Source organism: Frigoribacterium sp. 2355 (assembly GCF_054060695.1).
In genome coordinates this window covers 1-56,082 of record NZ_JBSSDL010000011.1, presented here as the reverse complement: position 1 = coordinate 56,082, position 56,082 = coordinate 1, and the positions used below count along the sequence as shown (strand labels likewise).

50 protein-coding genes and 3 tRNA genes (1 of these 53 only partly in view) are annotated in these 56,082 nt (G+C 71.1%); 22 read left to right on the top strand and 31 right to left on the bottom strand.

Features of this window, described 5'->3' with window-relative positions; translation table 11 throughout:
* Together ACVJ1F_RS12590 and ACVJ1F_RS12585 are read right to left on the bottom strand one after the other, a co-directional pair.
* On the bottom strand, positions 1-742 hold the 5' portion of the coding sequence (locus ACVJ1F_RS12590) for a hypothetical protein (protein ID WP_456886602.1). Its footprint begins 65 nt before the window's first position; the window shows 742 of its 807 coding nt (coding positions 1-742); its start codon is at positions 740-742; the stop codon falls past the left edge of the window.
* An 18-nt stretch (positions 743-760) separates the two neighbouring features.
* On the bottom strand, positions 761-3,673 hold the full coding sequence (locus ACVJ1F_RS12585) for an Rne/Rng family ribonuclease (RefSeq protein ID WP_456886600.1): 2,913 nt from the start codon (positions 3,671-3,673) through the stop codon (positions 761-763).
* Between the two features lie 145 nt (positions 3,674-3,818).
* On the opposite strand from ACVJ1F_RS12585, the gene ACVJ1F_RS12580 reads away from it, so the two are divergent.
* The 3 genes from ACVJ1F_RS12580 to ACVJ1F_RS12570 all read left to right on the top strand — a co-directional run bounded on the left by ACVJ1F_RS12580 (position 3,819) and on the right by ACVJ1F_RS12570 (position 5,788).
* Positions 3,819-4,001 (top strand): hypothetical protein, encoded by a 183-nt coding sequence (locus ACVJ1F_RS12580; RefSeq protein WP_056048330.1) that lies wholly within the window; start codon positions 3,819-3,821, stop codon positions 3,999-4,001.
* Positions 4,002-4,107: 106 nt separating this feature from the next.
* Complete coding sequence (locus tag ACVJ1F_RS12575) at positions 4,108-4,737, top strand: vitamin K epoxide reductase family protein (protein WP_456886597.1); 630 nt, start codon at positions 4,108-4,110, stop codon at positions 4,735-4,737.
* A 127-nt stretch (positions 4,738-4,864) separates the two neighbouring features.
* On the top strand, positions 4,865-5,788 hold the full coding sequence (locus ACVJ1F_RS12570; RefSeq protein ID WP_456886595.1) for a DsbA family protein: 924 nt from the start codon (positions 4,865-4,867) through the stop codon (positions 5,786-5,788).
* A 93-nt stretch (positions 5,789-5,881) separates the two neighbouring features.
* Here the strand turns inward: ACVJ1F_RS12570 and ndk are convergent, their stop codons facing one another.
* The 4 genes from ndk to ileS form a co-directional block, all read right to left on the bottom strand.
* Positions 5,882-6,298: a nucleoside-diphosphate kinase gene (gene ndk / locus ACVJ1F_RS12565; protein ID WP_056048334.1), complete on the bottom strand. Its 417-nt coding sequence runs from the start codon at positions 6,296-6,298 to the stop codon at positions 5,882-5,884.
* 70 nt (positions 6,299-6,368) lie between these two features.
* Positions 6,369-6,791 (bottom strand): DUF4233 domain-containing protein, encoded by a 423-nt coding sequence (locus ACVJ1F_RS12560; protein ID WP_456886593.1) that lies wholly within the window; start codon positions 6,789-6,791, stop codon positions 6,369-6,371.
* Positions 6,788-8,194 carry a bifunctional folylpolyglutamate synthase/dihydrofolate synthase gene (locus tag ACVJ1F_RS12555; protein ID WP_456886591.1) on the bottom strand — a complete coding sequence of 469 codons (1,407 nt, stop codon included), beginning with the start codon at positions 8,192-8,194 and terminating at the stop codon, positions 6,788-6,790. The genes ACVJ1F_RS12560 and ACVJ1F_RS12555 overlap by 4 nt, the downstream gene beginning before the upstream one ends.
* Positions 8,191-11,484: an isoleucine--tRNA ligase gene (ileS, locus tag ACVJ1F_RS12550; protein WP_456886589.1), complete on the bottom strand. Its 3,294-nt coding sequence runs from the start codon at positions 11,482-11,484 to the stop codon at positions 8,191-8,193. The genes ACVJ1F_RS12555 and ileS overlap by 4 nt, the downstream gene beginning before the upstream one ends.
* Before the next feature lie 326 nt (positions 11,485-11,810).
* Here ileS and ACVJ1F_RS12545 point away from each other — a divergent pair, with 326 nt between their 5' ends.
* Positions 11,811-12,791 carry a cation diffusion facilitator family transporter gene (locus ACVJ1F_RS12545; protein ID WP_456886587.1) on the top strand — a complete coding sequence of 327 codons (981 nt, stop codon included), beginning with the start codon at positions 11,811-11,813 and terminating at the stop codon, positions 12,789-12,791.
* A gap of 15 nt (positions 12,792-12,806) precedes the next feature.
* Here the strand turns inward: ACVJ1F_RS12545 and ACVJ1F_RS12540 are convergent, their stop codons facing one another.
* Positions 12,807-14,096, bottom strand: a complete 1,290-nt coding sequence (locus ACVJ1F_RS12540; RefSeq protein ID WP_456886585.1) for an LAETG motif-containing sortase-dependent surface protein — start codon at positions 14,094-14,096, stop codon at positions 12,807-12,809.
* 285 nt (positions 14,097-14,381) lie between these two features.
* Between ACVJ1F_RS12540 and ACVJ1F_RS12535 the strand changes: the two genes are divergently transcribed.
* Positions 14,382-14,891: a GtrA family protein gene (locus tag ACVJ1F_RS12535; protein WP_056048350.1), complete on the top strand. Its 510-nt coding sequence runs from the start codon at positions 14,382-14,384 to the stop codon at positions 14,889-14,891.
* Here the strand turns inward: ACVJ1F_RS12535 and ACVJ1F_RS12530 are convergent.
* A complete protein-coding gene (locus ACVJ1F_RS12530) occupies positions 14,888-15,520 on the bottom strand; it encodes a TetR/AcrR family transcriptional regulator (RefSeq protein ID WP_456886583.1) in 633 nt (210 codons plus the stop codon). The genes ACVJ1F_RS12535 and ACVJ1F_RS12530 overlap by 4 nt on opposite strands.
* Before the next feature lie 116 nt (positions 15,521-15,636).
* On the opposite strand from ACVJ1F_RS12530, the gene ACVJ1F_RS12525 reads away from it, so the two are divergent.
* Genes ACVJ1F_RS12525 through ACVJ1F_RS12510 form a run of 4 tightly spaced genes read left to right on the top strand, consistent with a single transcriptional unit; the run spans position 15,637 to position 20,849 of the window.
* Positions 15,637-17,274 (top strand): ABC transporter substrate-binding protein, encoded by a 1,638-nt coding sequence (locus tag ACVJ1F_RS12525; RefSeq protein ID WP_456886581.1) that lies wholly within the window; start codon positions 15,637-15,639, stop codon positions 17,272-17,274.
* Positions 17,275-17,278: 4 nt separating this feature from the next.
* On the top strand, positions 17,279-18,229 hold the full coding sequence (locus tag ACVJ1F_RS12520) for an ABC transporter permease (RefSeq protein WP_456886579.1): 951 nt from the start codon (positions 17,279-17,281) through the stop codon (positions 18,227-18,229).
* Positions 18,226-19,122, top strand: coding sequence for an ABC transporter permease (locus ACVJ1F_RS12515; RefSeq protein ID WP_456886577.1), 897 nt, complete (start codon positions 18,226-18,228; stop codon positions 19,120-19,122). Before ACVJ1F_RS12520 ends, ACVJ1F_RS12515 begins: the two co-directional genes overlap by 4 nt.
* Complete coding sequence (locus tag ACVJ1F_RS12510; protein WP_456886575.1) at positions 19,119-20,849, top strand: dipeptide ABC transporter ATP-binding protein; 1,731 nt, start codon at positions 19,119-19,121, stop codon at positions 20,847-20,849. The genes ACVJ1F_RS12515 and ACVJ1F_RS12510 overlap by 4 nt, the downstream gene beginning before the upstream one ends.
* Before the next feature lie 71 nt (positions 20,850-20,920).
* Here the strand turns inward: ACVJ1F_RS12510 and proP are convergent, their stop codons facing one another.
* Positions 20,921-22,456 (bottom strand): glycine betaine/L-proline transporter ProP, encoded by a 1,536-nt coding sequence (gene proP, locus ACVJ1F_RS12505; protein ID WP_123571855.1) that lies wholly within the window; start codon positions 22,454-22,456, stop codon positions 20,921-20,923.
* Between the two features lie 258 nt (positions 22,457-22,714).
* Here proP and valS point away from each other — a divergent pair, with 258 nt between their 5' ends.
* Positions 22,715-25,333 (top strand): valine--tRNA ligase, encoded by a 2,619-nt coding sequence (valS, locus tag ACVJ1F_RS12500; RefSeq protein ID WP_456886573.1) that lies wholly within the window; start codon positions 22,715-22,717, stop codon positions 25,331-25,333.
* Positions 25,333-25,590, top strand: coding sequence for a hypothetical protein (locus tag ACVJ1F_RS12495; protein ID WP_277959465.1), 258 nt, complete (start codon positions 25,333-25,335; stop codon positions 25,588-25,590). The genes valS and ACVJ1F_RS12495 overlap by 1 nt, the downstream gene beginning before the upstream one ends.
* Positions 25,591-25,674: 84 nt before the next feature.
* On the opposite strand, the gene ACVJ1F_RS12490 is transcribed toward ACVJ1F_RS12495, so the two are convergent.
* Positions 25,675-26,493, bottom strand: a complete 819-nt coding sequence (locus ACVJ1F_RS12490; RefSeq protein ID WP_056048371.1) for a methyltransferase domain-containing protein — start codon at positions 26,491-26,493, stop codon at positions 25,675-25,677.
* Positions 26,494-26,527: 34 nt separating this feature from the next.
* Between ACVJ1F_RS12490 and ACVJ1F_RS12485 the strand changes: the two genes are divergently transcribed.
* Positions 26,528-28,549: a M3 family metallopeptidase gene (locus ACVJ1F_RS12485; RefSeq protein ID WP_456886571.1), complete on the top strand. Its 2,022-nt coding sequence runs from the start codon at positions 26,528-26,530 to the stop codon at positions 28,547-28,549.
* 47 nt (positions 28,550-28,596) lie between these two features.
* Here the strand turns inward: ACVJ1F_RS12485 and clpX are convergent, their stop codons facing one another.
* From clpX to ACVJ1F_RS12460, 5 genes are all read right to left on the bottom strand, one after another.
* On the bottom strand, positions 28,597-29,877 hold the full coding sequence (clpX, locus tag ACVJ1F_RS12480) for an ATP-dependent Clp protease ATP-binding subunit ClpX (protein WP_043597039.1): 1,281 nt from the start codon (positions 29,875-29,877) through the stop codon (positions 28,597-28,599).
* 300 nt (positions 29,878-30,177) lie between these two features.
* Positions 30,178-30,843 (bottom strand): ATP-dependent Clp protease proteolytic subunit, encoded by a 666-nt coding sequence (locus ACVJ1F_RS12475; RefSeq protein WP_056048376.1) that lies wholly within the window; start codon positions 30,841-30,843, stop codon positions 30,178-30,180.
* A 40-nt stretch (positions 30,844-30,883) separates the two neighbouring features.
* Positions 30,884-31,471 carry an ATP-dependent Clp protease proteolytic subunit gene (locus ACVJ1F_RS12470; RefSeq protein ID WP_043597035.1) on the bottom strand — a complete coding sequence of 196 codons (588 nt, stop codon included), beginning with the start codon at positions 31,469-31,471 and terminating at the stop codon, positions 30,884-30,886.
* Between the two features lie 218 nt (positions 31,472-31,689).
* On the bottom strand, positions 31,690-33,012 hold the full coding sequence (tig, locus tag ACVJ1F_RS12465; RefSeq protein ID WP_456886569.1) for a trigger factor: 1,323 nt from the start codon (positions 33,010-33,012) through the stop codon (positions 31,690-31,692).
* A 62-nt stretch (positions 33,013-33,074) separates the two neighbouring features.
* Positions 33,075-33,147 (bottom strand) — tRNA-Pro (locus tag ACVJ1F_RS12460).
* Between the two features lie 152 nt (positions 33,148-33,299).
* Here ACVJ1F_RS12460 and ACVJ1F_RS12455 point away from each other — a divergent pair.
* Both ACVJ1F_RS12455 and ACVJ1F_RS12450 read left to right on the top strand, forming a co-directional pair.
* Positions 33,300-33,370: transfer RNA gene (locus ACVJ1F_RS12455), tRNA-Gly, on the top strand.
* 224 nt (positions 33,371-33,594) lie between these two features.
* Complete coding sequence (locus ACVJ1F_RS12450; RefSeq protein WP_456886567.1) at positions 33,595-34,377, top strand: SGNH/GDSL hydrolase family protein; 783 nt, start codon at positions 33,595-33,597, stop codon at positions 34,375-34,377.
* Between the two features lie 66 nt (positions 34,378-34,443).
* On the opposite strand, the gene ACVJ1F_RS12445 is transcribed toward ACVJ1F_RS12450, so the two are convergent.
* Positions 34,444-35,112 carry a response regulator gene (locus tag ACVJ1F_RS12445; protein ID WP_456886565.1) on the bottom strand — a complete coding sequence of 223 codons (669 nt, stop codon included), beginning with the start codon at positions 35,110-35,112 and terminating at the stop codon, positions 34,444-34,446.
* Positions 35,113-35,141: 29 nt separating this feature from the next.
* A complete protein-coding gene (locus ACVJ1F_RS12440) occupies positions 35,142-36,650 on the bottom strand; it encodes a histidine kinase (RefSeq protein WP_456886563.1) in 1,509 nt (502 codons plus the stop codon).
* 186 nt (positions 36,651-36,836) lie between these two features.
* Between ACVJ1F_RS12440 and ACVJ1F_RS12435 the strand changes: the two genes are divergently transcribed.
* The gene (locus tag ACVJ1F_RS12435) at positions 36,837-37,325 is read left to right on the top strand and encodes a Dps family protein (protein ID WP_456886561.1); all 489 of its coding nucleotides are present in this window, start codon (positions 36,837-36,839) and stop codon (positions 37,323-37,325) included.
* Between the two features lie 77 nt (positions 37,326-37,402).
* Here the strand turns inward: ACVJ1F_RS12435 and ACVJ1F_RS12430 are convergent, their stop codons facing one another.
* The 5 genes from ACVJ1F_RS12430 to ACVJ1F_RS12410 all read right to left on the bottom strand — a co-directional run bounded on the left by ACVJ1F_RS12430 (position 37,403) and on the right by ACVJ1F_RS12410 (position 41,750).
* Positions 37,403-38,911: an amidohydrolase gene (locus tag ACVJ1F_RS12430; protein ID WP_456886559.1), complete on the bottom strand. Its 1,509-nt coding sequence runs from the start codon at positions 38,909-38,911 to the stop codon at positions 37,403-37,405.
* Positions 38,908-39,531, bottom strand: a complete 624-nt coding sequence (locus ACVJ1F_RS12425) for an FMN-binding negative transcriptional regulator (protein WP_456886557.1) — start codon at positions 39,529-39,531, stop codon at positions 38,908-38,910. Before ACVJ1F_RS12425 ends, ACVJ1F_RS12430 begins: the two co-directional genes overlap by 4 nt.
* A gap of 4 nt (positions 39,532-39,535) precedes the next feature.
* The gene (locus ACVJ1F_RS12420) at positions 39,536-40,510 is read right to left on the bottom strand and encodes an Fpg/Nei family DNA glycosylase (protein ID WP_456886555.1); all 975 of its coding nucleotides are present in this window, start codon (positions 40,508-40,510) and stop codon (positions 39,536-39,538) included.
* 106 nt (positions 40,511-40,616) lie between these two features.
* Entirely contained in the window at positions 40,617-41,102 is a 486-nt protein-coding gene (locus ACVJ1F_RS12415) for a ribose-5-phosphate isomerase (RefSeq protein ID WP_043597130.1), read from the bottom strand.
* A gap of 21 nt (positions 41,103-41,123) precedes the next feature.
* Entirely contained in the window at positions 41,124-41,750 is a 627-nt protein-coding gene (locus ACVJ1F_RS12410; protein ID WP_456886553.1) for a mycothiol-dependent nitroreductase Rv2466c family protein, read from the bottom strand.
* Between the two features lie 91 nt (positions 41,751-41,841).
* On the opposite strand from ACVJ1F_RS12410, the gene pepN reads away from it, so the two are divergent.
* The 3 genes from pepN (at position 41,842) to ACVJ1F_RS12395 (ending at position 45,994) form a co-directional block, all read left to right on the top strand.
* On the top strand, positions 41,842-44,382 hold the full coding sequence (pepN, locus tag ACVJ1F_RS12405) for an aminopeptidase N (RefSeq protein ID WP_456886551.1): 2,541 nt from the start codon (positions 41,842-41,844) through the stop codon (positions 44,380-44,382).
* Between the two features lie 128 nt (positions 44,383-44,510).
* On the top strand, positions 44,511-45,512 hold the full coding sequence (locus ACVJ1F_RS12400) for a mechanosensitive ion channel family protein (protein WP_456886549.1): 1,002 nt from the start codon (positions 44,511-44,513) through the stop codon (positions 45,510-45,512).
* Positions 45,509-45,994, top strand: coding sequence for a globin (locus ACVJ1F_RS12395; protein ID WP_456886547.1), 486 nt, complete (start codon positions 45,509-45,511; stop codon positions 45,992-45,994). The genes ACVJ1F_RS12400 and ACVJ1F_RS12395 overlap by 4 nt, the downstream gene beginning before the upstream one ends.
* A 51-nt stretch (positions 45,995-46,045) precedes the next feature.
* Here the strand turns inward: ACVJ1F_RS12395 and ACVJ1F_RS12390 are convergent, their stop codons facing one another.
* The gene (locus tag ACVJ1F_RS12390; RefSeq protein ID WP_056048412.1) at positions 46,046-46,717 is read right to left on the bottom strand and encodes a hypothetical protein; all 672 of its coding nucleotides are present in this window, start codon (positions 46,715-46,717) and stop codon (positions 46,046-46,048) included.
* Between the two features lie 21 nt (positions 46,718-46,738).
* On the opposite strand from ACVJ1F_RS12390, the gene ACVJ1F_RS12385 reads away from it, so the two are divergent.
* Entirely contained in the window at positions 46,739-47,608 is an 870-nt protein-coding gene (locus tag ACVJ1F_RS12385; RefSeq protein ID WP_236557022.1) for an acyl-CoA thioesterase, read from the top strand.
* Positions 47,609-47,624: 16 nt separating this feature from the next.
* On the opposite strand, the gene ACVJ1F_RS12380 is transcribed toward ACVJ1F_RS12385, so the two are convergent.
* The 6 genes from ACVJ1F_RS12380 to msrA all read right to left on the bottom strand — a co-directional run bounded on the left by ACVJ1F_RS12380 (position 47,625) and on the right by msrA (position 51,923).
* Positions 47,625-48,098, bottom strand: a complete 474-nt coding sequence (locus tag ACVJ1F_RS12380) for an acyl-CoA thioesterase (protein ID WP_056048417.1) — start codon at positions 48,096-48,098, stop codon at positions 47,625-47,627.
* Between the two features lie 16 nt (positions 48,099-48,114).
* On the bottom strand, positions 48,115-49,800 hold the full coding sequence (ettA, locus tag ACVJ1F_RS12375; RefSeq protein ID WP_056048420.1) for an energy-dependent translational throttle protein EttA: 1,686 nt from the start codon (positions 49,798-49,800) through the stop codon (positions 48,115-48,117).
* 37 nt (positions 49,801-49,837) lie between these two features.
* Positions 49,838-50,299, bottom strand: coding sequence for a DUF6993 domain-containing protein (locus tag ACVJ1F_RS12370; protein ID WP_456886544.1), 462 nt, complete (start codon positions 50,297-50,299; stop codon positions 49,838-49,840).
* 100 nt (positions 50,300-50,399) lie between these two features.
* Positions 50,400-51,002 (bottom strand): single-stranded DNA-binding protein, encoded by a 603-nt coding sequence (gene ssb / locus ACVJ1F_RS12365; protein ID WP_456886542.1) that lies wholly within the window; start codon positions 51,000-51,002, stop codon positions 50,400-50,402.
* A 122-nt stretch (positions 51,003-51,124) separates the two neighbouring features.
* Positions 51,125-51,340, bottom strand: a complete 216-nt coding sequence (locus tag ACVJ1F_RS12360; RefSeq protein WP_159826943.1) for a methyltransferase — start codon at positions 51,338-51,340, stop codon at positions 51,125-51,127.
* A 55-nt stretch (positions 51,341-51,395) separates the two neighbouring features.
* Positions 51,396-51,923: a peptide-methionine (S)-S-oxide reductase MsrA gene (gene msrA, locus ACVJ1F_RS12355; protein ID WP_159826945.1), complete on the bottom strand. Its 528-nt coding sequence runs from the start codon at positions 51,921-51,923 to the stop codon at positions 51,396-51,398.
* 47 nt (positions 51,924-51,970) lie between these two features.
* Here msrA and ACVJ1F_RS12350 point away from each other — a divergent pair, with 47 nt between their 5' ends.
* The 3 genes from ACVJ1F_RS12350 (at position 51,971) to ACVJ1F_RS12340 (ending at position 54,450) form a co-directional block, all read left to right on the top strand.
* Positions 51,971-52,990, top strand: coding sequence for an aldo/keto reductase (locus ACVJ1F_RS12350; RefSeq protein ID WP_456886539.1), 1,020 nt, complete (start codon positions 51,971-51,973; stop codon positions 52,988-52,990).
* Positions 52,991-53,184: 194 nt separating this feature from the next.
* Complete coding sequence (locus ACVJ1F_RS12345; RefSeq protein ID WP_456886537.1) at positions 53,185-53,481, top strand: hypothetical protein; 297 nt, start codon at positions 53,185-53,187, stop codon at positions 53,479-53,481.
* A 102-nt stretch (positions 53,482-53,583) separates the two neighbouring features.
* Positions 53,584-54,450, top strand: a complete 867-nt coding sequence (locus ACVJ1F_RS12340) for a hypothetical protein (protein WP_456886535.1) — start codon at positions 53,584-53,586, stop codon at positions 54,448-54,450.
* Between the two features lie 69 nt (positions 54,451-54,519).
* Here the strand turns inward: ACVJ1F_RS12340 and ACVJ1F_RS12335 are convergent.
* Both ACVJ1F_RS12335 and ACVJ1F_RS12330 read right to left on the bottom strand, forming a co-directional pair.
* Positions 54,520-54,595: transfer RNA gene (locus ACVJ1F_RS12335), tRNA-Arg, on the bottom strand.
* Positions 54,596-54,771: 176 nt separating this feature from the next.
* Positions 54,772-55,941, bottom strand: a complete 1,170-nt coding sequence (locus ACVJ1F_RS12330; protein ID WP_456886533.1) for a mannosyltransferase YkcB-related protein — start codon at positions 55,939-55,941, stop codon at positions 54,772-54,774.
* Between the last annotated feature and the right edge of the window lie 141 nt (positions 55,942-56,082).

The following is a 56,082-nucleotide window of genomic DNA, read 5'->3' as shown; positions in this document are numbered from 1 at the left end:
CCGGGTGCGACGGCACGACGGGGCGCTCGGGCGGGACGACGGGGGCCGACGGCGCCGCGGCGACGGTCGTCGGGAGGCGGGTGGAGCGATCGCCCCGGACGGCAGGAGGCGCGACGTCGTCCTCGACGTCGCCCGCGTCGTCACCCTCCCCGGCCTCGGCGACCCGGGGCGCGGGCTCGACCGCCCAGACCTCGTCGCCGTGGCCTCCGCCCAGCCACAACCGGGCGAGCACGGCCCCGGCCACGAGCAGGGCCGTGTCGACGATGCCCGCCGACAGCGGGATGGTCGTCAGGTAGAGCGCGAGGTTCACCCACGTACCGCCGTCGATCGAGAGCACGATGCCCGGGACGATCCCGACGACGGCCAGCGCGAGGGTTCCCGCTCCGCCCGCGACCACGGCGTGGCGCACGACCGTCCGGAGGTCGGACCGCGGCGTCAGCGGCCTGATCGTGGCGAGCACGACGAACGAGGCGAGGTAGAACGGGAACGGGTAGAGCACGAAGCTGCCGAGGAACTGCCCGACCGGCGTCGCGACGAACCCGCTGGGGAACGCCGTCACCGAGAAGCCGACCGCCGAACCGACGAGCGCGACGAGGCCGAGGGCGAAACGCGCCACCAGCACGACGACCAGGGCCGTGGCCGCCACGAGCAGGCGCTCGCGTCCCTCCGGCCCCGAGGCCGAGACGGACGCAGCCCGGAGCCTCGACCTGACGGTCGGGGGTCCGGGCTGGGTCAGAGGCACGCAGTCACCCTAGACGACCTACAGATCGTCGGAGCTGACCCCCACGCCGAGGATGAACGGACCGGACTCGCCGGTCGTCGTCGGCTCGGCCGGAGCCGCTGCGGTCGTGCCCTGGCTGGAGGCGCGGCGCGAACGCGAACGCCCCTGCCCGGGCTGCTTCGGCTCGGGCAGCGCACCCAGCACCGAGTCGAGCAGCTGCTCGGCGTCCTGGCTGCTGATGCGACGCGGCTCGCGACGCGTGGTCGCGACGGGGATGTCGAGGATCGCGACCGTGGCGTCCGGGGTCGAGACCGTGGCCGACGACCGGCGACGCTCCGTGGCCTTGGCGACCGGAGCCTCCGTGGGCTCGTCGACGGGTGCGGCCACGGCGGCGGCTGGAGCCGACCGCTCGGCCGGGGCGGCCGCGGGGACCTCGATCACACCGGCGCTCGAGTCGGCAGGAGCGGACTCGGCGGGCGACGACACGGCAGGAGCCGACTCGGCGGCGTCCTCGCCGGTCTCGCGCGCGGCACGTGACGATCCACGGCGGCCCTTGCGACCCGAACGCCCGCGACGGCCTTCGTCGGCCTGGTCACCGGCTGCCTCGGCGGCCGGCTCGGCCTTCGTGGCACTCGCGGCGGCGGCGTCGATGGCGGCCTCGACCGCCGCGGCGGCCTGGCTGGCCGCGTCGTCGTCCTTGGCGCCGCCTTCTTCGGCATGGGCGATGGTGCTCGCCGCGATGCGCGAGAGGGCGTTCTTCACGTCGTCGGTGATGGCGTGCGTACCCGTCGTGGGGTGAGCCCCACCGGTCGGCGCCGAGGGGCCGCCGCGACCGGACTGCAGCGCGGTGCCGGCACCGGCACCGGTGTTGTGGCCGTTGCCGCCCGACTTGCCGGACCCGCCGGCCTGGCCGCCACGTCGGCGGTCGCCCTGCTGGCCGCCCTTGCGGGGCTGCTGTTCTTGGACGCGCGCGGCGCTGCCGGCCTCGGAGAACGACTCGGCCAGGCCGAGGCCCAACTTCTTTCGCGTCATCTGGACGAGCCCGAGCGACGTGACCTCGGCCACCTGGTGCTTGGTGCGGTCGCGGCTGAGGCACTCGACCAGACGACGCAGCACGAGGTCACGGTTGGACTCGAGCACCATGTCGATGAAGTCGACGACGATGATGCCGCCGATGTCGCGGAGGCGCAGCTGACGGACGATCTCTTCGGCGGCCTCGAGGTTGTTCTTCGTGACCGTCTCTTCGAGGTTTCCGCCGGAACCGACGAACTTGCCGGTGTTGACGTCGACGACGGTCATCGCCTCGGTGCGGTCGATGACGAGGGAACCGCCCGAGGGCAGCCAGACCTTGCGGTCGAGCGCCTTCTCGATCTGCTCGTTGAGGCGGTACTCGTCGAACGCGTCCTTGTCACCCTCGTAGCGCTTGACGCGGTCCATGAGGTCGGGCGCCACCGCCGAGAGGTACGACTGCAGCGTCTCGAACGCCTCATCGCCGTCGATGACCATCTCGTGGAAGTCCTCGTTGAAGACGTCGCGCACGATCTTGATCAGCAGGTCGGGCTCGGAGTGCAGCTGGTTCGGGGCGTTGCCCGCCGCGACCTTCTTCTCGATGTCGGCCCACTGGTTGGTGAGGCGCTTGACGTCGAGGGTCAGCTGCTCTTCGGTCGCGCCCTCGGCCGCCGTGCGCACGATGACGCCGGTGTTCTCCGGCAGGGCCTCTTTGAGGATCTTCTTCAGACGCGCGCGCTCGGTGTCGGGCAGCTTGCGGCTGATGCCGTTCATCGAGCCGTTGGGCACGTAGACGAGGTAGCGGCCCGGCAGTGAGATCTGGCTCGTGAGACGGGCGCCCTTGTGGCCGACGGGGTCCTTGGTGACCTGGACGAGCACGCGGTCACCGGGCTTGAGGGCCAGCTCGATGCGACGGGGCTGGTTGCCCGTCGACAGCGAGTCCCAGTCGACCTCGCCCGAGTAGAGCACGGCGTTCCGACCGCGTCCGATGTCGACGAAGGCGGCCTCCATGCTGGGCAGCACGTTCTGGACGCGACCGAGGTAGACGTTGCCGATCAACGACACGTTCTGCGCCTTGGCGACGTAGTGCTCGGCCAGGGTGCCGTCCTCCATGACGCCGATCTCGATGCGGTCGCCCGACGAGCGGACGATCATCTTGCGGTCGACGCTCTCGCGACGGGCGAGGAACTCGGCCTCGGTGATGACGGTGCGACGGCGTCCCGCGTCCCGGCCGTCGCGACGACGCTGCTTCTTCGCCTCGAGACGCGTGGAGCCCTTGATGCGCTGCGGCTCGGTGATGAGCTCGGCCTGACGCGGGGCACGGTCGCGGTCGCGACCACGGGGCTCGGAGTCGCGCTCCTCGCGGTCCTGCGAGCGGCCACGCTGGCGGCGACGCGAGGCGGGCTGCTGCTCGCGGTCGTCGCGCTCGTCACGGTCGTCGCGGTCGTCGTCGTCGCCCTCGCGGTCGTCGTCCCACGAGTCGTCGCGGTCGTACCGGTCGTCACGGTCGTCGCGCTGTCGTCGACCGGGGCGGGCCGGCAGGACGGTGATCTCGGGTGCGTGGAAGATCAACGACGTCGTCGTGAGGTTCGCCGGGATCGGCGACGCCCCGTCGGTCGTCTCGTCGTCGGCCGTCGCGGCCCCGGTCGGTGACGGCTGGGTCGCCGCAGCGACGAACGCCTCGGCGACGGCGTCGGTCTCGCCCTGCTGGGAGGTCGGGGCCTGGGCCGCGACCTGCTCGTCGGTGGTCTCGGTCTCGTGGGTCACGGGTGATGCCTCCTGGGCGTCGTCTGTCGTCCGGACGGGTGAAGGGAGTGCTGCCTGCTGCCTGGCGGGGGCCGTCGCCGGGGCGGCGTCGACCGCCGCCTGGCGAGCCCTGAGGCCTGCGAACAATCCCCTTCTCTTCTTCGGACGTCCGTCGTTGTCTGTGTTGTCGTTCACCACTTGCGGTGCGCTCCTCGCCCCGCCGAGGCCATGCCGTCGGCAGGAATTCTCGTGTCGTGGCCGGGCGGTGACGTGGCACCTGCCCCTGACCACCGCGCCCTCTCACGGCGCGCCTTCTCGGACACGCCACGTTCGGTCACCCGGGGTGTCGACCGACCTGCGGTCGTCGCCCTCGATGTCGTTCGTCGACGTGCTGTTCTTCGTGTCGCCTTGCTGGTTCGGAACTGGCCATCCGACGATGAGCGCCTGCGCTCTGGCCCGGATTCCGCTCGACCTGGTCGACCACGCGATCTCTCGCGTGACGACGACGGCCGGCACTGCCCGGTAAGCCTGGATCTCGGGGCCTGGGCCCCACGACTGGCTCGATTATCGCACGCCCACGCCGGTCCGGGGTCAAAGCGGACGCCCCGACGGCCCGTGCGATACTGCTGGACGTGACCGTCGAGACGCCTCGGGCCGTGACCCTGCCCACCGGCCGCACCCCGTTCGTCGCGGCCGTGCTGCTCGTCGTCGCCGGTCTCGGCGGACTCGTGGGGGCCTTCGCCCTGACCCTCGACAAGTTCCGACTGCTCGAGAACCCGGGCGCGGCGCTCGGCTGCGACGTCAACCCGTTCGTGGGCTGCTCACCCGTCATCAACAGCTGGCAGGCCTCGCTCTTCGGCTTCCCCAACCCGATCCTCGGCCTGATCGGCTTCGCGGCCCCCGTGGGGGTGGGCCTGGGCCTGCTCGCCGGTGCGCGCTTCGCCCGGTGGTTCTGGCTGGCCTTCAACCTCGGGCTGCTGCTCGCCTGGATCTTCATCACCTGGCTCTTCACCCAGACCGTGTTCGTCATCGGCGCGCTCTGCCCGTGGTGCATGCTCGTCTGGCTCTTCACCATCCCGCTGTTCTGGGTCTTCACGGTGTGGGGCGCGGCTCGCGGCGTCACCGTCCCCGACGGGCCGCTCCGACGTGCGGCGGCACGCTTCCTCCCCTACTCGTGGGTGCTGCCGGTGCTCAACTACATCGTCGTCGCCACGACCATCGTCGTCGTGTTCCCGTTGCTGCTCCCGACGCTGTTCGGGTGAGCCGCACCTCCTCGCGTCCCCGGCTCGGGCCCACACGCCCCCTCGGTCGCACCCAGGTCGCTCCCAGCCGAATCAGGGTCGACCTCGCCAGTCTTGACCGACGACCCCCGAGCCACGACGAGGACTGATGACGCCACCCACCGACTCCCCCGCCAGCAAGAAAGAACGCCGAGAAGCAGCCCGCGAGAAGGCCCGCGTCACGCGCGAGGCCGAGGCCCGTCGTCGACGACGCAACAAGTGGCTCCTGCAGGGCGGCCTGGTCGTGGGCATCGTGGCGGTGCTCGCGATCGTCGCGCTCGTCATCACGCAGTCGATCAAGCCGGCCGGTCCCGGCCCTGCGAACATGGCCAGTGACGGCCTGGTGCTCGAGGGCTCGAACGGGGCGGTCACCGCCGTGCCGAGCAGCGCTCTCGCCGCCGACGCGACCCCGACCCCGGCCCCCAGCGCCTCGGGCGACGTGCCGTCGATCGTGGTCTACCTCGACTACATGTGCCCGTTCTGCGGCCAGTTCGACACGACGAACGCCCAGCAGCTCGAGGAAGCCGTCTCGAGCGGTGCCGCGACCCTGGCGATCCACCCGATCGGGTTCCTCGACAACGCCTCGCAGGGCAGCCGGTACTCGACGCGGGCCGCCAACGCCTTCGCCTGCGTCGCGAACCACGAGCCCGACAAGGCGCTCGACGTCAACACCGCCCTGTTCGCGCAGCAACCCGAGGAGAACACCCGGGGCCTGACGAACGACGAGCTCGTCACCCTGGTGCAGGGTGCCGGGGCGACCGACGACCAGATCCCGTCGTGCATCACGGGAGGCGACTTCGAGGACTGGGTCGCCTCGGCCACCCAGCGGGCGTTGAACGACCCGATCCCGAACTCGTCGCTCGACAAGCTCGCGAGCACCCCGCTCGTCCTGGTGAACGGCCAGCAGTACCAGGGCTCGTTGACCGACGCGAGCACCTTCGCGCAGTTCGTCGCCGAGGTGCAGAACGGTGCCCCGACCGGTGACACGAGCACGGGCGACACCGAGGGCTCGACGGCGACGCCGGCCCCCTGACGACGCGACCCGTCGACACGACCGAGCCCGCGCCTCCTGATGGACTCAGGAGGCGCGGGCTCGGTGGTCTCCGGCGTCACGCCGGTCGGCGGCTCAGAACCAGAGGGCCAGCTCGCGCGTGGCGCTCTCGGGGCTGTCGCTGCCGTGCACCAGGTTCTGCTGGACCTTCAGGCCCCAGTCGCGGCCGAGGTCGCCACGGATCGTTCCGGGGGCCGCGGTCGTCGGGTCGGTCGTGCCGGCGAGCGAGCGGAAGCCCGCGATGACGGCGTCGCCCGCGATGCGCAGCGCGACGGTCGGGCCGCTCTGCATGAACTCGACGAGAGGCTCGTAGAACGGCTTGCCCACGTGCTCCTCGTAGTGCTTCGCGAGCAGGTCGCGGTCGGCCTGCACGAGGCGGACGTCGACGAGCGAGTACCCCTTGGCCTCGATGCGGCGCAGGATCTCGCCGGTCAGGCCGCGGGCGACGCCGTCGGGCTTGACGAGGACGAGGGTTTCTTCGAGATCGGACATTGCTCCTCTTTCGGTGGGTGGCGGATGGCTCGCGGGCGGGCGCCCGGAGGACGGGTCGGTGGGTGTCGGCTCAGGCCACGTCACCGGGCGCGTCGCGCAGCCGGGCGGCGTTCATGCGGTCGAGCTGTGTGCCCTTGACGAGGCAGTAGGTCCAGATGGCCACGAACAGGGCGGCCACGACGAACATGACCGGATCGAGGAACCCACAGGCCACGAGACCCAGCTGGACGAGCCAGCCGAGGGCGACGCCCCACCGCCAGCGCAGGGTCTGCGAGATCAGCAGCGTCAGGACGATCGCGGCGAGGCCTCCGCCCCAGGCGACGCCGGCTGGCAGCAGCTGCCGCCCGAAGACCACGAGGGTGACGAAGAACAGCGTCATGGCCTCGAGCACGAGGACGATCGAGAGCAGGCTCTCGGCCGCCCCACGACGTCGACGGGGGCGCGGCGCGCGCCCGCCGGCTCCGGCTCCGGCGGGAGGCGGTGGCGTCGTCACGAGAGCCCCTCGGGCTGCTGCGAGAGGGCGATGACGTCGCCGACCAGCGTGATCGACCCCGTCACGACGACGCCGCCGGGCTCGTCGCCCTCGACCTCGTCGGCCAGGTCGCGCGCCGTGCGCAGGGCCGCCACGAGGTCGGTCTCGACGACGACGCGGTCGGCACCCACGACGCCCACCGCGATGGCGGCGAGCTCGTCGGCGTCGATCGCCCGGTCGGACTGCGAGCTCGTCACGACGAACTGGGTGACCGTGGGCGCCAGGGCGCGGACGATGCCCGCGGCGTCCTTGTCGGCCAACACGCTGAGCACCGCGACGACGCCGCCGAACTGGAAGTAGTCGTCGAGGGCCTTGGCCAGGGCGCGGGCGCCGTGCGGGTTGTGCGCCGCGTCGACCAGGATCGTCGGCTCGTTGGCGACGATCTGCAGGCGGCCGGGCGACGTCGCACTCGCGAGTCCCTCGGCGAGCACCTCGTGGTCGAGCGGCTGCGACCCGCCGCCGAGGAAGGACTCGACGGCCGCGACCGCGACGGCGGCGTTCTGGGCCTGGTGGTCACCGAACTGCGGCAGGAGCAGGTCGTCGTACCGGCCCGCGAGCCCGCGGATCGTGACGACCTGGCCGCCGACGGCGACGGTGGTGGACTCGACGCCGAAGGCGGTGCCCTCGACCGCGAGCGACCCCTCGCTCAACTCGACGGCGCGTTCGAGTTCGACCAGGGCCTCGGGGGTCTGCGACGCCGAGACCACGGCGGCCGTGGGCTTGACGATCCCGGCCTTCGTGCGGGCGATCTCGGCCACGGTCGAGCCGAGACGGTTCTGGTGGTCGAGGGCGATGGGGGTGAAGACGGCGACCTGGCCGTCGGCCACGTTCGTGCTGTCCCATTCGCCCCCCATGCCGACCTCCAGCACGACCACGTCGGCGGGAGCGTCGGCGAAGCAGGCGAAGGCGAGCACCGTCAGGGCCTCGAAGAAGGTCAGGGTGGGCTCCCCCGACGCTTCGAGATCGGTGTCGACCATGGTCAGGTAGGGCTGGATGTCGTCCCAGTTGGCGACCAGGCGCTCGTCGCTGATCGGCTCGCCGTCGACCACGATGCGCTCGTTGAGGCGCACGAGGTGCGGGCTCGTCATGAGCCCGGTGCGCAGGCCGTGCGCCCGCAGGATGCTCTCGATCATCCGGCTGGTCGACGTCTTGCCGTTCGTGCCGGTGAGGTGGATCACCGGGTAGGCCCGCTGCGGGTCGCCCAACAACTCGACGGCCCGCCGGGTCGGCTCGAGCCGCGGCTGCGGGGCCTGCTCGCCGATGCGTGCCAGCAGCTCGTCGTGGACGCGCTGCGCGCCGGCCGCGAACTCGCCTCCCTGCTCGTCGGCGGGATCGCCCTGACGGTCGTTCTTCTTCGGGGTCATGCGCGTCGTACCTCCACGACGACGGCCGAGCCGGAGCCCGATCCGACGACGGTCTTCTCGGGCCGCTCGCCGACGCCCTCCTGGACGTCGACGATCAGCTCGGTGGTCAGGGTCTCGCGGGAGATCAGCTCACGGTGGGCCTCGACGGCGGCCGCCGCGACGGCGTCGGTCGTGAGCGTCGTCACGATGCGGTCGGACACGTCGAGGTCGGCGGTCTTCCGGGCCTGCTGCACGGCACGCACGACGTCGCGGGCCAGGCCCTCGGCCTCGAGCTCGGGCGTGGTCGCGGTGTCGAGCAGCACGAAGCCGCCGTCGCCGACGAAGGCGAGAGCGCTCGACGCGTCGGCGACGGCCAGCTCGAGCGTGAACTCGCCGGGCAGCAACTCGACGCCGCCGACGACGACGTTCTCGCCCGCGGGCTGCCAGTCGCCCCTCTTCGCCGCCGGGATGACCTGTTGCACCTGCTTGCCGATGCGCGGGCCGGCCGCCCGGGCGTTGACGGTGAGCTTGCGGGTGACGCCGTATTCTCCGAGGCTCTCCTCGGTCAGGCGGGTCACGACGACCTGCTTGACGTTGAGCTCGTCGCGCACGATGTCGGCGAACGCCTCGAGGCCAGCGGGGTCGGGCGTGACGACGGTCAGACGGGCCAAAGGCAGGCGGACGCGCAGTCCCTGGGCCTTGCGCAGCGCCAGGCCGCTCGACGCGACCGCGCGAACGGCGTCCATCGCGGCCACGAGGGCGTCGTCGGCCGGGAACGCCGAGGCGTCGGGCCAGTCGATCAGGTGCACCGAGCGACCCCCGGTGAGTCCCTTGTAGATCTCGTCCGCGACGAGAGGCGCGAGCGGGGCCGCGACCCGGGTGAGGGTCTCGAGCACCGTGAAGAGGGTGTCGAAGGCGTCGACGTCGTCGCCCGACCAGAACCGGTCACGCGAGCGTCGGACGTACCAGTTGGTCAGGACGTCGGCGAAGTCGCGCAGGGTCGCGGTGGCCCGCGGCGTGTCGAGGGCGTCGAGGGCCGCCTCGACGTCCGTGACCAGGAGGCGCGTCTTCGCCAGCAGGTAGCGGTCGAGGACGTCGCTCGAGTCGGTTCGCCACTGCGCGTCGTGACCGGGTGCGGCGTGACGACCCGCGCCTCCGGACGCCGCGTTGGCGTAGAGCGAGAAGAAGTACCAGGTGCTCCAGAGCGGCAGCAGGAACTGCCGGACGCCCTCGCGGATGCCCTCCTCGGTGACGACGAGGTTGCCGCCGCGGATCACCGAACTCGACATGAGGAACCAGCGCATGGCGTCGGCCCCGTCGCGGTCGAAGACCTCGCTGACGTCGGGGTAGTTGCGCAGGCTCTTCGACATCTTCTGGCCGTCGGAGCCGAGCACGATGCCGTGGCTGACCACGTTCGAGAAGGCCGGGCGGTCGAACAGCGCGGTGGAGAGCGTGTGCAGCGTGTAGAACCAGCCACGGGTCTGGCCGATGTACTCGACGATGAAGTCGGCAGGGCTGTGCTCGTCGAACCACTGCTGGTTCTCGAACGGGTAGTGCACCTGCGCGAACGGCATCGAGCCGCTGTCGAACCAGACGTCGAGGACGTCCTCGATGCGGCGCATCGTGCTCTGCCCGGTCGGATCGTCGGGGTTCGGTCGGGTGAGCTCGTCGATGTAGGGGCGGTGCAGGTCGGGCTCGCCGTCGGCGTTGAGCGGCAGGCGGCCGAAGTCGGCCTCCATCTCGGCCAGCGAGCCGTAGACGTCGACGCGCGGGTAGGCGGGGTCGTCGCTCTTCCACACCGGGATCGGTGAACCCCAGTAGCGGTTGCGCGAGATCGACCAGTCGCGGGCGTTGCCGACCCACTTGCCGAACTGGCCGTCCTTGACGTTGTCGGGCACCCAGGTGATCTGCTGGTTCAGCTCGCCCATGCGGTCGCGGAACTCGGTGACGCGCACGAACCAGCTCGACACCGCCTTGTAGATCAGCGGGTTGCGGCAGCGCCAGCAGTGCGGGTAGCTGTGCTCGTAGCTGGCGAGGCGCACCAGGCGACCGTCGGCGCGGAGGCGCTGCACCAACGGCTTGTTGGCCTCGAAGACCTGGAGGCCGGCGACGCCCAGCTCGTCGAACATCGGCAGGAAGCGCCCACCGTCGTCGACCGAGACGATCACGGGGATGCCCGCGGCGGCGCAGACCAGCTGGTCGTCCTCGCCGTAGGCCGGGGCCTGGTGCACGATGCCGGTGCCCTCGCCGGTGGCGACGTAGTCGGCGACCAGCACGCGCCAGGCGTTCTCGGTGCCCCAGGCCTCGGTGTCGGCGTAGACGTCCCAGATGCGGTCGTACTCGACGCCCTCGAGCTCGGCACCGGTGAAGGTCGCGGTGACGGCGGCCTGGGCGGACTCGGCGGACTCGTAGCCCAGGTCGCGCGCGTAGGCGCCGAGCGTGTCGGCCGCGAGCAGGAACACGCTGCCGGTCAACAGCTCTTGGTCGCCGGTGCGCTCGCCCGGCAGGAGGGCGTGGGGCACGGTGACGTAGTCGATGGCCGGTCCCACGGCCAGCGCCATGTTGGTCGGGAGGGTCCACGGGGTGGTCGTCCAGGCCAGCGCCTCGACGCCGGTCAGGCCGAGCGCCTCGGCCTTGGCGCCGACGAGGGGGAAGGCGACGGTGACCGTCTGGTCCTGACGGTTCTTGTAGACGTCGTCGTCCATGCGCAGTTCGTGGTTGGACAAGGGGGTCTGGTCGTGCCAGCAGTAGGGCAGCACACGGAAGCCCTCGTAGGCGAGTCCCTTGTCGTGCAACTGCTTGAAGGCCCAGACGACGCTCTCCATGTAGTCGACGTCGAGGGTCTTGTAGTCGTGGTCGAAGTCGACCCAGCGCGCCTGGCGGGTGACGTACCGCTGCCATTCGTCGGTGTACTGCAGCACCGATCGGCGGGCGGCGGCGTTGAACACGTCGATGCCCATGTCGTCGATCTCGTGCTTCTCGGTCAGCCCGAGCTGACGCATCGCCTCGAGCTCGGCGGGCAGGCCGTGGGTGTCCCAGCCGAAGCGGCGGTGCACCTGCTTGCCGCGCATGGTCTGGTAGCGCGGGAAGACGTCCTTGGCGTAGCCCGTCAGGAGGTGTCCGTAGTGCGGCAGGCCGTTGGCGAACGGCGGGCCGTCGTAGAAGACCCACTCGTCGCAGCCCTCGCGTGCACGGATCGACTCGGCGAAGGTGTCGTCGCGCTTCCAGAAGGCGAGGACGCCGGTCTCGATCTCGGGGAATCGCGGCGAGGCGGGGACGCCGGTGGCGTCGGAACCCTTGGGGTAGGTCATCGGTTCTCCAGGTCGTGCGGTGGGTCGCCCCCGCTGCGCTGGCCGAGGGACCTTCTGACCACGAGGACGCCGTCCGGGTGCCTGACCCGGGTGGCGCGGTACCACCCCGCTTGCCGCCGTCGTCGTCCTCTCGGACGGCGACCGCGACCGCTCTGCTGCGGCTGTGACGGGCCTGCCCCGCCCGGTTCTACCGACGACCACCGGGCCTGGGCCCGCCGGTCGCTTTCTTCCGGGTGCTCCCCGGTGATGGCCGGATCGATGCGTGCTCGATCCTACCGTCAGAGCCGAGGAGGCGCGAGGCCGTCCCGAGGAGCAGGATCGAGGCCATGTCCTCCACCCCGTCCGACCCCCCGGTCAAGCCCGAGAGCACGGTCACCGTGATCGTGGCGTTCGTCGCCAACCTGCTGATCGCCGTCGCCAAGACGATCGCCGCCTTCCTCACCGGTTCCGCGTCGATGGTGGCGGAGTCCGCGCACTCGTGGGCGGACACGGGCAACGAGGTCTTCCTCTTCGTCGCCGACAAACGGGGCGTCAAGCGACGGGACGACGCGCACCCCCTCGGCTACGGGAAGGAGACCTACGTCTGGTCGATGTTCGCCGCGTTCGGCCTGTTCACCGTCGGCGCCGTCGTGTCCATCCAGCACGGCATCTCCCAGCTGACCGCCGACGAGGAGGCCGAGAACTACCTGATCAACTACGTCGTGCTGGCCATCGCCTTCGTGCTCGAGGGCACGTCCTTCCTGCAGGCGTTCCGTCAGGCCCGCGGATCGGCGGCCGAACGGCAGGTGCCGACGCTGCGGCACGTGCTGCGCAGTTCGAACTCGACCCTGCGGGCGGTGTTCGCCGAGGACGCGGCGGCCCTGATCGGCCTGCTGATCGCCTTCCTCGGAATCTTCCTGCACCAGGTCACCGGCTCGGCGGTGTTCGACGCGATCGGGTCCATCGCCGTCGGCGTGCTCCTGGGGGTGATCGCGTTGGTGCTGATCGACCGCAACCGGCGGTTCCTCGTCGGCGAGAGCCCCTCGGACGAGCTCGAGTCGACCGTGCTCGAACGTCTGCTCGCCCGCCCCGAGATCGAGCGGGTCACCTACCTGCACACCGAGTTCGTCGGTCCGGGTCGGCTCTACCTGGTCGCCGCCGTCGACATGACGGGCGACGACCGCGAAGAGCACGTCGCCGTCGCCCTGCGCCGCGTCGAGCGGCAGCTCGAGGACCACGACGCCGTCGAGGAGGCCGTGCTCACCCTCTCGACGCCGGACGAGCCGAGCCTGGCGCCCCGGAGGGCGTCCGACCCGGCTCGTCGCTGACGGCCGCGCTGCGGATCAGCCCCGCGAGGCGCGGCGCCGCGTGACGAGGACGGTCGCCGCCCCGAGACCCACGAGGACCATGCCGGCGAGACCCGCCCACGGAGTCGTCTCGGAGGATCCCGTGTAGGCGAGGTCGGAGCGGTGCGCCACGGGGACGACATCCACGCCGACCGGGTTCACGGGCCGCGAGACGACCGGGATGACGGCGGGAGCGACCGGTGGCACCTCCGGAGCCGTCGCAGCCGGAGCGACCAGTGCGAATTCCACCACGACGGGTACGGACATGCGGCTGAACGGCGGACCCTCGAGACCGGCCAGGCCGTCACCGCGAGGCACGTACTGACTCACGAGCAGCCGCCACGACCCGTGAGGCAGGACCTCCAAGAAGCGGTAGGTACCGTCGGCGCCGACGCGGGGTGGGTCGTAGTCGTGACCCCACCCCTCTTGACCGCTCAAGGCTTCGACCGTGAAGGCGATGGCCGATCCGGGGACGCCCGTTCCGGCGATCGCGAACACACCCAGACCCGGGTACTCGGAGTCTGCCGTCACGATCGCACCGGTTCGGGGCGTGCTCACCGTCACGGCCGGGGACGTCGGGACGTCGATCCGGAAGTTCCGTGTCTCGTATCCGAGCAGGGCCCCTCGCGCGTCCGACACCACGACCGTGATCGCCTGATCGGCCGGCGCCTCGTCGGGCAGGTAGATCGTCTGCGTCATACGCGGTCCCGCGACCGTGGGCTCGTTGACGATCGGCTGTCCGGCCCCGTCGTACACGACGACGGCGATCGAGTCCTCTGTCGTGTCGATGACCAGTTCGTAGCCGAGCGTCGGGTACACCGCGCCTTCGACCGGGCTCACGAGCGAAAACGCCTCGGCCTGCGCAGCAAGGGGCGCCCCGTCATCCACCGGAGCGGCCTCGTCCACCGGAGCGGCCTCGTCCACCGGAGCGGCCTCGTCCACCGGAGCGGCCTCGTCCACCGGAGCGGCCTCATCCACCGGAGCGGCCTCATCCACCGGAGCGGCCTCGTCCACCGGAGCGGCCTCGTCCACCGGAGCGGCTCCCTCTACCGGAGCGGCCTGGTCGACCGGCTCGGCCGATGGCCCGGCCGTGGCAACGGGCTGCTCCGTGCTTCCCTGTCCGTCCTGGGGTTCCCCCACCGATCGGGGCGAGGCGGTCGCGACTTGCGCCTCGACGCTCCCGGGAACCGACGCCGCAGACGCCGCCTGTCCGCTCAGCGCGATGCCCCCCAGGGCGATGACGATGGCCGTCGACAGCGCGGTGGCGGTCGACACGGTCTTCTTCATGAGTGGTGTCCTCTTCAGTGAGTCAGGGTGGACCGGTCGCCCTGACCCACCCCGGGGCGACCGGTCGCCGTCCCGGTGATCCGGTCCGACGAGCACGACGTTAGCCACTGGGGGCGACGGATCCTCACGCCGTGACCAGGCCGTGACGAGAAGTCATCCGCAAGAGTGAGCCGCCCTCAACCCTTCGGCGCTGCACGGGCTCACCCTCTCGTTCGGGGGGTGATTTGTGACGCATCCCGTGGTCGCTTTCAGCCGCTTCATCGCGCCCTCGGCTACCGTGATGCAGTGCAAGCAGTCATCAAGCTCATCAGAGAGCACCCTTCCGCGGCGAGGTTCCTCGTCGTCGGGGGCATCGGCTTCGTGATCACCATGGTGATCAACTACGGGCTCAAGCTGTTCGTCATCCCTCAGCACCCCGTCACCGCCCTCGCGCTGGGCATCATCGTCGCGACGGTCTTCTCGTACTGGATGAACAAGAAGTGGTCGTTCGACGACCGGGGCGAGCGTCACACCGCCCACGAGATGTTGCTCTTCGTCATCGTCAGCGTCATCGGGGTCGGCCTCAACTCCGCGCCGCTCTACCTCTCGCGCTACGGATTCGGCCTCGAGGTGCCGAACGTCTCGCGCACCACGCAAGAGATCGCCGACTTCGTCAGCGGGCCGATCATCGGCACCATGCTCGCCATGGTGTTCCGGTACTGGGCGATGAACAAGTGGGTCTTCCCGAAGCGCGCCGAGCTCGTGGACGTCCTCTCGCCCACGTCCCCGTCGACGTCACCGACGCCGACGGTCTAGGCCGAGCGCGCCTCCCGGGCGTCGAGTCCGTCCGCGACGGGGCCCACGGCCGCCGCGACCACCGGCCCGAGGGGGCCGCGCGACACCCCGGCACGCGCCCAGTTCGCGATGGCGGCCGCCGCCGCCGCGATCAACGTCGAACCGATCACCTGTGCCGCGAGATCCGACCGATCCCGCCCCGACCGCTCGGCCACGTACGATGCGACCGCCCCCTGCTGACGCACGAACCGGACCGCGGCCGAGGCGACGAGGTCGTCGCCGAGGGCCATCGCCTCGGACTGGGTCAGGGCCCAGGGCACGCGTTCGGGGTCGTGGGCCTCGGCGAGCGCGACGAGTGCGGCCTCGACCTGGCGGACCGGCGACAGCTCGGAGGAGGCGCGCAGCAGGTCGCCGAGATCGGCGAGGCTCTGGTCGAGGTCGAGCCAGAAGAGGTCGGACTTGGCCTCGAAGTAGTTGAAGAACGTGCCACGGCTGACGCCGGCCCGACGGGCGATGTCGTCGACGGTCGTCCCGGCGTAGCCGTTCTCGAGGAACAACTCGGCCGCGGCGGCCGCCAGCATCTCGGCGGACGAGCGGCGAGGTCGGCCGACCGGCCGCCGAGGGCGGGTGGCGTCTGGTCCATCTGACATGGCCACCATCATGCCGCTAGACTCGACGGCGCACTTGTTGCACCCGGTCCACGAATGCCGCCTCGTCTCGGCGTCGTCGGATCCCACCCGACGTCCCGTCACTCCCCCGGAGCCCCATGCGCAGCCGCCTGCCCGTCCTGATCGCCGCCACCGCCGTCGCGAGCCTCGTGCTCGCCGGCTGCACGAGCGGGGGCGACCCGGACACCTCGTCCACCCCGGTCGCCGGGGGGACGCTGACCTACGCCTCGGGCGACGCCGAGCCGACTTGCCTCGACCCCCACGTCGGCGGCAACTACCCGCAGGCACTCGTGTCGACGCAGTACCTCGAGTCGCTCGTCTCGAAGGACGCCAACGGCGACATCGTCCCGTGGCTGGCCGACTCGTGGCAAGAGGGCTCCGACGGCCTCAGCTGGACCTTCACGCTCAAGGACGGCGTCTCGTTCACCGACGGCACCCCCTTCGACGCCACCGCCGTGGCGGCCAACGTCGCCCATCTCCAGGACCCCGCGACGCTGTCGTCGACCGGGTACCTCGCCCTCGGGAAGGTCACCGGCGTCGAGGCGGTCGACGCGCGCACGGCACGCTTCGACCTGAGCGAGCCCGACAGCGCCCTGCTCGAGTCCCTCTCACAGCCCTGGCTCGCGATGGAGTCACCCGAGGCCCTGACCCGGAGCCAGGAGGTCAACTGCGAGTCACCGGTCGGCACCGGCCCGTTCGCGGTCGAGTCGTGGACCAAGCAGCAACAGGTCGTGCTCACCCGCAACGACGACTACAGCTCGCCGCCGGCCGATGCCGGGCACCAGGGGCCCGCCCACCTCGACGAGATCGTCTGGCGCTTCATCCCCGACTCGGCGTCCCGCTACGCCGCGCTGCAGGCCGGCCAGGTCGACGTGATCGACAACGCGCAGCCCGACACCCTCGTCGCCGCGGCGAAGGACGACTCGCTCGACGAGATCGACGCCCCGCGCCCCGGCGCCTCCAACCGCATCGAGCTCAACGCCGGCAAGGCGCCCTTCGACGACGCGAGCGTCCGCGAGGCGTTCATCCGCGGTGTCGACGTCGACTCGGGCATCGACTCGCTGTTCTTCGGCACGGCGAAGCGGTCGTACAGTCCGCTGTCGAGCGTCGAGCCCCTGGCGTTCTCCGACGAGTCGCTCTTCGACGTCGACACCGACGCGGCGAACGACCTGCTCGACGAGGCGGGGTGGACCACCCGCGACCCGGACGGGTACCGCACGAAGGACGGCGTGCGACTCGCCGCGACCTTCCCCGTGAGCACGAACCAGTCGATCCCCGCCGAGCAGTCGCTGTTCGAGCAGGTCCAGGCCGGCGCCAAGGACCTGGGCTTCGACGTCACCCTCGAACCCCTCGACCTCTCGAGCTGGTACGGCGCCCTCGCGGCGAACGAGTACGACCTGGTGAGCGCGCCCTACACGAAGGTCGGCCCCGACGTGCTGCGCATCCTCTACGACAGCGACGGCATCACCCCCGCCCCGAGCGGCTACTTCGCCAACCTCTCGCAGACGAGCGACCCGGCCCTCGACGACCTGTTGACCCGCGCCTCCCGGACGAGCGACGCCGACGAGCGCGCCGACCTCTACCAGCAGGCCCAGCAGACCATCCTCGAGGGATGGCACGTCCTTCCGCTGTACGACCAGCAGAACCACTACCTGGTGCGCTCGGCCGTGCAGGGCGTCCGGGCCCTGCCGACGGTCCAGGCACCGACGATGTACGACGCCTACAAGACGAGCTGATCGAGTGCGTCCGGGGCGGTGGCGACGGGCGGGTCGGTGGCTCGTCGGCCGCCTGCTCGGCGCGGTCTTCGTGCTCTGGGCCGTCGCGACGCTGATCTTCTTCGCCATCCGGCTCGTCCCGGGCGACCCGGCCGAGGCGATCCTCGGCGGCCCGGGGTCGCAGGCCTCGGCCGAGGCCCTCGACTCCGTCCGTCGGCAGTACGGCCTGGACCAGCCGTTGTTCGTGCAGTACCTCGCGCAGCTCGGACGGCTCGCCACGGGCGACCTCGGGACGTCGTACTCGCTGCGGACCGACGTCGGCCGGTTGCTGCTCGACCAGTTGCCGGGCACGATCGGTCTCGCGCTCCTCGCCCTGGTGGCGGCCTGGTCGATCGCGATCGCGACGGCCTGGTGGGCGACCCTCGGCGGCCGGATCGCCTCTGCGGTGTCGTCGGGTCTCGAGGTCGTCGCCTCGGCCGTGCCGCACTTCTGGCTGGCGAGTCTGCTCATCCTCGTCTTCAGCACCCGGCTCGGGCTGCTGCCCCCGGTGAGCACGGGAACCCCCGCGGGACTCGTCCTGCCGGTCGTCACCCTGGCGATCCCCGTCGCCGGGTTCCTCGGGCAGGTCACCCGCGACTCGCTGCTCGACGCGGCGGCCACCCCGTTCGCCCTCTCGGCACGTGCCCGGGGCGAGGGCCCGTCGGGACTCTTCGTCCGCCACCTGCTCCGACACGCGGCGCTGCCCGGGCTCGCCCTGTCGGGCTGGGCCTTCGGCTCGTTGCTCAGCGGCGCCGTCGTGGTCGAGTCGGTCTTCGCCCGCCCGGGTCTCGGTCGCACCCTGCTCGGCGCGGTCACGCTGCGCGACATCCCGCTCGTGACCGGCGTCGCCCTTGTCTCCGCGCTCGCCTACGTCGTCGTGGTCGCGCTCGGCGACCTGGCCGAACGCGCGGTCGACCCGAGAGGACGCGCGGCATGACGGCGCTGCCCGACCTGCCCCGCGGTGCCGACCCGGCCCGCGCCTCCTCGTCCCGCACCGCCCGGCGGCGCCTGCCGCTGGGCCCGACCGAACTCGTGGCGGCCGCACTGCTCTCGCTGCTGGTCGTGATGGCGGTCGCACCGGGCCTGTTGGCCCCCGCCGACCCGCTCGCCGTGTCGCCGACCGACGCGTTCGCCGGTCCGTCGCTCGCGCACCCGTTCGGCACCGACGAGTCGGGGCGAGGCGTGTGGACCCGCGTCGTCCACGGAGCCGGTGCCTCGCTGACGATCGGCCTCGTCGCCACGATGATCGGGACGGGACTCGGCGTGGTCCTCGGCGTCCTGGCGGGCCTCGGCGGTCGCGGCCTCGTCGGCCGCGCGACCGACGCCGGCGTGAGCCGCGTCCTCGAGGTGCTCTTCGCCCTGCCCGGCCTCTTGCTGGCGCTCGTCGTCATCGCCTTCACCGGGCCGGGGGCCGTGCCGGCGACGATCGCCGTCGGCCTCGCGACCGCGCCGGGGTACGCGCGGATCGTCCGCAGCCAGGTGGCGGCCGTCCGTCGGTCGCCGATGGTCGAGGCCGCGACCGTGCTCGGCCGACGCCCCGGGCTCGTCCTGGTGCGTCACGTGCTGCCGAACGCCCTCGCCCCCGTGGTCGTGCTCGCCACGCTGGGCCTCGGTCAGGCCGTGGTCTGGGCCTCGTCGCTGAGCTACCTCGGGCTGGGGTCGCCGCCGCCGGCACCCGAGTGGGGCGCGATGCTCTCGGCCGGGCGCGCGTACCTCGCGGTCGCCTGGTGGATGACCGTCTTCCCGGGGCTCGCCGTCGTGGTGACGGCCGCGTCGGCCACGGTGCTGGGGCGAGGTCTCGCACGACGCGGACGAGGAGGACGGCGATGACCACGGACCCGCTGGCGACCGGCGCCGCTCCCCGCGACCGGCACCGCGCCTCCTCGGACGACCTGGTCGTCGACCGCCTGCACGTCACCTTCGGTGGGGTGACGGCCGTCGACGACGTGTCGTTCTCGGTGGGTCGCGGCGAATGCGTGGCCCTGGTCGGCGAGTCCGGCTCGGGCAAGAGCGTGACCGCGCGGGCCCTGCTCGGGCTGACCGGTGGCACCGTGACGGCCGACGCCCTGCGGCTCGGTGACGACGACCTGCTCACCCTGTCCGAACGGGGCTGGCGTCGGCTGCGGGGACCGCGCATCGGACTCGTGCTGCAGGACGCCCTGGTCTCGCTCGACCCCCTGCGCCCGGTCGGCCGCGAGATCGACGACGCGCTACGGCTGCACACGCGACTCTCGCCGGCCGCCCGCCGAGCCCGCGTGCGGGAGGCCCTCACCGAGGTCGGCATGCCCGACCCCGAGGTGCGCCGGGGCCTGCGGTCGGGCGAGCTGTCGGGCGGACTGCGGCAGCGGGCGCTCATCGCCGCGGCCCTCGCCCTGCGACCCGGCGTGATCGTCGCCGACGAGCCCACCACCGCCCTCGACGCCGAGGTGCAGCGTCTCGTCGTCGACCGACTCGCCGCCCTGCGCGACGCGGGCACGGCCGTCCTCGCGATCAGTCACGACCTCGGGGTCGTCCGCCGCCTGGCCGACCGCGTGGTCGTGATGCGCGACGGGCACGTCGTCGAGCAGGGTGACACGGCGACCGTGCTCGACTCGCCGCAGGCCGACTACACGCGCATGCTCATCGCCGCCCTGCCCGGCGGAGCCCCGCGGGGTCGGCGCCTCTCCGCCCCCGTGACCGCCGACGGCCCGGACGCAGGAGGCGCGCCCGCGTCGACGACGCCGGTCGCCTCCGACGCGCCCGGCCCCGGAGGCGCTCCCGGCCCGTCGACGCCGGTCGCGGCGACGACTCCCCCGTCCGACCCCGTCCTCCTGGCGACGGGCCTGCGCCGGGTCTTCCCGGGGCGCCGGGGGCCCGACCGGGTCGCCGTGGACGACGTCTCGCTCTCGCTCGGGGCCGGCGAGACGCTCGGCCTCGTCGGTGCGTCAGGTTCGGGCAAGACGACGACGGCCCGCCTGCTGCTCGGCCTCGACGACCCCGACGCCGGGACGGTCGACCTGCTCGGCACGTCCTGGGCCCCGGCCCGCGAGCGCGACCGTCGTCTCCGCCGTGGCGACCTCGGCGCCGTCTACCAGGACCCCTCGAGCTCGTTCGACCCCCGGTTCACGGTCGGCCGTCTGCTGGCCGACGCGCTGACGTCGGGCCGCAGCACGCGCCTCGGTCCCGTCGAGCCCGAGGTCGTCGCCCTGCTGGCACGGGTCGGACTCGACGCCGACACGGTGACGCGTCGGCCCGACACCCTGTCGGGCGGACAGCGGCAGCGGGTGGCGATCGCGCGCGCCCTGGCCCCGCGGCCCCGCGTGATCGTCTGCGACGAGCCGGTCTCGGCGCTCGACGTCTCGGTCCAGGCCCAGGTGCTCGACCTCCTCGACGAGCTGCAGCGACAGGACGGGCTCGCCTACGTCTTCATCTCGCACGACCTGGACGTCGTCGAGCACATGTCCGATCGCGTCGCCGTGATGCACGAGGGCCGGATCGTCGAGCAGGGCCGCACGGCCGACGTGTTCTCCGCCCCGCAGCACGCCCACACCCGCGCCCTGCTCGCCGCCCGCCCCTAGCCGGGCCCTGCCCCTAGCCGGGCCCTGCCCCGGGGCGGACCCGGCCCCGCCCGCCGGGGCCCGCGGCCGCCTCAGCCGCGGCGGGCGGCGTCGGCCTCGGCGGCCTTCGGGTCGACCACGTCGATGAGGCCGGACTGCGCCCACTCGAGCGCCCAGTCCGACTTCGCGACCTCGCTCGACTCGTCGGCGTAGGCCTCGACCAGCTCGCGCGCCTCGTCGTCGGTCGCGACCGAGGGGCCCGAGCCGAGCAGCGGCTCGTTGGCGGTCTCCTTCGTGAACCACACGGCGACGAGGCCGATCACGGCCGCGGCCATGAGGTAGAAGGCGGGGATGTCGTGGGCCCAGGAGAAGCCCTCGCCCTCGGCCCAGACGACCAGCGCCTCGGTGGCCAGGGGCGTGGTGCCGCCGAAGAGCGAGACGGACACGTTGAACGCGATGGCCAGTGCGCCGTAGCGGATGATCGTCGGGAACAGCGCGGGCAGCGTCGACGGCATGGTCGACGTGAACGTGACGAGCACCAGGCCGAGCACCAGCAGGCCGACGAAGACGAGCGGCGTGCTCTCGGACTGCACGAGCTTGAGCGCCGGCCACGACAGCACCAAGAATCCTATGCAGCCGGCGAACAGCACCGGTCGACGGCCGAACCGGTCGCTCAGGCGTCCGCTGAACGTGATGACGATCATCATCAGCACCATCACGACGATGACGAGCAACAGCCCCGAGGTCGCACTGCGGCCCAGCGTGTTGGTGAGGTAGGTCGGCATGTACGACAGCAGCATGTAGTCGGTCACGTTGAAGACGAGCACCAGACCGATGCAGACGATCAACGCCCGCCAGTTCTCGGCGAAGAGCTTCACGAGGGGCACCTTGACGTGCTCGCGACCGGCGGCTTCTTCTTGCTGCTTCTGGAAGGCCGGCGTCTCTTCGAGCTTGAGGCGCAGGTAGAGCCCGATCAGGCCGAGCGGTCCGGCGATCAGGAACGGGATGCGCCAGCCCCAGGCGAGCAGCGCCTCCTCGCTCATGCCGAGCTGGAGGCCGGTGACCAGCGAGGCGCCGAGCACGTAGCCGGCGAGCGTGCCGAACTCGAGCCACGAGCCCATGAAGCCGCGGCGCTTGTCGGGCGAGTACTCGGCGATGAACGTGGCCGCGCCTCCGTACTCACCGCCGGTCGAGAAGCCCTGCAGGAGGCGCGCCAGCAGCAGCAGGACGGGCGCCCAGAGGCCGATGGTCGCGTACGACGGGATCAGGCCGATGGCGAGCGTCCCCGCGGCCATCAGGATCATCGTGAGGGCGAGCACCTTCTGGCGCCCGATGCGGTCGCCGAGCGGACCGAAGAACGCGCCGCCGATCGGCCGCACGATGAACGCGGCGGTGAACGTGCCGAAGGTGAACAGGATGTTGAGCGCGTCGTTGCCCGGCGGGAAGAACACCTGGGCGATGGTCGTCGTGATGTAGGCGTAGACGCCGAAGTCGAACCACTCCATGGCGTTTCCGAGGGCTGCGGCGCTGACCGCGCGCTTGAGCAGACCCTCTTCGACGACGGTGACGTCGTCGGTGGTCAGGCTGCGGCGGGCGGGCTTCTTGCTGTCGTTCTTCTTGGCTGACATCGGGTGAGGCCTCCAGGTCGTCGGGCGGTGGCAGTCGACCCCAGCGTCGGCAAAAAACCCGTCGAGCCTAACAGAACCGCCATGTCAGTACCAGTGCAGGGCGTGCAGGCGTGCAGCCACCGCAGCGCGCAGGAGGCGCGGTGGCGGTCCACGAGGAGCCCTCGCGGGGGTGCGTACACTGGTCGGAGTCCCAAAACCAGGCACCTCCCCACCGACACGGTGCCGTCCACAGAACCGGAGAAGACCATGCCGTCAGCGATGCCCGAGAAGCCCGCCCTCGAAGGACTCGAGGCCCGTTGGGGTCAGGTCTGGGAGGACGGCGGCACCTACCGCTTCGACCGCACCGACGCGACCCGCGCCTCCGTGTTCTCGGTCGACACCCCGCCGCCGACGGCGTCGGGCAGCCTGCACATCGGCCACGTGTTCAGCTACACGCACACCGACGTCAAGGCCCGGTTCGAGCGCATGCGCGGCAAGCGTGTGTTCTACCCGATGGGATGGGACGACAACGGACTGCCCACCGAGCGTCGCGTGCAGAACTTCTACGGCGTGCGCTGCGACCCGTCGCTGCCCTACGACGCCGACTTCACCCCGCCCTTCGCGGGGGGTGACAACAAGTCGTCGAAGGCCGCCGACCAGGTGCCGATCTCGCGCCGCAACTTCATCGAGCTGTGCGAGCGGCTCACCGTCGAGGACGAGAAGCAGTTCGAGGACGTCTGGCGGAAGCTCGGCCTCTCGGTCGACTGGACCCAGAGCTACCGCACCATCGACGACGACTCGCAGGCCATCGCCCAGAAGGCGTTCCTCCGCAACCTGGCCCGCGGCGAGGCCTACCAGGCCGACGCCCCCACGCTCTGGGACGTCACGTTCCGCACGGCCGTGGCGCAGGCCGAGCTCGAGGACAAAGAGATGCCCGGGGCCTACCACAAGCTCGCGTTCCACCGGACCGACGGTCAGGGCGACGTGCTGATCGACACCACGCGGCCCGAGCTGCTGCCGGCCTGCGTGGCCCTCGTCGCGCACCCCGACGACGAGCGCTACCAGGCGCTGTTCGGCACGACCGTCCGGTCGCCGTTGTTCGACGTCGAGGTGCCGGTGGTGGCCCACCACCTCGCACAGCCCGACAAGGGATCGGGCATCGCCATGGTCTGCACCTTCGGTGACACCAACGACGTGGTCTGGTGGCGCGAGCTGCAGCTGCCGAACCGTGCCGTGATCGGCTTCGACGGCCGCTTCGTCAGCGAGGCCCCCGAGGCGATCACGTCCGAGGCGGGGCGCGCCTCCTATGCGCAGCTGGCCGGCAAGACGGTCTTCAGCGCCAAGCAGTCCGTGGTCGAGCAGTTGACCGCGTCGGGTGAGCTCGTGGGCGAGATCCGCAAGATCTCGCACCCGGTCAAGTTCTTCGAGAAGGGTGACAAGCCGCTCGAGATCGTGTCGACGCGTCAGTGGTACATCGTCAACGGCGCCCGAGACGAGCAGCTGAAGGGTTCGCTCCTCGAGCGCGGCGGTGAGGTGGCCTTCCACCCCGACTTCATGCGCGTCCGCTACGACAACTGGGTCAACGGCCTCAACGGCGACTGGCTGATCTCGCGCCAGCGCTTCTTCGGCGTGCCCATCCCGGTCTGGTACCCGCTCGACGGCGACGGCAACCCCGTCTTCGACCAGGTGATCGTTCCCACCGAGGCGCAGCTCCCCATCGACCCGGCGTCCCAGGCCGCCCCCGGCTACGACGAGTCGCAGCGGGGCGTGCCCGGCGGATTCGTCGGCGAGGTCGACGTCATGGACACCTGGGCGACCTCGTCGCTCACCCCGCAGCTGGCCGGCGGGTGGGAGCGCGACCCCGAGCTGTTCGACCTCGTGTTCCCGTACGACGTGCGCCCCCAGGGGCAGGACATCATCCGCACCTGGCTCTTCTCGACGATGCTGCGGTCGCAGCTCGAGTCGGGCACCGTGCCGTGGAAGAACGCGTCGATCTCGGGCTTCATCGTCGACCCCGACCGCAAGAAGATGTCGAAGTCGAAGGGCAACGTGGTGACCCCGGCCGCCATGCTCGACGACCACGGCTCGGACTCGGTGCGCTACTGGGCGGCGTCGAGCCGCCTGGGCACCGACGCGGCGTTCGACCCCCAGAACCCCAAGCAGATCAAGATCGGTCGCCGTCTGGCGATCAAGGTGCTCAACGCCGCCAAGTTCGTGTACTCGTTCGAGCTGCCGTCGGGTGAGTTCGAGATCACCCAGCCGCTCGACCGCGACCTCCTCGCGTCCTTCGCCGCCGTGATCGAGACCGCGACCGAGGCGCTCGAGGGCTACGACCACGCCCGGGCGCTCGAGACGACCGAGAAGTTCTTCTGGACGTTCTGCGACGACTACCTCGAGCTCGTGAAGGAGCGCGCCTACGGCGCCACCACGCCGGCCGAGCAGGCCTCGGCCGTGCTCGCGCTGCGCACGGTGCTCGAGGGCCTGCTGCGTCTGCTCGCGCCCTACCTGCCGTTCGCGACCGAAGAGGTCTGGTCCTGGACGCACGACGACTCGGTGCACCGGGCCGCGTGGCCGACGGTCGACGAGCTCGGACTCTCCGAGGGCGAGACCTCGTCCGGCCTCGTCGGGCTCGTCGGCCAGGCACTGATCTTCGTCCGGCGGGCGAAGTCGGACGCCAAGGCCTCGCAGAAGACCCCGGTGGCCTCGGCCGTCATCACGGGCCCCTCGGCCCAGCTCGACCTCGTGAAGCTCGCGGCGGGTGACCTCGCCGCGGTCGGCAAGATCGCCGAGCTGTCCTTCGCCGAGGGTGACGGACTGGCTGTCGGCGACATCGTGTTCGCCGAGGTGCCGGCCGACGCCGGCGCTGCTGCCGCTCCGACCCCGACGGCGGGTGCCTGATGCAGCTCGGCACGCGGTGGAGCGTCGGAGGCGCGGCTCCGGCCGAGCTGCCCGCCCCGGTCCTCGGGGCGGTCGCCCAGGTCGAGCGTGAACTCTCCGACCAGGGCGTCGACGCCACGTCGTGGCGCTGGACGCTGACCTGGCTCGAGCGTCGCCCCGTCGTCGAACTCGACGACGGCACGGTCATACGGGTCGACGCCGTCACCGGCGAGGCCCGCATCCACGAGCCCGTCGACGCCGAGGGCGACGACGACTGAACCGGCCCGTCCTCGGAGCCACGACGTGCCGCTCACCTCTCGAGGTGAGCGGCACGTCGCGTCCACCGGGGACGTCGTGAGCCGTCAGGCGCGGGCGAGCAGCTCGCCGTGCGGCATGATCAACCAGCCGTCGGGGGCGTCACGCCAGGAGCGCCAGGCGTCGGCGATCGCGTGCAGTTCGTCGTGCGTGGCGGCGTCCTTCTCGATCGCGTCGGCGTAGAACGCCGACTCCGTCGCGCGGGCCGCCCAGCTGTCGCCCCACCACGTGCGGTCCTCATCGGACGCGAAGCACCAGACGGAGGCGCTACTCGCCACGTCGACGAAGCCCGCCTCGAGCGCCCACCCCTTGAGGCGCCTCCCGGCGTCGGGTTCACCGCCGTTGCCCCGGTGCACGGTCTGGTAGACGTCCATCCACCGGTCGAGACCCGGGTTCTCGGGTGCCCAGACGCAGCCGTGGTAGTCGACGTCGCGGACGGCGACGACTCCCCCGGGCCGCGCCACCCGGCGCATCTCGCGCAGGGCGGCGACCGGGTCGCCGACGTGCTGCAGGACCTGGTGCGCGTGCACCACGTCGAAGGCGTCGTCCTCGAACGGCAGGGCGAACAGGTCGGCGGTCTCGAAGTGGACGTTGTGGAGCCCGGCCCCGACCGCGAGCGACGTCGCCTGCTCGACGATGCCGGCGGCGGCGTCGATGCCGATCACGCGACCGGGCGCGACGCGGCCGGCGATGTCGACGGTGATGGTCCCCGGCCCCGACCCGACGTCGAGGACGCTGACCCCGGGCACGAGGTGCGGCTCGAGATACGCGGCGGAGTTCTCGACCGTCCGCCACGCGTGGCTCCGTAGCACGCTCTCGTGGTGGCCGTGGGTGTACCGGGCGGGCGTCTCGGGGCGTTCGCTCATGCGGCGACCCTAGCGCGCCTCCTAGTGTGGGCTGATGACGAACCCGTTCCTCTCCCCCAGCACGCTGCCGTACTCTCTGCCGCCGTTCGCGAGCATCACCGACGACGACTACGGCCCCGCGTTCGACGCCGGGTTCGCCGAACAGCTGGCCGAGGTCGAGGCGATCGCGACCGACCCGGCCGAGCCGACCTTCGAGAACACGGTCGCCGCCCTCGAACGCAGCGGCGCCATCCTCACCCGTGTCCAGCACGTCTTCTTCAACAAGACCTCGTCGGACTCGACCGAGGCCACCGACGCCCTCGAACTCGAACTCGCCCCGCGGCTCGCGGCGCACGCCGACGCGATCCGACTCGACCCGCGGCTCTTCGCCCGTCTCCGCAGCGTGCACGAGCGCCGCGACGCCCTCGACCTGACCGCCGAGCAGCGCTACCTCGTCGAGCGGCTCGTCGCCGAGGCCACCCGCTCGGGAGCCGCCCTCGCCGACGACGACAAGGTCCGCCTCCGCGACCTCAACGGCCGGCTCTCCACCCTGTCCACCAGGTTCGAGAAGAACCTGCTGGCCGACACGAACGACCTCGCCGTCGTGGTCGACGACGTCGCCGAACTCGACGGACTCGACGCGGGGGCGATCGCGGCCGCGGCCGAGGCGGCCCGAGAGCGAGGGCTCGAGGGCCGCTACGTCATCACGCTCGTCCTCTTCAGCGGGCACCCCTACCTGGCGAGCCTGACCGACGAGGGACTCCGCGATCGGATCATGCAGGCATCGCTCTCGCGCGGGCGGCGCGGAGGCGACCACGACAACCGCGAACTCGTCCTCGAGATCGCCCGGCTGCGCGCCGAGCGGGCCGAACTGCTCGGCTTCGCGTCGCACGCCGCCTACGTCACGGCGGGCGAGACCGCGGGCACCCCCGAGGCGGTGGCCGACCTGCTCGGGCGACTGGCGCCTCCTGCCGCCCGGAACGCCCGCGCCGAGCAGGCCGAACTCGAGCGCGTCGCCGGCCGGACGATCCGGGCCTCGGACTGGGCCTTCTACACCGAACGGGTGCGCGCCGAGCAGCACGACGTCGACACGGCCGCGATGCGCCCGTACTTCGAGGCCGAGCGCGTGCTGCAGGACGGCGTCTTCTTCGCCGCGGGGCTGCTCTACGGCCTGCGGTTCGCCGAACGCGCCGACCTGACGGGCTACCACCCCGACGCACGGGTCTTCGAGGTGACCGACGGCGGCGACGTCGGCCTCTACGTCCTCGACCTCTACACGCGCGACAGCAAGCGCGGCGGCGCCTGGATGAACCCGCTCGTCTCGCAGTCGTCGCTCACCGGGCTGCCCACCGTCGTGGTGAACAACCTCAACGTCCCGAAGCCGCCGGCCGACCAGCCGACCCTCCTCACGCTGGACGAGGTGACCACGTTCTTCCACGAGTTCGGGCACGCCCTGCACGGTCTCGTCGCCCGGGTGACCTACCCGAGCTTCTCGGGCACCAACGTCTTCCGCGACTTCGTCGAGTTCCCCAGCCAGGTGAACGAGATGTGGATGCTCTGGCCGGAGGTGCTCGCGAACTACGCCGTGCACCACGAGACCGGCGACCGGCTGCCGCAACCACTGGTGGACGCCCTCCTCGCCTCCCAGGGCTTCAACCAGGGTTTCGAGACGAGCGAGTACCTCGCGGCGGCCCTGCTCGACCAGGCCTGGCACGCCCTCTCGTCGGCCGAGGCCGCGGCGGTCACCGACGTCGAGGCGTTCGAGCAGGAGGCGCTGGCCGCGGTCGGCCTCGACCTCACGTCGGTGCCCACCCGCTACTCGAGCACGTACTTCGCGCACACCTTCTCGGGGGGCTACGACGCCGGCTACTACTCGTACATCTGGAGCGAGGTGCTCGACGCCGACACGGTCCAGTGGTTCGAGCAGAACGGCGGGCTGACCCGCGAGAACGGCCACCGGTTCCGCGCACGCCTGCTGGGCGTCGGCGGCTCGAAGGACCCCCTCGAGGCCTACCGCGACTTCCGTGGGCGGGACGCCCGGGTCGAGCCGCTGCTCGCGCGGCGCGGCCTCGCCTGACACGAGAACGCCCCGGCCGAACCGGCCGGGGCGTTCTGACGTCGCTGCTAGGCGGACTTCTCGGTGCGCTGCTCGACGAGACGCGGCACGATCGTGGGCGCGGCGTTCTCGAGCACCGACGCCCGCGTGATGACGACGCGCCCGACGGTGTCGTCGGACGGGACGTCGAACATGATCGGCCCGAGCACCTCTTCGAGGATGGCGCGGAGACCACGGGCACCGGTCTGGCGCAGGACGGCCAGGTCGGCGATCGCCTCGAGGGCGCCGCGATCGAACTCGAGCTCGACCCCGTCGATCTCGAACATGCGCTGGTACTGCCGCACGAGGGCGTTCTTGGGCTCGGTGAGGATCTGCATCAAGGCCGGCTGGTCGAGCTGCGTCACCGTGGTCACCACGGGCAGACGGCCGATGAACTCGGGGATCAGACCGAACTTGTGCAGGTCTTCGGGCAGGACCTCGCTGAAGAGGGCCGCCTCGTCTTCTTTGCTGTGCAGAGGGGCGCCGAAGCCGATGCCGCGCTTGCCGGCGCGGTTCGAGATGATGTCCTCGAGTCCGGCGAACGCCCCGGCGACGATGAACAGCACGTTGGTCGTGTCGACCTGGATGAATTCTTGGTGGGGGTGCTTGCGGCCACCCTGCGGCGGCACCGAGGCCACGGTGCCCTCGAGGATCTTGAGCAGTGCCTGTTGCACGCCCTCGCCCGAGACGTCTCGCGTGATGGACGGGTTCTCGGCCTTGCGGGCGATCTTGTCGATCTCGTCGATGTAGATGATGCCGGTCTCGGCCCGCTTGACGTCGTAGTCCGCAGCCTGGATCAGCTTCAGCAGGATGTTCTCGACGTCTTCGCCGACGTAACCCGCCTCGGTCAGGGCCGTGGCGTCGGCGACGGCGAACGGCACGTTGAGTCGCTTGGCGAGGGTCTGGGCCAGGTAGGTCTTGCCGCAGCCGGTCGGGCCGATCAACAGGATGTTCGACTTCGAGATCTCGACCTCGTCGGCCAGCGACTCGGCGGCCGTGAGGGTGGAGGCGGCACGGATCCGCTTGTAGTGGTTGTAGACGGCCACGGACAGCGCACGCTTCGCCGCGTCCTGACCGATCACGTACTCTTCGAGGAACGAGTAGATCTCGCGGGGCTTGGGCAGGTCGAACTCGCTCGCGGGTTCGTCGCCGGCCTCGGCGAGGCGCTCTTCGATGATCTCGTTGCAGAGCTCGACGCATTCGTCGCAGATGTAGACGCCGGGACCGGCGATCAGCTGCTGGACCTGCTTCTGGCTCTTGCCGCAGAACGAGCATTTGAGCAGATCGGCACTCTCACCTATGCGCGCCATGCTCGGCCTCCCTGATTGGCTGAGGTCATCGACCGGGACCGGTCGTCGTGTGGGACGAGCCTAACCCGATCCGCCGACACTCACGGACCGACCCGGGGGGGTTCGAGCACATCCGCGGTGGTGGGGGGCGGGCGCCGGGGGGGGGGCCGCCCCGCCCCCCCCCCCCCCGCCCCCCGCCCCCCCCGGGGGGGGTGCCCCCCCCCCGGGGGGGGGGGGGGCGGCCCGCGGGGGGGGCCGCCCCCCCGTCGACACGACGACGGCCCCGGGCGGGTGCCCGGGGCCGTCGTCGTCGTGCCGTGATCAGCGCGTGAGCGCCGCCGGCTGGTTCTTGCGCGAACCGAGGACCTGGTCGACGAGACCGTAGTCGAGGGCCTCCTGCGCACCGAGGATGTTGTCGCGCTCGATGTCGCGGTTCACCTGCTCGGGCGTCTTGTTCGAGTGCTTCGACAGGGTCTCTTCGAGCCAGGTGCGCATGCGGAGCACCTCGGCGGCCTGGATCTCGATGTCCGAGGCCTGGCCGCCGCTGCTGCCACCGGTCGCGGGCTGGTGGATCAGCACGCGGGCGTTGGGCAGGGCGAGACGCTTGCCGGGCTGACCCGCGGCGAGCAGGACGGCCGCGGCCGAGGCGGCCTGACCGAGGCAGACCGTCTGGATCTCGGGACGGATGTACTGCATCGTGTCGTAGATGGCCGTCATGGCCGTGAACGAGCCACCGGGCGAGTTGATGTACAGCGTGATGTCGCGGTCGGGGTCCATGCTCTCGAGCACGAGCAGCTGGGCCATGATGTCGTCGGCCGAGGCGTCGTCGACCTGCACGCCGAGGAAGACGATGCGGTCTTCGAACAGCTTCGCGTACGGGTCCTGACGCTTGTAGCCGTAGGCCGTCCGCTCTTCGAAGCTGGGCAGGATGTACCGGGAGCTGGGGGTCTGCACTCGACCCGCGCCACCCATCATCGGGAGTTCCATGAGTTCTTCTCTTTCTCGTTCTGACGAAGGGGCGGAGGGCCTAGGCCTGGTCGGTGCCGGCGCCGCCGACGACGTCGGTGGCCGAGCCGCGGATGTGGTCGACGAAGCCGTACTCGAGGGCCTCCTCGGCGGTGAACCAGCGGTCGCGGTCGCCGTCTTCGTTGATCTGCTCGACGGTCTTGCCCGTCTGTGCGGCCGTGATCTCGGCCAGTCGACGCTTCATCGAGAGGATGAGCTGCGCCTGCGTCTGGATGTCCGACGAGGTGCCGCCGAACCCGCCGTGCGGCTGGTGCAGCAGGACGCGCGCGTTCGGCGTGATGTAGCGCTTGCCCTTGGTGCCGGCCGTCAGGAGCAGCTGGCCCATCGACGCGGCCATGCCGATGCCGACGGTGACGATGTCGTTCGGCACGAACTCCATGGCGTCGTAGATCGCCATGCCCGCCGTGATCGACCCGCCGGGCGAGTTGATGTAGAGGTAGATGTCCTTCTCGCTGTCTTCCGCAGCGAGCAGCAGCAGTTTCGCGGCGATCTCGTTGGCGTTCTCGTCGCGGACCTCAGAGCCGAGCCAGATGATCCGGTCTTTGAGCAGTCGGTCAAAAACACTGTTGGGCAGTGTCACGTCGGCCATGGTGGATCTCCCATTCGTTGTCGCTTGTCGTCGAATCTATCGGAGCCAACGCACGGGTTCCGGGCTGTTCGCCCACGGCAGATACCGCGCCTCCCCGGCCCCGTCGGGGGCCCGTCCACGAGCCCGGGAGGCGCGGTGCCGGGAACGACGGAGGGCCGGGTGCGCACTCGCACCCGGCCCTCTCGGACGTGACGGGTCAGCCGACCCGCCGCTCTCGCTTACGCGTGGTCGTGACCCGCGTGGTCGTCGTCGTCGCCGACGCCGGCGGTCGCGGTGAAGGCGGACAGGTCGACCGAGTCGCCCTTGCCGTCGACGACCTTGGCCTTGCTGAGCACGACCGCGAGGGCCTTGCTGCGGGCGACCTCGCCGACCATGGCGGGGATCTGGCCGTTCTGGTCGAGGACCTTGATGAACTCGCCGGGCTCCATGCCGTACTGCGCCGCACCCTGGATGAGGTACTGCGTCAGTTCGTCCTGCTCGACCTTGACGGCCTCTTTCTCGGCGATGGCGTCGAGGAGGATCTGGTTGCGGAAGGCCTTCTCGCTGCTCTCCTTCACCTCGGCGCGGTGCTCGTCGTCCTCGAGGCGGTTCTCCTGCTCGAGGTGACGGTGCACCTCGTCCTCGACGAGCTTCTCGGGGACGGGGATCTCGACGGCCTCGAGCAGCTTCTCGACGACCTGGTCGCGTGCCTGGGCACCCTGACCGAAGGTCTTGGACTTGGCGAGCTGCTCTTTCAGGTCGCCCTTGAGCTCGTCGATCGTGTCGAACTGGCTGGCGATCTGGGCGAAGTCGTCGTCGGCCTCGGGCAGCTCGCGCTCCTTGACGGCCGTGACGTCGACGGCGATGAGGGCGGTCTCGCCCTCGCGGTCCCCGCCGAGCAGCTTCGACTCGAAGGTGGTGCTCTCACCGGCGGTGAGGGACTCGAGGGCCTCGTCGATGCCCTCGATCAGCTCGCCCGAGCCGAGCTCGTACGAGATGCCCTTGGCGGTGTCGACGACGTCGTCGCCGATGGTGGCCGTCAGGTCGATCTGCGCGAAGTCACCCGTGGTGGCGGGGCGGTCGACGGTGACCAGCGTGCCGAAACGGGTACGCAGGTTCGTCAGCTCTTCGGCGATCTCGTCGTCGGTGATGTCGACCGTGTCGACCGTCAGCTCGAGGCCGTCGTACTCGGGCAGGTCGAAGTCGGGACGCACGTCGACCTCGACGGCGATCTTCAGGTCGCCAGAGAAGTCCTTGACGTTCGGCCACTCGACCACGTCGGCCTCGGGACGGCCGAGGACGCGGATCTCGGTCTCGGTCACGGCCTCGCGGTAGAACTTGTCGAGGCTCTCGCTGACGGCGTGGTTCAACACCTCTTCACGACCGACGCGCTGGTCGATGATGGGCGGCGGCACCTTGCCCTTGCGGAACCCGGGGATGTTGACCGACTCGGCGATGTGACCGTAGGCGTGCGTGACGCTGGGCTTGAGCTCGTCGGGGGTGACGACGATGTTGAGCTTGACGCGCGTGGGGCTGAGCTTCTCAACCGTGGTCTGGACCAATGTGGGGCTTCTCCTGTGTTGGTGGCGCTGAACTCACATCCGAGACAGCAGGTAGACGATCGTCGGGGCGACAGGACTCGAACCTGCGATCTTCCGCCCCCAAAACGGACGCGCTAGCCACTACGCTACGCCCCGTGTATCAGCCTGGAACCGGCCGGCACGCGTGAGCCCCGTTGAGGTCGGGTACGTGAAGGCCGCGTCGAGTCTAGCCGACACCGAGGGGCCGTGACTGAGCGACCTCGTCGGATGCCTTATGCTGGTCTCACCCGTGCGGCCCGGCCGCTCACGGGGATGTAGCTCAATGGTAGAGCCTCAGTCTTCCAAACTGATCACGCGGGTTCGATTCCCGTCATCCCCTCTGTGTTTGTTCGACGCCTCCGGCGTCCGGCGCCGGGGGCGCCTCGAATGAAATCTTCTCCGCGCCTTGCACGCAGGCGTCGACGCCGGCAGGCGCCTTCGATGAAATGTTCTCCGGGCCTTGCACGCAGGCGTCGGCGCTCTTCAATGGTCTCTCGGCCAGCTCGGGGGGAAGTCGTGCTGGCGGATGATTTTTCCCGGCGCGACGTGATCCAAGATGGCCACATGAGACGCGCGACGTTCGCACGGGTCGCGCTGGTCGGTGCGGTCGTGGCCACCCTGGCGGCCGGGTGCGCCGCCCCACCGACCGAGGCGACCAGCGCCTCCGGGTCCGGGTCCGGGTCCGGCGCGATCGCGCAGGCCGCGGCCGGGCCCGGCGTGGCCGTGGCACCCACCTCGGGCGGGGTGCGGGTCGCGATCGTCGGCGACTCGCTCACGGCCGGCGGAGGTCGCCTGCTGAGCGAGGGGCTCACCGCCGACACCTGGATGACCTACGCCCAGGGCGACGGCGTCGACTACGTCGGCGGCTACGCGAAGGGCGGCTCGACCGTGCAGGAACAGGCCGCCGCGGTGCGGCCCGTCGCCGACGTCGACGTCCTGGTCCTGATGTCGGGCACGAACGACGTGCGCCTCGGCACGAGCTTCGCAGAGTCCGCCTCGTCGTACGACGCCATCGTCGACACGATCCGGCCCGAGCACGTCGTCGTGGCCGCGATCCCGCCCTACGACCGTGCACCCCGGGCCGCGGCCCGGTACGAGGCACAGCTCGAACGCTACGTCGCCGACAAGGGCTGGACCTTCACCGACCCCTGGGGGTTCGCGCGGGCGGGCGACGTCTTCGCCGCCGGCACGACCGTCGACGGCATCCACCCCACGACGGCCGGGTACGAAGCCGTCGGCCACGCCTTGCGCGACGTCGTCCTCGACGTCGCCGGCGCCCGGGTCGTCGCCCCCCAGGCGGACTCCCCCGCCGACCCGGCCGACACCCCTCCGGGCACGACCAGCTGACGACGCCCGTCCTCGACCTCGGCCGCCCGGTCAGGGGCGCGATGCCGACGCGGGGGACGCGTCGACTCAGTGCTGCAGGAAGGCCAGCACGGCGAGCACCCGGCGGTGGTCGGTGCCGCTGTCTTCCAGCAGGAGCTTCTGGAAGATCGAGGTGACGTTCTTCTCCACCGCACCCGTTCCGATGACCAGTTCGGCCGCGATGGCGGCGTTCGTGCGACCCTCGGCCATCAGCGTCAGGACCTCCCGCTCCCGCGGCGTGAGCGCGGCGAGCGGATCGCTGCGACGGCCCAGCAACTGCGAGACGACCTGCGGGTCGAGGACCGTGCCGCCGTCGGACACCCGCCCGAGCGCGTCACGGAACTCGTCGAACGAGGCGATGCGGTCCTTGAGCAGGTAGCCGACCCCGCCCGAGCCCGCTTCGAGCAGGTCGCGGGCGTAGGCCACCTCGACGTACTGCGACAGCAGCAGGATGCCGAGGTCGGGCCGACGGCGTCGCGCCTCGATCGCGGCCCGGACGCCCTCGTCGGTGTGCGTGGGCGGCATGCGGACGTCGAGGACGGCGATGTCGGGACGGACCTCGTCGAGGTCGGCCAGCAACGCGTCGGCGTCGCCGTACGCCCCCACGACGTCGACCCCGATCTCGTCGAGCAGTCGGACGAGCCCCTCCCGCAGCAGCACCGAGTCGTCGGCGACGACGACACGGAGGGGCTTACGGGAGGGGCTCTCGAGACTCACGCGTCCAGACTACGGGCGCGGCGCACGGACTACGGTCGCGCGGGCGGCCCGGCCGGCGGGTCGAGCGGCCCGTCGGGCAGCGCGGTGTCGGGCAGCGGCTCGGTCACGGCCGTCGACGAGAACGGCGGCAGCGGCTCGGTCGGCAGCGGCAGCGTCGGGTTGCTCGGCACCTCGATCGTCATCGGGATGCTCACCGTGACGATGGTCGGCCCGCCCTGCGGGCTGCTGATGTCGAGGAAGCCGCCGAGGCCCACCAGGCGCTCCTGCACCCCGGCGAGACCGTGGCCGTCGCGCAGGCCGGCGCCGCCGCGCCCGTCGTCGGTCACGACGAGCTCGAGCAGGGTGCCGATGCCGTCGGGAGCCTGCCTCGTGCGCAGCACGAGGTCGGCGCTGGCCGCCCCGGCGTGCTTGCCCGTGTTCGTCACCAGTTCGGACGCGATGAAGTACGCGTTGCGCTCGATGTCGCTCGGGATCACGACGTGCGCGGGCACCCGGTCGAGCATCGTGGTGGGCACCACCGAGCGGTCGACGAGCGACTCGAGCGCCGCCACGAGGCCCCGGTCCATCAACAACGGAGGCGCGAAACCGCGGGACAGGGCACGCAGCTCCTCGAGGGCCTCGCGGGACTGGACCCGCGCCTCCTCGATGAGGGTCTTGCTCTTCTCGGGGTCGGTGTCGACGGCGCGGGACGCCGCGGCGAGGTCCATCTGCAGACGCACCAGACGCTGTTGCGGTCCGTCGTGGATGTCGCGCTCGAGCCGGCGGAGGGCCGTGCCCTCGGCCGACAGGGCCGCCGTGCGCGAGATCTCGCGGTCGGCGAGCTCGACCTCGAGTTGCTCGCTGCGGAACCCCCCGAGCATGACGGCGGCGATCGCCTGGTGCATGACCACGAACCCGTGCACGACGTAGGGATAGACGAGCACGACGCCCGCGAAGAGCGCGAGGGCGAGGACGACGAGCACCGCGCCTCCGCCGTTGCCGATCGCGGACGCCCAGTTGAAGGTGTCGAACGGCGGCAACGCCTGGAAGACGAGCACGACCCCCAGGACGGCGAGCACCGGGCCGGCCAGGAGACCCACGAGGACGAAGGACGTGAAGCCCGCCACGATCGGGAACACCACGACGCCGTAGAGCAGGTACAGCCAGTAGTGCGGGTTGGCGAAGACCGAGACGGCCCGCGCGAAGCGGTTCGTCGACCGGCCCCACTCGGTGTTCGGCGTCCAGTCGACGGGGCGGATGGGTCGGTCGCTCGCCCACCGCAGGCGGAGCACCTCGAAGGTGCCGAACCACCGGGCGATCCAGAGCGCGCCGAAGACGACGATCGCGAGGAAGACGAGGGTGAACAGCGAGTCGCTCGACCCGCTGACCGTGTGCAGGAACAGCGAGGCGGCCACCGTCACGATGACGACGAGGACGGCCGACAGGGCGACGTAGCCGAGTTCACGGGGCAGTTCGCGCCATCGGCGTCGGTAGCCACCGGGTGGGGGCGGGGGCGAGAGGTAGGGGTTGGCGGCGGTGATGGTGGTCTCCTGGATCATGCCTTCGAGCCTGGTCCGGACGGGGCGTCCACCCCATGGTGCCAGCGCCCGGACCGCCGGTGGGGTTATCCCCCCTCACGGCCCGTGGTGAGGTGAGGCTGGCCTAGGTGAGCCGAGCCTCAGCTTGCTTGCGGAATTCTCCCAGACGTCTAGCGTTGCCTCCATCGTCTAGGAAAGGACCACGTCATGACCGACATCACCCGCACCGTCCCCCAGGGTTCCGTCGACCCCGACGTCGCCGCCGGCGTCGCCCAGTTCCTCAGCCAGATCGTCACCGACATGACGGCCCTGTCGGTCAACGGCAAGCAGGCCCACTGGCACGTCCGCGGCATCGCCTTCGTCGCCGTCCACGAACTCATCGACGTGGTCGTCGACCACGCCCGCGAGTGGGCCGACCTCGCCGCCGAGCGCGTCGTCGCCCTCGGCCTGCCGGTCGACGGTCGCATCGGGACCGTCGCCGCCAAGACGGTCATCCCCCCGACCTCCCCCGGCTTCAACCAGATCGACGTCACCATCGCCGAGCTGGTCGCCCAGATCGACGCTTCGCTGGTCGCCGTCCGCGAGGCCATCGACGAGCTCGGCGAGCTCGACGCCTCGAGCCAGGACGTCGCGATCGAGATCTCGCGGGGCCTCGAGAAGGACCGCTGGTTCCTCGCCGCGCACGTCGCCGGCTGACCTCCTCGCCAGACGGACGAAGGCCGCCACCCCGCACGGGGTGGCGGCCTTCGCCGTGTCGGGTCGGCACCGCCTCGTCAGAGCGTGCGGTGCGTCCACCGACCCGCCAGGACCGTGCCGACGACGGGCATCCGGCGCAGCTGGTCGTCCGACGCGGCGAGCGGATCGACCTCGGTGACCACGAGATCGGCGACGGAGCCGACCTCGACCGTGGTTCGACCACCCGTCGAGGCGGCGAGCGCCGCCGAGGCGACCAGTCGCTGTTCGGGGTGCCACGCCTCGCGTCCGTCGCGCGAGCGCGAGATCGCCGCGGCCATCGCCACCCAGGGATCGAGCGGGGCGACCGGCGCATCCGAACCGAGCTGCAGGCGGACGCCGGCGGCGACGAGGCTCTCGAAGACGTAGGCACGCTCGGAGCGGCCCACCCAGAGCCGATCGACGACGTCGCGGTCGTCCATGACGTGTTCGGGCTGCACGCTGGCCACGATGCCGAGGCGCGCGAACCGGTCGACGTCGTGCAGGTCGAGCAGTTGGGCGTGCTCGATGCTGCCCCCGCAGCCGACCAGCTCGAGGGCGTCCAGCGCCTGGGCGTTCGCGGCGTCGCCGATCGCGTGCACGGCCGGGACGAGTCCCGCCGAGGAGGCGCGGCGCAGCCACCCGACGAGTTCGTCGGTCTCGTAGATGCGCACCCCCCGAGCAGCCGGGTCGCCCTCGAGCCCGGGGTACGGGTCGTGGCACCACGCGGTGCGGGTGCCGAGGGAGCCGTCGGTGATGATCTTGAACGGCCCCATGGTGACGAGGCCCTCGGTGCCCGGGACCACGTCGCCGGTGCGCAGCCCGCGGGCGACGACGGCGTCGAGGTCGCGGGGGTAGACCCCGGGACGGATGCGGAGGCCCCGCGTGCCTCCGGCCACCCGACGTGTCCAGCGGTCGAGCGACAGCGTCATCTCGAGGTCGACGACGCCGACGACCCCCCGTGCGGCGGCCGCGTCGACGGCCTCGGCGACCCACCCGTCGAGCTGGTCGTCCGGTACGACGCTCACCGCGGCGCTGACGTCGAAGGCCGGCTGCTCGCGCAGCAGGCCGGTCGGGTGGTCGGCGTGACCGTTACGGGCCAGGGCGGACGAGTCGAGCCAGACGGAGTGCAGGTCGTTGCTCACGAGGACGACCGCCACGTCTCCGGCCACCGAGTCGAGGAGCGCGCGGCTCGGAGCATCGGGCCAGAGGGCGTCCTGGAAGCCGTAGCCGACGAGGGTCCCGCCCGCCTCGACGGGCTCGACACGGAGGCGCTCCCCCACGATCGAGGCCGCCTCGGCGGCGGACCGTGCCCGCGACAGGTCGAGTCGTCGGCGCACCAACGCCCACTGGTCCATGTGGACGTGGGAGTCCCAGAGGCCCGGGGCGAGCCAGCGGCCGTCGAGATCGACCACCTCGGCACCGTCGGGAGCGGGACCGGACGCGAGCGCGACGACCCGGCCACCCTCGAGCAGGACGTCCACGGGAGCGGGCCCGCCGCCGACCAGGCGGGCGCCCGTCAGGAGCGTGCGCCGCGCCTCCTCGGCCCGGGTGCCTGCGTCGACCGTCATCGGTCGCGCACCCGACGCATCTCGGCGGCGAGCGCCGGCTGCGCGTAGTGCTCGCCGTGCTCGAGCTCGTCCACGATGCGGTCGACGACCTCGGGTGCCTTGTTCTGGCTGAGCTTGGCGCGGGCGTCGAACCGGGTCACGCGCAACCGGATGCCGACGGTGCCCTTCGCGACCCGGCGAGAGCCCTCGTCGTCGAGGGTGAGGGTCGAAGGCTCGGGCATGACGCGCTCGAAGTGGTCGACGAGCTCGCCCAGCACGCGGAAGTTCTCGTCGTCCGAGAGGATCTCGGGGGTGCCCCAGAGGTGCGCCGTGACGTGGTTCCAAGTGGGGATGATCTGCTCGGCCGGATACCAGCCGGGTGAGACGTAGCCGTGCGGGCCCTGGACGATCACCATGATCTCGTGCTCGCCCAGTTCGTGCGAGCGCTCGTCTGGACGACCGACGTGGCTGACGAGCACGATGGCCCCCGGGTCCGCGTCGTCCTGCTCGAGCACGACGGGGTAGTGCGACGCGACGAGACCGGCCGCCGTGTGCGACACGATCGTCGCCCACGGGTTCTCGTGGATCAGCCTCTTGACCTCGTCGACGTCGGACAGGACGAACGTGGGGGTGTGCCGCATGCGATCAAGTCTGGTCGGTCGGGCACCAGTACAGCTTGCGACCCGCGGCCATCTCCATCACGACGTTCGTCCCGCAGACCCGGCAGGGCAGACCCTCGCGGTGGTAGACCCAGTGCCGGTCGGCCCGGCTGCGCAGGGCCTTGGCGTGCTGGGACTTGGTGAGACCGTCCATGGTCATCATCTGGCCGAGCTCCACGCCGCTCTTGAGCAGCTTCGTCCAGTCTTTGTAGAGGGCGCGCAGCACCTCTTCGGGGACCTGGTTGCCGGGAGTGTGCGGGTCGAGCCGGGCCCGGAACAGCAGCTCGGCCCGGTAGATGTTGCCGATGCCGCTGACCACGCTCTGGTCCATCAGCAGCAGGCCGATCGGGGTGCGCTTCTTGCCCGCGATCGACACGAAGCGGTCGGCGCCCTTCTTCGGCGAGTCGACGAGGGGGTCGGGACCGAGCTTGGCGATCGCCAGGTCGACCCCGGCCGCGTCGAGCACCTCGCACTTCGTCGGGCCACGGAGGTCGCCGACCGCGGTGTCGGTCAACAGCCGCACGCGCACCTGCCCGACGGGCTCGGGCGGGAACGAGTCGATGTCGTCCTCGGTCTTCTCCTGCTCGGCCATGCGCACGCGAGACCGGCGTGGCGCCCCGATGCTGGCCATCGAGTCCTCGCCGTCGTCGTCGGGGGCGTTCTCGGCCTTGCGGGTGGCCGCCCGGCGCGTACGGGACTCGGCCATCGAATGGCCCGTGGCGATGGCGCCCGCGAAGTCCCACGCACCGTAGAGCCCGAGGTGCACGTGCAGCCACAGGCCGTTGTCGAACTCGAGGAACATCTGCTTGCCGACGGCCTTGGAGTCGACCATCGTGGCGCCGTCGAGCCTGGCCGCCCCGTCGGCGAACCGACCCTGGGGCGAACTCACCCGGACTCGGTGGCCGACGAAGCTCTGCTCGAACTGGTTGGCGATGCGGTGGACGGAATGGCCCTCGGGCACGGCGACACCTCTCTCGGTGGTCGATGGAACGGTCTCGGGCGTGTCGCCGGAGACGACGGAGCGGCGAGGCCCCGGTCGGGGTCCCGCCGCTCTCGACGTTACGTCGTCAGTCGACCGGGTGACCGGCGATGGCGCCCGTGGTCTCGTACTCGCCGACCTGCGCGATGCGGCGCACGTGGCGTTCGTCGTGGCTGAACGGCTCGGCGACGAAGGCGTCGATGAACGCCAGGGCCTCGGCCTCGGTGTGCTGGCGCGCCCCGATCGCGATGACGTTCGCGTCGTTGTGCTGGCGGGCGAGCTTGGCGGTCGAGTCGTTCCAGACCAGGGCGGCACGGACGCCCTCGACCTTGTTCGCGGCGATCTGCTCGCCGTTGCCCGAGCCGCCGAAGACGACGCCCAGCGCCTCGTGGCCGGCACGCTGGTCGCGCACGGTCGCCCGGGCCGCCGCGATGCAGAACGACGGGTAGTCGTCGAGGGGCTCGTAGCTCGTCGGACCGTGGTCGGTCACGTCGTGCCCCGCGTCGGTGAGGTGCTGGATGACGGTCGTGCTGAAGTCGAGGCCGGCGTGATCGGTCGCCACGTGGATGCGCATGGAGACGATCCTACGACCGGCTCAGTCGAAGATCGGCCCGACCGTGCGCGTGCGCTTGATCTCGAAGAAGCCGGGGTACGAGGCCACGGCGACGACTCCGTCCCACAGCCGCAGCGCCTCCTCGCCCTTCGGGGCCGGAGAGATGACGGGGCCGAAGAAGGCGACGCCGTCGACCGCGATGACGGGCGTGCCGACGTCCTGGCCGACCCGGCCGATGCCGTCGAAGTGGCTGGCACGCATCTGCTCGTCGTACTCGTCGCCGTCCGCGTACCGCGCGAAGTCGGCGGGCAGTCCGACCTCGGCCACGGCACCGGCGATGACGACGTCGCCGTCCTTCTCGCCCTCGTGGTGGATGCGGGTGCCGAGGGCGTCGTAGAGCGGCTTGACGATCTGCTGACCGTGGAGTTCACCTGCGGCCGTGACGAGCCGCGTGTAGCGCAGCATGCGGGCGAAGTTGGCCTTGTACTCGTCGCTGACGTCGGCGTCCTCGTTGAGCACCGCGAGGCTCATCACGTGGAAGGTGACGTCGAGGTCACGGTGCTTCGCGACCTCGTCGACCCAGCGGCTGGTCATCCAGGCCCAGGGGCACGAAGGGTCGAACCAGAAGTCGACGACGGTGTGGGACGCGGGGACGGGGGTGTCGGTCATGCCCTCAGTCAACACCCCGGCGTCGTACAGCCGGTCTAGGCTTTCAGCGGACCACGAGTCCCCCCTCACCCCCCAGACGGATGGAGCCAGCGTGCCCGGAGAGAACCTCACCCGCGTCGAGGCGCAAGAGCGCAAGAACGTCGTCGACGTGCAGTCGTACGAGATCGCCCTCGACCTGACCCGCGGCGACGAGGTGTTCGGCAGCTCGACCACCGTGCGCTTCACCGCCACCCCCGGAGCGTCGACCTTCATCGACGCGCTCACCCGCACCGTGCACTCGGTGACCCTCAACGGCACCGCGCTCGACGTCGACGCGGTCTCCGACGGCGTGCGCATCCAGCTGGCCGAGCTGGCCGCCGAGAACGTGCTCGAGGTCGTCGCCGATGCCGAGTACACCAACACCGGCGAGGGCCTGCACCGGTTCGTCGACCCGGTCGACGGCGAGGTCTACCTCTACTCGCAGTTCGAGGTGCCCGACAGCCGCCGCGTCTTCGCGGTCTTCGAGCAGCCCGACCTCAAGGCGACGTTCCAGTTCACGGTCACCGCACCCACACGCTGGCAGGTCGTCAGCAACCAGCCCACGCCCGAACCCGTCGTCGACGGTGAGACCGGCACCTGGACCTTCTCGCCCACGCCCGTGCTCTCGAGCTACGTCACGGCGATCATCGCCGGCCCGTACGACGTGGTCCGCAGCGACCTCAACAGTTCCGACGGCCGCACGATCCCGCTCGGCATCTTCACGCGCCGATCCCTCACCGAGTACCTCGACGCCGACTACATCTTCGAGAAGACCCGTCAGGGCTTCGCCTACTACGAAGAGAAGTTCGACTACGCGTACCCCTTCGACAAGTACGACCAGCTCTTCGTGCCCGAGTTCAACGCCGGTGCCATGGAGAACGCGGGTGCCGTCACCTTCGTCGAGACCTACGTCTTCCGCAGCAAGGTGACCGACGCCATCAAGGAACGCCGCGTCGTCACGATCCTCCACGAGCTCGCGCACATGTGGTTCGGCGACCTCGTCACGATGAAGTGGTGGAACGACCTCTGGCTGAACGAGTCGTTCGCCGAGTGGGCCTCGACCATCTCGACCGCCGAGGCGACCGAGTGGACCGAGGCCTGGACCACCTTCCAGGCGATGGAGAAGAGCTGGGCCTACCGCCAGGACCAGCTGCCGTCGACGCACCCCGTCGTCGCCACGATCAACGACCTCGAGGACGTCCAGGTCAACTTCGACGGCATCACCTACGCCAAGGGCGGGTCGGTGCTCAAGCAGCTCGTCGCCTGGGTGGGCATCGACGCCTTCTACGCCGGCGTCGCCGCGTACTTCAAGAAGCACCACCACTCGAACACCGAGCTGAGCGACCTGCTCGTCGAACTCGAGGCCACCTCGGGCCGCGAGTTGACCAGCTGGTCGAAGCTCTGGCTCGAGACCGCGGGCGTCAACACGTTGCGTCCCGAGCTCGAGGTCGACGAGAACGGCGTGATCACCTCGTTCGCCGTGCTCCAGGAGGCGGCCGCCGACCACCCCACCATCCGCCCGCACCGCCTCGCCATCGGCCTCTACGCCCTGCAGGGCGACGCCCTGGTCCGCACCGACCGCGTCGAGATCGACGTGGACGGCACCCGTACCGAGGTCCCCGAGCTGGTCGGCCTGAACCGCGGCGACCTCGTGCTGATCAACGACGACGACCTCGCCTACGCGAAGATCCGACTCGACGAGGTGTCGCTCGCCACGGCCATCGCCCACCTCTCGAAGATCTCGAACCCGCTGGCCCGCGCCCTCGTCTGGGGCTCGGTCTGGGACGCGACGCGCGACGCCGAGACCTCGGCCTCGGACTACGTGCGTCTCGTGCTCGACAACATCGCGACCGAGACCGAGTCGACGACGATCCGCACCACGCTCTCGCAGCTGCTGCAGACCGCCCGCAGCTACGTCGCCCCCGCGCGCCGCACCTCCACGATCACCGAGGTCGGCGACGGCCTCTGGGCCCTCGCCCAGGGTGCCGAGGCCGGGTCGGACGCCCAGTTCCAGTTCGTCACCTTCTTCGCCGCGATCGCGTCGACCGAGACCCACCAGGAGGCGCTGGCCGGCCTGCTCGACGGATCGCTCGCCCTCGAGGGCCTCACCGTCGACACCGACCTGCGCTGGCAGCTGCTCGAAGGTCTCGTGCTCGTCGGCGGTGCCGGTGAGGCCGAGATCGACGCCGCCCTCGCCGAGGACAACACGGCGAACGGCGCCCAGGCCGCCGCGCGGGCCCGCGCGACGATCGCGACCACCGAGGGCAAGCTCGCCGCCTTCGCGTCGGTCGTCGACAGCGCCGAGCAGCCCAACGCCATCGTCCGGGCGACGACCCTCGGGTTCCAGCACACGAACGACCCGGCGATCCTGCAGCCGCTCGTCGAGCGCTACTTCGCGTCGCTCACCGGCATCTGGGAGTCGCGCAGCTACCACATCGCCGACACCCTCGTCTCGGGGCTCTACCCGGCCGGCCTCGCCGACCAGGCGCTCGTCGACGCGTCGTACGCCTGGCTCGAGGCGAACCCCGAGACGCCGGCCCTGCGCCGCATCGTGAGCGAGAGCGTCGCGGGCGTCGAGCGGGCCCTGCGGGTGCAGGCGGTCGACCAGCAGTAGTCGTGCCCCGGGTCGCGCGACGACCCGACGACCGACCCGGACGGCGGGCCCTCCCACAGGGCCCGCCGTTCTGGCGTCCAGGCACCTCCCGGGTGGGGTTGCGGCGGCGTGCTTGACTTGTCGCTCATATGGACCTCCTCCTCGCTGCCGCCACCGACCCCGCCGCCCCGATCGCCTTCGACTGGGACGCCTTCTGGACGATGTGGGGGGTTCCCATCCGCATCGCTGCGATCCTGCTCGTCGCCGCACTGCTGCGCATCGCCCTGCACTTCACCATCCGGCGGGTCGTCGACCAGGTCGTGAACGGCATCAAGCGGAAGCAGAACGTCGACGACACGCAGGCCCTCATGGCCTCGCCGCTGCAGGCGGTCCGGGTCGTCCAGCGCACCCGCACGCTCGGCAGCGTGCTGAACAACGTCGTCACGGTGGTCGTCGCCGCCGTCGCCCTCGTCCTCATCCTGGGCGAGCTGGACTTCAACGTCGTCGCCATCGTCAGCGCGGCGGGTGTGGTCGGTGCCGGACTCGCGTTCGGCGCCCAGAACATCGTGAAGGACATGCTCAACGGCATCTTCATGGTCGCCGAAGACCAGCTGGGGGTGGGCGACGTCGTCGACGTCGGGCCCGCGGCCGGCGTCGTCGAGGCCGTCGGCATCCGCGTCACGCAGATCCGCGACGTGAACGGCGTGCTGTGGTTCGTCCGCAACGGCGAGATCCTGCGCGTGGGCAACATGTCGCAGGGCTGGACGCGCGTGGTCATCGACCTCGCCGTGCCCTACTCCGCCGACGTCGACCAGGTGCAGGACGCCATGTTGGACACCGCGAACGAGCTCGCCGCGATCCCGAAGTGGAGGCGCGCCATCATCGACCAGCCCGAGGTCTGGGGAATCCAGTCGATCGCCGAGGAGCACGTGGTCATCCGCATCGTCGCCAAGACACGGTCCGCCGACCGTGACAACGTCGACCGGGAGCTGCGGTCCCGTCTCAAGAAGACCCTGGACGCCATGGACATCGTGCTGCCCTCGCTGACGAGCGTCGTCCTCACCGGCTTCGACAGCGCCTCCTCGGTCCAGGGCGCCCGGGCGCCCCGCACGGCGCCGACGCCCCACGTGCCGCGGAGCAAGCGCAAATGACCGACCTCCCGCTGACGCCGCGCCCGTCCACCGCTCAGCCCGTGAATCCCCCACCGTCAGCCGTGCCGGTCACCGTCCGGCGGGGCCTCGGTGACGACGCCGCCCAGGGCAACTTCTGGGAGCAGATCGGTGGGCGGCCGACCTTCGAGAAGTTGGTCCGCCGCTTCTACGAGGGCGTCCGGACCGACGAGGTGCTCTGGCCGATGTACCCGGAAGCGGATCTCGAGGGCGCGATCCAACGCTTGACGGGGTTCCTCGAGCAGTACTGGGGCGGCCCCACCACCTACAGCCAGGAGCGCGGGCACCCCCGCCTGCGCATGCGGCACATGCCGTTCCGGGTGACGCCCGAGGCACGTGACCACTGGCTGCAGCACATGCGGGTGGCCGTCGACGAACTCGAACTCGCCCCCCTCGACGACGCGATGCTCTGGGGCTACCTGGATCGTGCCGCGCAGGCCATGGTCAACACGTTCGAGCGCTGACCGCCCACCACCGGGCCGCCCGCTTCGGACCGCCCACCGCCGGGCCGATCGTCAGAGCAGGGACGAGCGCCGCTTGACGAGCACGTGGCCCTTGGGCGTCGTGAGGCGGGTCCACGTGCCGGTCTCGAACACCGCGACCTCGTCCTCGCCGTCGAGGAATCCCAGGCTGAGGGCACCGAAGCCGGCTCCGGCGGGAACCCCCTCGGCACCCTCGACGGGGGCCGACCACACGTCGGCTCGCACCCGGTGCACGATCTGCTCACCGGTGCCCGTGGGGATCGCCTCGGCGACGCGGGCGATTCCGGCCTCGGCGGTCGATCGGAGGCGGTCGGCCTCGATCGGGCCGAGTCGCGTCCAGCCCCCGCGTGGCGGCGAGATCGCTGCCCACGTCACGGTGTTGACCGTGGCGGGCACGGACACGGTGACCGCAGCGGTCGGGTCGACGACGTCGTTCTGCAGGCGTACGAGGCGCTCCTTCAGCGACCGGACCGGGACCACGGCGTCGAACTCGGGGCGGTCGTCGAGTTGGAAGGTGCGGAGCCCCAGCACGGTGGGGCTCGAGTCGAGCAGACCCATCGGGTAGAACACGGCGACGTAGACGGCCAGGACACCGGAGCCGGCGATGAGCCGGACCGAGCCGTCCTCCACCCGGCCCGCACGCCCGAGATAGGTCGCGAGATCGCTGAGGGACAGGGAGTCGGGGAGGGTGAATGCGTCGTTCATCGGCCCCCTAAACTACATCGGGTGACCGACGATCCGCTGCAGAGCCTGCTGTCCACCCTCGACCTCTCGCCGGCCGGCAACGTCGGTGGGCAGGACGTCTTCACGGGTGGGTCACAGCCCGAGCCGCTCGGTCGCGTGTTCGGCGGCCAGGTCGCCGCGCAGGCCCTCGTCGCCGCCCAGCGCACCGTCGGGGGCGGACGCGACGTCCATTCGCTGCATTCGTACTTCCTGCGGCCCGGCGACCTCACCATCCCCATCACGTTCACGGTCGATCGCATCCACGACGGCCGGTCGTTCGCGACCCGCCGCACCCAGGCGTCGCAGGACGGCGTGCCGATCTTCTCGATGATCGCGTCCTTCCAGACCCCCGACGAGGGACTCGACCACCAAGTCGACATGCCCTCCGGTCTTCCCGATCCCGAGGACGTCCCGAGCGACGCCGAGCTGCTGTCCGCGGTCGACAACCCCGTCGCCCAGTCGTGGGCCCGGCGGCCGTTCGACATGCGCCACGTGCCGTCTCCGGTCTTCTTCAGCGTCGAGGGCGACCACGTCGCGCACCAGGCCGTCTGGCTCAAGGCCACCGGCCCACTGCCCGACGACGCCGACCTGCACCGTGCCGCCCTGCTGTACGCGAGCGACTACACCCTCCTCGAACCGATCTACCGCCGTCACGGCGTCGCGTTCGTCACCCCCGGGCTCAAGGCCGCGAGCCTCGACCACGCCATGTGGTGGCACCGTCCCGCCCGCGTCGACGAATGGCTTCTCTACGTGCAAGAGAGCCCCAATGCGGTGGGCGGACGTGGCCTCTCGCTCGGGCGCATCTACGACCGCGCGGGCACTCTCGTGGCGAGCGTCGCACAAGAGGGCATGGTGCGGGTGCCGCGAGGCTGACCCGCCACGTTCCTGGTCAGCGCCGGCGGAAGGCCAGGGGTTCTTCGACGAACGGCGACCAGGCGTCGCGCTCGACGTCGGAGATGCGCCGGGGCTGATTCGTCGCCGAGTCGACCAGCACGATGGTGGTGGCGGCCTTCGTGAACAGCGTCCGGGGCTCGACGCCCTCGGGTGACCAGACCTCGTAGCAGACCTCGAGGCTGGCCCCGCCGAGTCGCCCGACCCAGATCTGCACGTCGAGCGGGGCCCGCAGGTACGGGATGGGGACGAGGTACTCGAGCTCCTGCCGGGCGATGAGCGTCATCGTCGCGGCGTTCGGACTGCCGTCGAGGACGGCGGCCGAGGACCGTTCGTCGATCGCCCCGTCGGCAGACCAGAACGCGTCGATGCGCGCCTCCTCGAGGAGGCGCAGCATCGACGCGTTGTTCACGTGACGGTACCCGTCGAGATCGCTCCAGCGGACTCGGGTCGGCACGTGCAGGCGGGTCATGACGGTGCGGTGCCGGTCAGTCGCGCGTGAGCTTGCGGTACGTGGCCGAACTCGGCTTCGCCGCGTCGGCGCCGAGGCGCTCGACCTTGTTCTCTTCGTACGCCTCGAAGTTGCCCTCGAACCAGTACCAGTTGGGCGTGCCGTCGTCGTTCAGGCCCTCCCACGAGAGGATGTGCGTGGCGATCCGGTCGAGGAACCACCGGTCGTGTGTGATGACCACGGCGCAGCCGGGGAATTCGAGGAGCGCGTTCTCGAGGCTGCCCAGCGTCTCGACGTCGAGGTCGTTGGTGGGCTCGTCGAGTAGGAGGAGGTTGCCGCCCTGCTTGAGCGTCAGCGCCAGGTTGAGGCGGTTGCGCTCACCACCCGACAGCACGCCGGCCTTCTTCTGCTGGTCGGGACCCTTGAAGCCGAACTGCGACACGTAGGCCCGCGACGGGATCTCGGTCTTGCCGACCTGGATGTAGTCGTGCCCCTCGGAGACGACCTCCCACAGGTTCTTGTTGGGGTCGATGCCGCCACGGCTCTGGTCGACGTACGAGATGTCGACCGTCTCGCCGACCTTGAGCTCGCCACCGTCGAGCGGCTCGAGGCCGACGACCGTCTTGAAGAGGGTGGTCTTGCCGACGCCGTTCGGCCCGATGACGCCGACGATGCCGTTGCGGGGCAGCGTGAACGACAGGTCGTCGATGAGGACACGCTCGCCGAACGACTTGTGGAGCTTCTTGGCGTCGATGACCTGAGAGCCGAGACGCGGGCCCACGGGGATCACGATCTCTTCGAAGTCCAAGGTGCGCGTGCGCTCGGCCTCGTTCGCCATCTCTTCGTAGCGCGCCAGACGTGCCTTCGACTTCGCCTGACGGCCCTTGGCGTTGCTCCGGACCCACTCGAGCTCGGACGCGAGGCGCTTGGCGAGCTTGGCGTCCTTCTTGCCCTGGACCTGGAGGCGCTCGCCCTTCTTCTCGAGGTAGGTCGAGTAGTTGCCCTCGTAGGGGTAGAGGCGGCCGCGGTCGACCTCGGCGATCCACTCGGCGACGTGGTCGAGGAAGTACCGGTCGTGGGTCACGGCGAGCACGGCGCCGGGGTACTTGCTGAGGTGCTGCTCGAGCCAGAGCACGCTCTCGGCGTCGAGGTGGTTGGTGGGCTCGTCGAGGAGCAGCAGGTCGGGCTTCTGCAGCAACAGCTTGCACAGCGCGACGCGACGCTTCTCACCACCGGAGAGGTTCGCGACCTCGGCATCGCCCGGAGGCGTGCGCAGGGCCGACATGGCCTGCTCGAGCTGGGAGTCGAGGTCCCAGGCGTCGGCGGCGTCGATCTCTTCTTGGAGGGTGCCCATCTCGGCGAGCAACGCGTCGAAGTCGGCGTCGGGCTCGGCCATGGCGGCCGAGACCTCGTTGAAGCGGTCGAGCTTCTGCTTGATCGGCCCCACGCCCTCTTGCACGTTCTCGAGGACGGTCTTGGTCTCGTCGAGTTCGGGCTCTTGCATCAGGATGCCGACCGAGTAGCCGGGGCTGAGCTTCGCCTCGCCGTTGCTGGGGGTGTCGAGCCCCGCCATGATCTTGAGGATCGTCGACTTGCCGGCGCCGTTCGGCCCCACGACACCGATCTTCGCCCCCGGGATGAACGACATGGTGACGTCGTCGAGGATCAGCTTGTCGCCGACCGCCTTGCGGGCGCGCACCATCGAGTAAATGTATTCGGCCATGACAGCGAGTCTATCGGGCGGGGCCCCGCCCCCGACGTCACCAGTCGATGGCTCGGGTCGACCCGACGAGGCAGGCGCCCGTGCCGAGGACCGGCGCCGTCTGGCTGCTGTAGCCCGCGCCCGAGACCTGCCCGATCAGGCAGTCCTGACCCCAGAGCACCGAGAACTGCACGCTGTCGGCGTCGCGGCCGATCGAGGTCGTGTCGGCGGTGACCTGCATCGTCGACTTGTCGAAGCCGGCCGCCACCAGCGCGTCGACGGCGGCGCGCCCACCCGGGCGGGCGTTCGCCGCGACGGTCGCGGCGTTCACCTCGTCGAAGTGGGCCAGCGCCTCGGCCGTCGTGGACGTGGAGGAGAACGGCGGGGCGTCCGTCGACGGGGCGACGGACGACGACGTCGGTGACGGCTCGGGCGACGAGGTGCACCCCACGAGGGGGATCGCCACGGCCAGCACGATCGCGGCGAGCGCCAGGCCGCGTGGAGGTCTCGAACCGGTCACGGGGGCCCTTCGTCGCTGGCGGCGGCCGCGGGTCGGCGAGCCGTGAGGAGTCTACGGCGTGCCGACCCACGGGCCCGGGACACGGGCGTCACCGGGGTGGTCAGAACGGGGCCGCCACCTCGTCCGCGCCGACGGCCGCGGGAGCACCCCAGTCCGCGCCGTCGTCGGGGATCGCCACCCGGTCGGGGTCCGACGACGCATCCGTCGCCGCACCGTCCGAGGGGCCTTCGTGACCGGTTCCGTGGTCCGCCTCCGTCTCGGGTGCCGAGCCGCTCTCGTCGGAGGCGACGGTCGGATCGCCCCCGCCCGCGGCCGGGGAGGAGCCCGCCGGGGCGGACGAAGCGGACGCCACCCGCCGTTCGAAGGTCGACCTACCCCAGACGAGGTCGTGACCGACCGCGTCCGCGTCCACCTCCACCGTCATGCCGCTGCGCTCGCCCGACTCCCACGCGCGGATGCGGACGCGCCCCGTGACCACGACCCGCTGCCCCTTGCGGAGGCTGGCCAGCACGTTGTCGGCGAGCTGACGGAAGCACGTCACGGTGTACCAGTTGGTCTCGCCGTCGACCCACTCGCCCTTGACGCGGTCGTAGCGTCGCTGCGTCGAGGCGAGTCGGAAGCTCGTGATGGAGAGGCCGGTCTGCGTGACGAGGGCCCGGGGGTCGGTCGCGATGATCCCTGTGAGGGTGATGGTGTCTGTCATGACGGGAGTCTCGCGGGGGCGAGGGACCCCCGGGACGGCACCCGCGCCTCCTTGTGGAGAAGGAGGCGCGGGGGCCGCCCGGGGGACGACACGACGACAGGTCGTCCGGGGACGACCGGGCCTCAGTGTTCGTGGAACTCCGGGTAGTCGGCGCCGGGCCCCAACGCCGCGAACAGGGCGCTCTTGGCCACGGCCAGGCTCGGGTAGACGCCGCCGTCGGCTCCCTTCGCGGACAGGCGCACCGTGAAGCCGTCGTCTGTCCGCAGGATGGTCCCGACCGCGCCTGCCGGGCCCACGGCCACCCAGGTCTGTCGGTGCAAGGTGTTCTGGTCACTCATCGTCGAGCGCCCCTTTCCTCTTTCTCGGTCGGTCACACCGGGCGGCGTGACCCGTCTACGAGGCGAGCACGTACTTCGCGTACGACTTGCGGATCTTGGTGACCTTCGGCAGCGCGACGGCGGTGCAGTAGCCCTGGCCGGGGTTCTTGGCGAAGAAGTCCTGGTGGTGCTCCTCGGCGTCGTACCAGGTGGACAGCGGCTCGATCGTCGTGACGACACCGCCGCCCCAGGCCTCGGAGGCGCGGTCACGGGCCGCCTGGAAGAGCGCCTCCTGGTCGTGGTCGGCGGCGAACATCGCCGAGCGGTACTGGGTGCCGACGTCGGCGCCCTGCCGGTTCAGCTGACGCGGGTCGTGCAGGGTGAAGAAGACGTCGAGGACGACGTCGGCGGGGAGCTTCTCGGGGTCGAAGCCGACCGCGACGGCCTCGGCGTGACCCGTGCGGCCCGTGCACACGTCGTCGTAGCTCGGCCGCTCGGTGTCTCCGCCGGTGTAACCCGACACCACCTCGGTGACGCCGTCGAGGGTGCGGTAGACCGCGTCGAGGCACCAGAAGCACCCACCGGCCAGAACGAACGTCGTCATGCCCGTGAACCTACTCCCGAGCCGAGGGCCCGCCCTAGGCTGACCGCATGAGATCACCTTTCACGCCCTACGTCGCCGACGACGCACGGTACTCACGACTCGACTACGTCCGTACCGGCCGCAGCGGACTCCGGCTGCCCCGCATCTCCCTCGGCTTCTGGAACAACTTCGGCTCGGACCGGGGCCTCGAGACGCAGCGCGACATCGTGCTGCGCGCGTTCGACCGGGGGGTCACCCACTTCGACCTGGCGAACAACTACGGCCCGCCCTACGGCTCGGCCGAAGAGCAGTTCGGTCGCATCGCCGCGGCGAACCTGCGCCCCTACCGCGACGAGATCGTGGTCTCGTCGAAGGCGGGCTACGACATGACCCCGGGGCCGTACGGCGACGGGGGGTCGCGCAAGTACCTGCTCAACTCGCTCGAGGCCAGCCTCGGGCGGCTCGGCATGGACCACGTCGACATCTTCTACTCGCACCGCCCCGACCCCGAGACCCCGATTGACGAGACGATGGGGGCGCTCGCGACGGCCGTCCGGCAGGGCAAGGCGCTCTACGCCGGCATCTCCAACTACGACCCGGCGCAGACCGAGGCCGCGATCGACGCCCTGGCGGCCGAGGGCGTGCCCCTGCTGATCCACCAGCCGCGGTACAACATGTTCGACCGCCGGCCCGAGAGAGGACTCTTCGACACCCTCCTGACCCGCGGCGTCGGTTCGATCGTGTTCTCGCCCCTGGCCGGGGGGCTCCTGACGAACCGCTACCTCTCGGGCAGTGCTCCCGCGGGTTCGCGCGCTGCCGAGGGCCGGTGGTTCTCCGAGGACGCCCTCGACGAGACCTACCTCTCCCGCGTCCGCGGCCTGAACGAGATCGCGGAGGCGCGGGGCCAGTCGCTCGCGCAGCTCTCGCTCACCTGGGTGCTGCGCCAACCCGCCGTGACCAGCGCCCTCATCGGCGCCTCGTCGGTGGCCCAGCTGGACGACAGCCTCGACGCGCTCGACGGTGCCGAGCTGACCGAGGACGAGCTCGCGGCGATCGAGCCGCTGGCGGTCGACGGCCCCGGCCGCTGACCGGACGGCGCGGTGCCGACGGGGCACCGCGCCCTCCAGGCGTCCGACGCGTCCGACGTGTCCGAGGTGTCCGAGGTGTCCGAGGTGTCCGAGGTGTCCGAGGTGTCCGAGGTGTCCGACGTCGATGTCGGTGGTCACCCCTAGCGTCAGGGGTGTTCTCGACAGCATCGGCCGGATGACCTCAGGAGCACCTCATGACCAGCAGCACCCTCGACCACGCGATCGTCGCGCCTGCGCCGCACGCTCACGCACGCGTTCCCCTTCCCTCCCTGCGCTCGACCCGCGGCGGCCTGCAGCTCGTCCAGGTGCACGACGACCTCGCCCGGGTGACCCGTCCCGGTGGCGAGATCGTGGGCTACGTCGAGCGCTTCGACGACCCGCAGGGTGATCGCTACCGCGCCAAGCGGTTCCTGCCCCGTCAGCGTCGGTTCGTCGAGATCGGCGAGTTCTGGAGTCGCGACGACGCCACCGACTGCTTCCGGTTCGCCTGATCCCGACGCCTCCGCCGGAGCACCGTGACGGTGTCTCCGGCGGAGGGCTCGACAGCATGTCGCAGCCGTGCAACCTTCGACCTCGGCTGTAGTGTTCGCCCCATGCAGTGGTGGAACGATCTCGTCGAATGGCTCTCTTCGGACAACGGGTGGCGTGTCGTCACCGATGCGGTGATCCCCTTCGTCGCCATCGTCGTGGCAGGCATCGTCGCAGCCCTCATCGGCCGGGCGAGCACGCGGCGGGTCGTGTCGTTGCACGAGGACGAGGCGAAAGCGGCGGCGGTCGCGGCCCTCGTCTCGGCAGCCCGCAAGGGTGCCGTCTACAGCTCGCTCGGAGTCGAGGAGCGCGCCTACGCCGATCACCTCGGCCACGAAGCCGACGTCCGACTGCGGCTGTCGCCCGCGACCGGCAGCACCCTCGCCGCCGACTGGGCGGCTCACGAACTGGCCGAGATCAAGCGCAACTCGGCGTCCTTCAGCTTCCAGTCCGAGCAGACGCTGGGTGAACTCCGCGACCGCCTCGTCGAGTGGCAGAACCGCCCCGGGCGGGCCAAGAAGCTCTTCCGCGACGATCTCGCCCGCTGGAAGTACGAAGAAGCCGACGTCGACCGAGACACGGCCGCGAAGCAGAAAGCCTGGGAGGCCGAGCAGCGGGCTGCGGCGGCGACCGAGCAGCGTCGTGCCGAGGCCTCCGCGCCCTCGGGTGCCGCACCCTCGGCAGCGCTCCGCCCGGCGGCCCTCGACGATGCCCCGGTCCGCGATGGCGACGAGGCCTACCGGGCACCGATGGCTCACGCCCCGCTGGCCGGACCGTCGCCGGTTTCAGCGCCCGAGGCACCGCCGGTCACGCCGGGTGACGCGAGCCACGACGACACCCGCGACGATGCGATGGACGACGAGCGTTTCGAGCAGCCGGTCAGTGCGAGCCAGGTCCGACGCCGGACGGCACCCGAACGCGCGGACGGCTGACCCGGCGAACGAACGACGACGCGCCCCCGACCTCGGTCGGGGGCGCGTCGTCGTGTGGGGGGTGTCGCGTGGTGCCCCCGGCAGGAATCGAACCTGCGACCAAGAGATTAGAAGGCTCCTGCTCTATCCGCTGAGCTACGGGGGCGAACCCGACCACGATACCGTGCCCGCTCCTCCGTCCCGGTAGCGGTCCAGCCACGCTCCGCACCGCGTTTCGTGCACCGCGCCCCGACTAGTCGCGGTGCGGTGCACGAAACGCGGTGTCTCGCGCGCCCCGGAGGTGCGGGGCGGCCGGGCGGACCGGTGGCGACATCCGGTCGGTCAGCTGGTCAGGTCGTACAGCGTGACCCCGTCGACCTCGGTCGAGGAGAAGTTCGCCTCGACCCAGGCCGCGATCTCGCTCGAGGACGAGCTGCCGCCGTTCGACTGCCCGACGGTACCTCCGACGAACCAGTGGATCTGCCCGTCGGCGACGTACTGCTCGAACTGCGCCAGGGTCGGTGACGGGTCGCTGCCGTTGAACCCGCCGACCGCCATGACCGGGTCGCCCGTCGCGAGCTGGTAGCCCGCCGCGCTGTTCGACCCGACGGCCGCGGCGACCCAGGTGTACCGGTCCGCGTCCGCGCCGACCACGGCAGCGAGCTCGTCGCTGACCGAGCCCGAGCCGAGCAGCGAGCCGGCTCCGCCCCCGCCACCGGGGAGTCCGCGCGTGGCCGTACCCGCGCCTCCTGCGGTTCCTGCGCCGGTGCCGGTGCCGGTGCCCGCTCCCCCGCCGGTGCCGCCCGGCAGCTGCGGGGGCGTTCCGCCAGCCGCGCCACCGGGCCCGCCACCAGCGGCCCCGCCGCGACCGCCGGCGCCGCCGGCGCCGCCCGCGCCACCACCGCCGAACCCGCCCGTGCCACCCGACACGGTCGGCCCGGCCGTGACGATCGAACCGGTGTGGGCCGTCGACACGGTCTCGACCGAGTAGGCCGCCGGAGCCAGCAGGCCGCCCGTGAGCAGCACGGCGAGGGTCGCCGCCGTGAGCGCCCGGCCCCGTCGCGGCAGCAGCACGAGCACGGCGCCCACGACGGCGAGCGCGACGACGACGTACCGGAGCCACGGCTGCCAGGACTCCGCCCGTCCGAGCAGCACCCAGGCCCAGACGCCCGTGAGCAGAGCCGACGCCGCCAGCACGATCCGCACCCACGACCGGGCCCGTCGTCGCCACAACACGTCGGCCGCAGCCCCGAGGGTGACCGCGATGGCCGGGGCGAGCGCCACCGTGTAGTACGCGTGGAAGATGCCCGACATGAAGCTGAAGACGAGGGCGGTCAGCACCGTCCAGCCCCCGAACAGCAGCAGGGTCGCCCGACGGGCCGAGGTCCGGTGTCGCCAGCCGAGCAGCACGAGTGCCGAGACGCCGATCACGAGGGCGGCGGGAAGCAACCAGGTGATCTGGCCCCCGAACTCGCCCGTGAAGAGCCGGGTGATGCCGGTCTCGCCCCACATGCCTGTCGTGGGGGGCCCCGGGGCGCCCCCCCCCCCCCCCCCCCGGCCCGGCGCCCCCCCCCCGGGCCCCCCCGGGCCGGGGTTTCCCCCCGTCAACAAGAGGGACCAGTGGGTGTGGGTGCCGCCGCCCGACGGCCGCCA

Excerpts from the sequence above, each read along its gene's own strand:
- ACVJ1F_RS12380 (WP_056048417.1), bottom strand. The coding sequence starts at position 48,098 with ATGACCCGCCTGCACGTGCCGACCCGAGTCCGCTGGAGCGATCTCGAC.
- ACVJ1F_RS12330 (WP_456886533.1), bottom strand. The coding sequence starts at position 55,941 with ATGTGGGGCGAGACCGGCATCACCCGGCTCTTCACGGGCGAGTTCGGG.
- ACVJ1F_RS12545 (WP_456886587.1), top strand. The coding sequence starts at position 11,811 with ATGTCCTCCACCCCGTCCGACCCCCCGGTCAAGCCCGAGAGCACGGTC.
- ACVJ1F_RS12450 (WP_456886567.1), top strand. The coding sequence starts at position 33,595 with ATGAGACGCGCGACGTTCGCACGGGTCGCGCTGGTCGGTGCGGTCGTG.
- proP (WP_123571855.1), bottom strand. The coding sequence starts at position 22,456 with ATGTCAGCCAAGAAGAACGACAGCAAGAAGCCCGCCCGCCGCAGCCTG.
- ACVJ1F_RS12495 (WP_277959465.1), top strand. The coding sequence starts at position 25,333 with ATGCAGCTCGGCACGCGGTGGAGCGTCGGAGGCGCGGCTCCGGCCGAG.
- ACVJ1F_RS12360 (WP_159826943.1), bottom strand. The coding sequence starts at position 51,340 with ATGAGTGACCAGAACACCTTGCACCGACAGACCTGGGTGGCCGTGGGC.
- ACVJ1F_RS12425 (WP_456886557.1), bottom strand. The coding sequence starts at position 39,531 with ATGCGGCACACCCCCACGTTCGTCCTGTCCGACGTCGACGAGGTCAAG.
- ileS (WP_456886589.1), bottom strand. The coding sequence starts at position 11,484 with ATGACCTACCCCAAGGGTTCCGACGCCACCGGCGTCCCCGCCTCGCCG.
- ACVJ1F_RS12510 (WP_456886575.1), top strand. The coding sequence starts at position 19,119 with ATGACCACGGACCCGCTGGCGACCGGCGCCGCTCCCCGCGACCGGCAC.
- ACVJ1F_RS12415 (WP_043597130.1), bottom strand. The coding sequence starts at position 41,102 with ATGCGCATCCACGTGGCGACCGATCACGCCGGCCTCGACTTCAGCACG.
- ACVJ1F_RS12470 (WP_043597035.1), bottom strand. The coding sequence starts at position 31,471 with ATGGCCGACGTGACACTGCCCAACAGTGTTTTTGACCGACTGCTCAAA.
- ACVJ1F_RS12475 (WP_056048376.1), bottom strand. The coding sequence starts at position 30,843 with ATGGAACTCCCGATGATGGGTGGCGCGGGTCGAGTGCAGACCCCCAGC.
- clpX (WP_043597039.1), bottom strand. The coding sequence starts at position 29,877 with ATGGCGCGCATAGGTGAGAGTGCCGATCTGCTCAAATGCTCGTTCTGC.
- ACVJ1F_RS12435 (WP_456886561.1), top strand. The coding sequence starts at position 36,837 with ATGACCGACATCACCCGCACCGTCCCCCAGGGTTCCGTCGACCCCGAC.
- ACVJ1F_RS12440 (WP_456886563.1), bottom strand. The coding sequence starts at position 36,650 with ATGATCCAGGAGACCACCATCACCGCCGCCAACCCCTACCTCTCGCCC.
- ACVJ1F_RS12400 (WP_456886549.1), top strand. The coding sequence starts at position 44,511 with ATGGACCTCCTCCTCGCTGCCGCCACCGACCCCGCCGCCCCGATCGCC.
- ACVJ1F_RS12345 (WP_456886537.1), top strand. The coding sequence starts at position 53,185 with ATGACCAGCAGCACCCTCGACCACGCGATCGTCGCGCCTGCGCCGCAC.
- ACVJ1F_RS12395 (WP_456886547.1), top strand. The coding sequence starts at position 45,509 with ATGACCGACCTCCCGCTGACGCCGCGCCCGTCCACCGCTCAGCCCGTG.
- ACVJ1F_RS12485 (WP_456886571.1), top strand. The coding sequence starts at position 26,528 with ATGACGAACCCGTTCCTCTCCCCCAGCACGCTGCCGTACTCTCTGCCG.
- msrA (WP_159826945.1), bottom strand. The coding sequence starts at position 51,923 with ATGACGACGTTCGTTCTGGCCGGTGGGTGCTTCTGGTGCCTCGACGCG.
- ACVJ1F_RS12515 (WP_456886577.1), top strand. The coding sequence starts at position 18,226 with ATGACGGCGCTGCCCGACCTGCCCCGCGGTGCCGACCCGGCCCGCGCC.
- ACVJ1F_RS12350 (WP_456886539.1), top strand. The coding sequence starts at position 51,971 with ATGAGATCACCTTTCACGCCCTACGTCGCCGACGACGCACGGTACTCA.
- ndk (WP_056048334.1), bottom strand. The coding sequence starts at position 6,298 with ATGTCCGATCTCGAAGAAACCCTCGTCCTCGTCAAGCCCGACGGCGTC.
- ACVJ1F_RS12525 (WP_456886581.1), top strand. The coding sequence starts at position 15,637 with ATGCGCAGCCGCCTGCCCGTCCTGATCGCCGCCACCGCCGTCGCGAGC.
- ACVJ1F_RS12390 (WP_056048412.1), bottom strand. The coding sequence starts at position 46,717 with ATGAACGACGCATTCACCCTCCCCGACTCCCTGTCCCTCAGCGATCTC.
- ACVJ1F_RS12340 (WP_456886535.1), top strand. The coding sequence starts at position 53,584 with ATGCAGTGGTGGAACGATCTCGTCGAATGGCTCTCTTCGGACAACGGG.
- ACVJ1F_RS12530 (WP_456886583.1), bottom strand. The coding sequence starts at position 15,520 with ATGTCAGATGGACCAGACGCCACCCGCCCTCGGCGGCCGGTCGGCCGA.
- ACVJ1F_RS12430 (WP_456886559.1), bottom strand. The coding sequence starts at position 38,911 with ATGACGGTCGACGCAGGCACCCGGGCCGAGGAGGCGCGGCGCACGCTC.
- ssb (WP_456886542.1), bottom strand. The coding sequence starts at position 51,002 with ATGACAGACACCATCACCCTCACAGGGATCATCGCGACCGACCCCCGG.
- valS (WP_456886573.1), top strand. The coding sequence starts at position 22,715 with ATGCCCGAGAAGCCCGCCCTCGAAGGACTCGAGGCCCGTTGGGGTCAG.
- ACVJ1F_RS12490 (WP_056048371.1), bottom strand. The coding sequence starts at position 26,493 with ATGAGCGAACGCCCCGAGACGCCCGCCCGGTACACCCACGGCCACCAC.
- ACVJ1F_RS12540 (WP_456886585.1), bottom strand. The coding sequence starts at position 14,096 with ATGAAGAAGACCGTGTCGACCGCCACCGCGCTGTCGACGGCCATCGTC.
- ACVJ1F_RS12410 (WP_456886553.1), bottom strand. The coding sequence starts at position 41,750 with ATGACCGACACCCCCGTCCCCGCGTCCCACACCGTCGTCGACTTCTGG.
- ettA (WP_056048420.1), bottom strand. The coding sequence starts at position 49,800 with ATGGCCGAATACATTTACTCGATGGTGCGCGCCCGCAAGGCGGTCGGC.
- ACVJ1F_RS12555 (WP_456886591.1), bottom strand. The coding sequence starts at position 8,194 with ATGACCCCGAAGAAGAACGACCGTCAGGGCGATCCCGCCGACGAGCAG.
- ACVJ1F_RS12570 (WP_456886595.1), top strand. The coding sequence starts at position 4,865 with ATGACGCCACCCACCGACTCCCCCGCCAGCAAGAAAGAACGCCGAGAA.